We start from the raw sequence: 42,961 nt of genomic DNA, 5'->3' as shown, positions 1-42,961 counted from the left end.
AGCACGAACTGTAGGAATCCGAGGCGCTTGTGCCCTCCGACCCGGGACGTTGCGCCGGACCAGAGAAGGTCCGGGCACCACGGCAGCGCGCGGTTGGAACGGCTCAAGCCAGGGGCAGCAGCACCTCGGTAAGTCGTAAGCTTGAGCCGCTCCGGTTGGCTCGTTCGGTTCTTAGGGCCGGTACCAGCCCTGGTTGGCCGATCCGTCGCAGGGGAATTGAGCAGCCATCGCGCCGTTGGCGGTACTGGCGCCCGAAATGCCGACGCACAAGCCGCCCTTGCGGTTCTTCAGCGCGAAGTGGTCCCCGTCGGAGACGGTCCAGTCCACCGCCCAGTCCTGGTTGAGGTCGCTGGACCCGGCCGCGATGGTGGCCAGTGCACCAGACGACGTGCTGGCACCGTCGATACCGAGGGTTTTGCCGGCGCCGAAGTTCTCGAACGTGTAGTAGCCGTGGAACGATTAGATCTGCCACGTCTGCAGGGTGGTGCCGTCGTTGTAGGGCTCCTAGAGGGCTCGGGCACCGGGAGTGATCCTCTGCTTGACTGCAGGTCCACTAAGGCAAGATGACGAAAATGTCGGCTTGTCCATTGAACTGCTGAGTCGGACGCCGCGTACCAGTCACTGTGGGTGGAACAGTGCGCCTCGCGTTCTGCAAGGGCAACGGGCTGACGACGTGTGGCAAGCGCGCGGCCCAGAGGAAGGATTGAGCGATTTCAGTGGATGCGGTCCGCCCGGTCGGTAGCGCTCTGGACTTAACCTCCCCGGTGGGGCAGGAGGAACGGGCCAGCGCTGCGCGCGTCCGTCGGCAAGTGTTGGGACTGGACGGTTTCCGCGGCCTGGCGGCACTGTATGTCGTCCTGTTCCACTGCTGGCTCTACACGTTCCCGGGCTACCCCAACAGTTCGGCGCCTTGGTGGTTGGACGGGCTGATGTTCGGGCGTCTCGCCGTCGTCTTCTTTCTGGTGCTGTCCGGTTTCTCCTTGGCGATCTCCCCGGCGCGTCATGGTTGGAGGGCGGACGGAGTCGTCCAGTTCCTGCGCCGCCGTGCCTGGCGCATCCTGCCTCCGTACTGGGCGGCGTTGGCCTTTAGCCTGATCATCTCCTGGTTCGTGGTACGGGCCTCGCACTACGGACCGCCTACCGGCGCGACAATTCTGGTGTATGGTCTCGTCGCTCAGGACATGTTCACCGCCCCGACACCGAATGGCGCATTCTGGTCGATCGGAGTGGAGACCGAACTCTATCTCCTCTTTCCACTCCTCCTCTTCATCCGGCGGAAGTTGAGCGCCACGGCCCTGGCCGTGGGTGTGACGCTCCCGGTGATTGCCCTTGGACTGTTGGCGGCCGACGCATCTCCCATGGAGGGTGACAACCTGCTCGCCCCACACCTCGCTCCCGTTTTCGTCGCAGGCGTCATAGGCGCGGGAATTGTCGTCGCGTCAGACAGGGTTCAACACCTGCCATGGGGATGGTTCGCTGTCCTGGCCGGCATGCCTGTCCTGGCTCTCGGTATCGTCCAAGGTTCCGTCTGGACGGTGAACCACTACTTCTGGGTGGATCTCGCCATCGCTCCCGCCATGACAATGCTGCTTGCCGCAGTTTCCACCAGCAGACCCGCGCTTCTCGTAAGGCTCCTAACCTTGCGACCTGTTCGGATTCTTGGTAATTTCTCTTATAGCCTATATTTGATCCACCTTCCGATCGTCTTGGTCGTCATTCGCCGAGTGGCCCCGCATTTCGTGGCGCCTGGGTTGCCCACATTTTGCTTCACGCTCCTCGTGGGTTTGCCGGTTTCGGTGCTCGGGGCATGGCTGTTCTCGCTGTTATTCGAGATGCCATTCAAACGGAACAGATCCTGGAAAAGCCTGATTGAACAGGGGCTTTCTCATAAGACGGCGTCTTGATTGGCGGTAGCTCGTAGTTCCGCGCATCCGGTCGGGTCGATGTTCGCGACCGTTCGGCTACGGACCGAGGTCACCGAAGGGGCCGGCTCCCACGCGACCACCCTGGCGATGGTGTTCAAGCTCGTCGAGTCCGCCCGGGCTCGCCGGCGAGCCGTTTACGCACCTCACCTCGTCGCTCTCGTCCGTGCCGGAGCCCACTTCGAGCGCGGCCACCTCGTCGAGCGCCCCGAGAGCCATGTGGTCTGAACGACCTCGATTCATCCACAGATCTTGACTGTGACTCCCCGCCCGCGTCGCCCTGGGCCGCAGGCCGACGCGTCAGACCGATGAGTTTGCCGGTTGCTTGAAGTCTTCTTCGTGACATGGCCGCCCGTCGGTGGATCAGGAAGCGGCGAGTCCCGGTGTCATGGGGAGAGAGAGGGCGGAATGCGCAATCCGATTCGGCTGTACCTGTCGATGTCGCTCGACGGCTACATCGCCGGGCCGGACGATCGGCCGGGCCAGGAGCTCGGGCGCGACGGCGGGCGGCTTTTCAACTGGCTCGACGACCGGAAGTCCGACGGTCGCAGCGGCCAGGTCTACCGTGAGGCGCTGTCGACCGACGCGGTGATTTCGGGCCGACGGACCTTCGAACTCGCCGGGCGCTGGCAGGGCGACCACCACGACGGCGTGCCGATCTTCGTCCTTACCCACCACGTGGATGACGGGGACGTGCCACCCGGCCACGCACGTTTCGTCACCGGCGTCGAGGAATGCGCCCGTCAGGCTCGCGCCGCCGCCGGGGACCGACCGGTCATGAGCCATGGGGCGGGGGCGGCCCAAGCGTTTCTCCGAGCCGGACAGCTGGACGAGATGGAGATCCACCTGATTCCGGTCCTCCTCGGGGACGGCCGACGGCTGTTCGACCACCTCGGTGGTGATCACATCGAACTCGACCTCGTCCGGCGGCTGGAGGACCGAGACGTCACGCACCTCCGTTACCAGGTGCGCCGACCCGGGGAGGCCGCATGAAAACGCTCTTCGTCTCCTACCGCGTCACCGAGCTGGACCGCTCGCTCGGTTTCTACACCGCCTTGGGCTACGTAGAAGTGGGCAGAATCGAGATCGGCGACGGGAGTCGCCTCGTGATCCTCAAGTTCCCCGGCGAACCGGCGGCCTCGCTCGAACTGGTCCACCGTCCCGCCGACGGACGTGTCGACGTGGGCAGCGGAATCGACCACCTCGCGATCCAGGTGGACACGCTGACTGCCACCCTCAGGACGCTGGCCGAAGCCGGCCTGGAGCCGGAGCGTGTCCAGTGTCCGGGCGGCCCTCACGGCCCGAAGACGTCGTGGCTCACTGACCCGGACGGTTACCGGATCGAGCTGGTGGAGTGGCCGTTCGGACATCCCGACGGCATCACCGCAGCAGACTTCTCCTGAGGTGGCCACGGTGAGCCGGGTAGCGACGCTCCCCTCGGCGCGGCCGTAGCGCAACGCGCAACGTTATCCCCCTCCCATCCACAGGTCTTGTCGGTTGCTCGCCCCGGGGGTGTCAACAGCCATTGAGATGCCCAGGTGGGTGTCCGTTGGGTGTCCAGGCTGGTGGCCAGCAGAAACCCAGGCGTGTGGCCAGTGGTGTTCCTGGAGTGGGTCAGTTCAAGGGGACCACTCCCTTCCCGGCGAGTGCCTCGGCAAGGCTTGACCACGACGACCGTACGCGGGCCCATCACCGACTGGAGATCCGGCGGTGGAAGGCCGCCGCCTTCGCCCACCTCGACCACCCAGATGCCCGCCGGGCACTGCAAGCCGTGCGCTGGAGGAAGGACTTCACGAGCGGCGAGCTCACCATCGAGCGCGTCTACCTGATCACCAGCCTGCCGCCCGGCGCGTCTACCGGCGCCCAGCTCGCCGACTGGATCGGAGGGCACTGGAAGATCGAAAATCTTCTGCACCACGTCCGCCACCGCACGTTCCGCGAAGACGACTCCAAGATCCATGTCGGCCTTCTCCCACACGCCATGGTCGGCCTGCGGAACCTCGCCATCGGCGTCCACCGTCAGGATGGCCACACCAACATCGCCGCCGCGTCACGTCCACCGCCCGCGACTGGTGAAGGTCCCTCGCTCGGCACCACGACAGGTGAGGGGAGGCCTGGCCGTGGCGTGCTGAGGGAGGGCTCCCCTCCGGGGTGGCCGGGGCGGTGTGCTCTTCGCCGTTTCCTTCAGCCCGTGCGCGACGTGTCGTGGTGGGTCTGCGCTTGGCAGAAAGCTTGGCCTGGCCCTCCCCGTGTGAGCGGCCTCGCGTACGGGCCGGCTGCCGCGAGCAGCTTGTTCGTGTGACGGGAGATGGCTTCGGTGGGCGGGATATTTGGTGGGGTGATTCGGCGGCGTGCGGTTTGACCGGGGGGCAGGCGGCGCATCGCCTCGCGCGGCGGCAGCAGGCCGCCGCCCAAGCGATCAAACAGGAGCACACAATTTCACACACGTGACATGTACGAGACATATGCTGCCGCCTGATCGTTTCCCCCGTACCCATGAATATCTGAGAGGACTCGGATGATCAAGGTGGGACTGTTCCGTACCCGAATGGCGGCATTAACCGCCCTGTTCAGCATCCTGATGACCTTGATCTGGGCACTTCCCCAGACCGCCACCGCCACCACCGAGGCAACCGCCGACACCGCCTCGACGGCCTCGACCGTTCCGACGCACCCCCTCTGCGCGAGACCCGACAAACCCAACCAGATGGCCTGCTTCGCGGTCGCCCGCGACGATGTCCGGCAGACCGGCAAAGGCTTCCAACCCCTGCTGGTCCCGGCCGGGTTGGGCCCCGCCGACCTCCAGAGCGCCTACGACCTGCCGTCCGACGTGGCCGGGGCAGGGGTCACGGTGGCCATCGTCGACGCCTACGACAACCCGAACGCCGAGGCGGACCTGGCCGTCTACCGCTCCCAGTTCGGCCTGCCGCCCTGCACCACCGCGGGCGGCTGCTTCCGCAAGACCGATCAGCGCGGCGGCACCGAATACCCACAGCCCGATCAGGGCTGGGCCGGCGAGATAGCCCTCGACCTCGACATGGTCAGCGCCGCCTGCCCGCTCTGTCACATCTTGCTGGTCGAGGCCGACGAGCCGTCCATCGACGGCCTCGGCGAGGCGGAGAACACGGCGGTCGCGCTCGGCGCCGCGTACGTCTCCAACAGCTGGGGCGGGAGCGAGAGCGCGATCGGCGACCTGCCCGGTGACGACTACTACAAGCACCCGGGCGTGGCGATCACCTTCAGCACCGGCGACAACGGCTACGGCACCAGCTACCCGGCCTCGCTGCCGTACGTCACGGCGGTCGGCGGGACCTCGCTGAGCCGGGACAGCGGGACACCCCGGGGCTGGAACGAGTCCGCGTGGACCGGCGCAGGCAGCGGCTGCTCGGCCTACCACCCCAAGCCGTCCTTCCAGACCGACCGGGGCTGCGCCAACCGCGCCGTCGCGGACGTGTCTGCCGTCGCCGACCCGGCAACCGGGGTCAGCGTCTACAACACGTACGAGGACCGCGGTTGGGGCGTCTACGGCGGCACCAGCGCGTCCGCCCCGATCATCGCCGCCACCTACGCGCTCGCCGGGAAGCCGGGCGCGAAGACCTACCCCAACGCCTACCCGTACGCCCACTCCGGCGCCCGCGACGGCGCGCCGAACGGCGCTCTGAACGACGTGACCAGCGGCACCAACGGCACCTGTGCCACCGCCAATCTGTGCACCGCCGGCCCCGGCTGGGACGGCCCCACCGGCCTCGGCACCCCGAACGGCACCGCCGCCTTCACCACCGGCCCGTACGGCAGGTTGACCGGCAAGGTCACCGACCCGTCCGCCGGCGGCCCGGTGGCCGGGGCGCGGATCACGGCCGGCACGAACGCCACGACGACCGGCGCCGACGGCACGTACGACATGACGCTCCCGGCGGGCACGTACGACGTGACAGCCGCCAAGTTCGGCTACGGCAGCACCACGCCGGCCGCCGTCGAGGTCGGCGACGACGCGACCGCGGCCCGGGATTTCACGCTCTCCGCCCAGCCCCTGGTCACCGTCAGCGGGCGGATCCGGGACGGCTCCGGGCACGGCTGGCCGCTCTCCGCGGGCATCCAGGTCACCGACGAGCCGTCCACTCGCACGTACACCGACCCGGCGACCGGCCGCTACACCCTCAAGCTGCCCGCCAACAGCACCTACACCCTGCAGGTCGACCCGGTCTACACCGGTTACCAGGTCACGACGGCCGACCTGACGGTGGGTGCCAAGGCCGGCAGCAAGGACTTCGGCGTCCCGGTCGACGCCGCCGCCTGCGTGGCACCCGGCTACAAGCAGACGTTCAGCGAGGCCACCGAGACCTTCGACGGCACGCAGGCGCCCGCCGGGTGGAGCGTCACCGGCAGCGGCCACACCTGGCGCTTCGACGACCCGGCCGGGCGCGGCAACCTCACCGGCGGGTCGGGCGACTTCGCCATCGCCGACAGCGACTACTCCGGCGACCGGCAGAACACCTCCCTCCTCTCCCCGGTCCTCGACCTGACCGGCTACGACACGCCCGCGGTCCGCTTCAGCACCTTCTACAAGCCGTTCGACGACGACTCCAAGGCCGACGTCGACCTGAGCGTCGACGGCGGTACGACCTGGTCCACGGTCTGGCACCGCGACACCGCCTCCGCGGGCCCCGGGACGCAGAGCATCGCCCTCCCGGACGCGGCGGGGAAGTCCGCTGTCCAGGTGCGGTTCCGCTACAACGGCGACTACGCCTACTACTGGCAGGTCGACGACGTCGCCTTCGGCGGTATGACCTGCAAGCCGGTGCGGGGTGGGCTGCTGTACGGGACGGTGACGGACCGCAACACCGGCCGGCAGCTGAGCGGTGCGACGGTGAGCGGCAAGACCGGCGCCAAGGCGACCACGGAGGGCGACGGTTCGTACGTACGCTTCGCGCCGCGGACGGGCCGTCAGCAGGTCGCGTTCAGCGCCGAGCACTACACCACGGCAACGAAGAAGGTGAACGTCAAGGCCGACCACGCCACCCGCCTCGACGCGGTGCTGCTCGCCGGACAGCTGGCGATCAGCCCGCCGGCGGTCGACAAGACCGTACGCAAGGGGAAAGCCACCACCGCCCAGGTCACCCTGCGCAACACCGGCTCGGCTCCGCTCACCGTCGGCCTCACCGAGCGGTCCGGGGACATCCCGACGGCGACGACGGCCCGCGCGGCAGCTCCGCAGTTCATTCCCGGTGACTTCACCCCCGACCGGCTGACGAAGGCGAAGACGAAGACCACGTCCACGGACGTGACCCCCGCCGCCTCAGCCTGGACCTCCCTGGCCGACTACCCCACCCCCGTCATCGACAACGCCGTCGCCACCGGCCCGGACGGTCGCGTCTACTCGGTCGGCGGCACCGACGGCACCTCCGTCCTGTCCGGCGGCTACGTCTACGACCCCGTCACCGCCGCCTGGACGGCGATCCCCGGCGGCCACCCCACTCCCCGCGAGTCACCCCAGTCCGCCTTCCTGAACGGCAAGTTGTACGTCACCGGCGGCTGGACAGAGGACGGCGGCACCGTGACCACCACCGAGGTCTACGACCCGCAGCACCGCACCTGGTCCACCGCCGCCCCGGTGCCGGCCGGGTACGCGGCAGCGGCTTCCGCCACACTCGACGGCAAGTGGTACCTGGTCGGCGGCTGCGGCCAGGGATACTGCACTGGCGCCACCGCAGTGCAGGTCTACGACCCGGCCACCGACACCTGGGCCGCCACTACCCCCTACCCCGAGGCCATCTCCTGGCTCGGCTGCGGCGCCGTCTCGGGCACCCTGAACTGCGCGGGCGGCACCACCGTGGTGGAGGGCACGCGGCACGGCTACGCCTACGACCCGGCCACCGCCGCCTGGACTCCGATCACCGACCTTCCCATCGACCTGTGGGCCTCGGCCGCCACCACCGCCGACGGCCGCTTCCTCCTCTCCGGCGGGGTCAGCAATCTCCTCGGCGTCGTCACCAGCGCCGGCTACGCCTACGACCCGGCTGCCCGCACCTGGACGGCCCTGCCCGCCGCCTCCACGCCGCTCTACCGGGCCGGTGGCGCGTGCGGGTTCTACCGGGTCGGCGGTGCGCCGAGCGTCTTCGACGCCCGAGCGAATGTCGAGCAGTTGCCGGGCCTCGACAGCTGCGTCCCGGCAGCCGACGTCCGCTGGCTCTCCACTACGTCCACCACCCATACGCTCGCCCCCGGCCAGCGCCTGACCGTCACCGTCCGGCTGGACGCGGGCGCTACGGCGGTGGACGTGGCCGGGACCTACACGGCCGCGCTCGCGGTCAGCACGGACACGCCGTACACGTACCCGGTGGTGCCGGTGCGGATGACCGTGCGCTGACAAACCGTCATCCGACAATCGTCGGGCCGTTCTCCGCCGCCCCCTCGCGCCGCATCAGTCGCGAGGGGGCCTCCTCGTGGTGGGGGCGAGCCCGGCCTGGGAGGCGAGGTGAGCGGCGGTGGGAAAGCCGGTGCCGTCGTCGACGGTGACCCGCAGGACTGTGTCGTGGTCTGCCGCAGCGAACTCGGTGCGGCGCTCCGCAGGCGCGATCGTCTGCGACGGCATTGCGCTGACCGCTCTGGAACGACACGGCGACAGCGTCGCCGTGAAGACTAACCGCGGCGACGCCGTGCGCGCCCGAGCCGTCGTCGTCGGCGGCACTCTGGCGGAGTCGCCCAGCGAGTAGGTGTGTTCTGGGCACAAGTGGAGCTGGCCCTCGAGGCCGAGGCGCCGGTAGACGGACAGCCGGCCGGTGGCGAGGACTCGCCACCGGCCCAAGGTCGTCGCCCTGTCCCGCTCTGCACGTTGCTTGGTCATCGACACCGCGTTCATCTCGGCCATGGCCGTCTGGGACCTGGCCGGCAACCTGCCGCTGTCGCTCAGGGTCCAGCTCACCGACCTGCGCACCGTGCTTGCTGGGGTGGCCATGATCCGGCGTACCGACTGCCTCGGCGCCTGCGAGCGTGCCAACGTCGTCGTCATCCAGCCCTCCGCCCAAGGCCGTCAGGCCGGCGGTCGGCCCGTCTGGCTCGGCCAAGTCAACGACCCCGACGCCGCCACCGACATCACCACCTGGGTGAAGAACCGCGGCCCCGGCCTCGCCGATCCGCCGGGCATCCTCGACCTCTACGCCTTCGTGCTCTCGCGGAGGGTGCGCCACGAACTCGGCGACTGACATGCCTTCAGATGGTCCGTCGCGGAGGACCGTTCCTGGTGACGGGCGCACCGCCGGTCGGCTGACATGCGGCTGGGCGGGCGTGCGGCTTGAATCTTCGGGTTACGGTCGCGGTGTGGAAGGCCGCGGCCTGGTCGCCGCCCTGCTGCGTGCCCTGCCCGAGACTGCCGAGGACACGGGCTGCCAGGTCCTGTGGCTGTACGTGGCCCATGGCAGCGTCGCCCCACACCGGGCAATCACCGGCCTCGGTCGGCCCTGCACTGTCGCTCACGCCGATGCGGAAGCCACTGTCACGAGATCGCGGGTCTTGCGGGCGGGGGCGAGGTGGCGTCGGTGCCAGTCGGCGCCGAGCTCCTGGTAGGAGGCGTCTGGATCGTTGATCAGGTGCCAGGCGATGACGAGTATCGAGCGGGCGACGGCGACCAGGGCTTTGGCGTGTCCGCGGCGTTTGACGATGTGGCGGTAGCGGGCGCCGAGGAAGGTGTCGGTGCGGGCGGCGGCGGTGGCGGCCTCGCCTAGGGCGCCCGGGGAACCCGCGTCGGAGCGGGCCTCCTGGTCTCCGGCCGTCTCCACAAAGGAGCCTCGTCGGCGGCAGGCGAGATCGGCCACCTCGTTCTCGGCTCTCCCCACGCCCTTCCTACCCACCACTTCTCGGCGTTTTCCGGGACAGGTACCGCAACCCCTGCATGCCGTGGCCGTATCCGCAGGCCGGATCGACGGCAGGCGCTGACCAGCGACGACGAGGCCGAGCGGACCCGCCTCGCGGAGCTGCTGCTACGCACCGACGGGGGCGCCGGCTCCATGTACGAGAGCTTCCACGTCGACGACCCCGCGACCTTCACCCGCCCCTGGTTCGGGTGGGGCGACGCCCTCTTCGCCGAGCTGCTCCTCGACCTCACGGGACGCTCGACGGCAGCCCTGGACCCTCGCCCGTCCACCACCGAACCGCCCTCACGGTAAGGGCACTTCCGACCTCCCGGGCCGGCGGTCGCTACGATCTGCGGCGTGTGCGCAAATATTGTGGTCGCCGAAGACGACGCGAAGCAGGCCGAATTGGTGCGCCGCTACCTGGCACACGAGGGTCACGCCGTCACGGTCGTCGAGGACGGCCGGACGGCTCTTGAGACGGTTCGGCACCAGGAACCCGACCTGGTCGTCCTCGACGTGATGATGCCTGGGGCCGACGGTCTCGACGTCGTACGGATCCTGCGCGCCGAACGCCGGGAGGTGCTGGTGCTGATGCTGACGGCCCGCAGCACCGAGGACGATCTGCTGCTCGGCCTCGACCTCGGCGCCGACGACTACATGACCAAGCCGTTCAGTCCGCGTGAACTCACCGCCCGGGTAAGGACGTTGCTTCGCCGCAACCGGCGCGGCCCCGACCCGGCTCCGGCGACCGTACCGGCCCCCGCTCCCGCCTCGGAGCCCGAAGCGGCCCCGGACGACGAGGTGTTGACGGTCGGCGCGCTCAGGGTCGATCCCTCGCGGCACGAGGTGTCGGTCGCCGGGACACCCGTCGAGTGCACGCCCGGTGAGTTCCGGATCCTCGCGGCGATGGCGGCCGAGCCCGGCCGGGTCTTCACCAGGGCACGGCTCCTGGAGGAGCTGCACGGCTTCGACAAGTACATCAGCGGCCGGACCGTCGACGTGCACGTCATGAACCTGCGCAAGAAGATCGAGCGCGCCCCACGACGGCCGGCCCGCCTCATCACCGTCTTCGGCATCGGCTACAAACTCACGGACCCTGCGAAGGACGTGTGCCATGCGTCGTCCTGACAGAGGAGGTACGGCGGGGGCCGCCCGGCTGCCGCTGCGCAAGAGCCTGGCGGGGCGGCTGTTGACCGTGACGGCGCTGGTGGCCTCGTGCTCGGTCGCCGCGACCGCCTGGCTGGCCGTGCAGACGACCTCCGTCGCGATCCGCCAGGAGCAGGGGCAGAACCTCAAGTCCGACGCGAAGATCTACAACACCCTCCTCGGCTACGCGGCCACCCACCCCGACTGGGACGGCGTCGACACCACCGTGCGAGATCTGGCCCAGGAGTCCGGGCGCCGGATCGTGCTCACCACGCCCGGCCGACGCCCGATCGTGGACTCGGCCGACTCGCGCTCAGCGGGCGGCGGTTCGTCCGACGATCTGCTCGCTCAGCAGGCCTCGGCGGTCGTGGATCCACGCTCCGTCGACACCGTACTGGTGCCCGACGCGGCCAGGGCCGGCGCCGACCGCGTCGATCCACGGGCCGTGGGGCCCTTCCGGCTGCCCCCGAAGGAACACGACGCACTGCGGAAGGCCGCCGCTGGGAGGGTGGCGTGCCTCGGCCAGTTGGGTATCGCCGCCGACGTCGTGGAGAGCCCGGGCGGACGGCCCCGCGTCCAGTTCGTGAGCGACGAGACCGAGGGAGGGACCGGCAGCGTCACCGACCGTGACATGGAGGCCAAGTGCTTTGCGTCCTACCCGGTCGGTCCCACCGCGACCGAGCGGAAGGCCCTGAGCGCCCTCAACCAACTGGCTGACGCCTGTCTGAAACGACAGGGTCGCACCGCCGTGAAACTGAACCTGGACCTGTCCTGGGACCGGAGTTACGCATACCGGCGGGACGACGCGGTCTCCGGCGCCGAGGACGGCCTCAGCGATCGGGAGGCGAAGGCCCTGGCCGCCAAGAAGGCGGAGGCCGCCGCGACGGCCGAACGCCAAGCGGCTTCCGGCGGCGCACTCGACGACGCCCCCGCGGAGATCCGCGACAGCGCGTGGGACCGGGCCGTGGCCAACTGTGTCGAAAGCGCCCGCCGGGAACAGCTCACGGGCTATGTCGCCGAGCCCGCGCTCCTGTTCATCGACGGCCCCGGTGCCGCCGGCGTGCCTGGCTTCGACCTCTCCCGCGCCAACACCGCACGCATCGCCGGTGTCACCGCCCTGGTCCTCGCCCTCACCGTCGGCGCCTCGGTGCTCGCCGGAGCCAGGCTCGTACGCCCGTTGCACGCGCTCACCGGCGCCGCCCAGCGCATGCGGGAGGGCCTGGACGCGGCGTCGGTGCCCGTGCCCGTCGTCTCCGACAATGAGATCGGACGGCTGACGGCGGCCTTCAACGACATGGCCGCGCACCGGGCCCGCCTGGAGGAGCAGCGCAAGGTGATGGTCAGCGATGTCGCCCATGAGCTGCGAACGCCGCTGAGCAACATCCGGGGCTGGCTGGAGGCGGCCCACGACGGACTGGCCGTGCCGGACCCCGCGTTCGTCTCCTCGCTCCTGGAGGAGGCGGTGCAGCTCCAGCACCTCATCAACGACCTCCAGGACCTGGGCGCGGCCGACGCGGGCGCCCTGCGGCTGCACCGGAAGCCGGTACGGATCGACGAGCTGCTCGGCCAGGTCGCCGCCGCCCACCAGGGGTTGGCCGAGACGGCGGGCGTCACCCTCACGGTCCTGACACCACCGCCGGGCGCCCCTCACCCACCGCTCCTCGACGCCGACCCCGTACGGCTGCGGCAGACCGTCAGCAACCTGCTCTCCAACGCGGTGCGCCACACCCCGGCCGGCGGCACGGTGACCCTGCGCCGGTACGTCACCGACCCGGGGGACGAGCTCGCCGTGGAGGTGTCCGATACCGGCAGTGGCATTCCGGCGGGCGACCTCCCGTACGTGTTCGACCGTTTCTGGCGGGCGGAGAAGTCCCGCAATCGCAGCACCGGCGGCAGCGGCCTCGGCCTGGCGATCGTCCTCAAGCTCGCCGAGGCCCACGGCGGCACGGTGGACGTGGCGAGCACGGAGGGGGAAGGGGCCACCTTCACCCTGCGGCTGCCGACAGCCGAGTCACGGAAGCCGGAGGGCCCCGGTCGACCCTGATGGGATGACAACAGCGCTCTGACAGTTTCCTCACAAGTGACCGTCAGGGTGAAGCCATGCCCGGAACCTGGTGCGGATCGGCAACCAGGAACGACCAAACCGGGCTGGAACTGGAGCCCTCACATGTCCCGCCGTCTCACCCTGCGCCCGCTGCGTATCGCTGTCCTGACCGGCGTCGCGGCCGGCGCACTGCTCGTCCCCGCCACCGCGGCCTTCGCCACCGGCCCGACTCCGACCCCGAGCGCGACCGCCCCGACCTCGGCCGACAAGGAGGCCCTGGCGAAGAAGAAGGCCGAGGACGCCAGGACGAGCAAGGAGGCCGAGGCCAAGAAGGCCGCCGAAGCTCAGAAGACCGGAGGCAAGGGCTACCCGCGTGGCGGTGTCGCCGCGGGCGAGGCCCCCGCCCAGGACGACAACACCGGCACGCTCATCGGTTCGGCCACCGGCGCGCTGCTGCTCGCGGGCGCCGGCACCTACGTACTGCGCCGCCGCACCACCGCCCGCCGCGAAGGCTGACCCGGCAGCACGACCTCTCGTACGAAACGGTGGCGTCGCCCTTCACCAGGCGGCGCCCCGCGCGTTCCGGCGAACCCTCGCACCCTGTTCTGGAGCCCGAGTTGCCCCCTGCACACCGTCCGGCCCTGTCCCGGGCCCGCCTCGCGACCCTCACCCTGTTGACCCTCGTCACCCTGCTCACCGGCTGTTCGTCCGGCCCCGACCCGACGGTCCGGGTCGCCCCAACCGCCCCCGCCGCCGCGTCGGGCGCTCCGAAGTCCGAGCGGCCTGCGGCCGATGCTCCGGCGGCCCCTGCCGAGGTGGCCGTTCCCTCCGTGGGGATCACCAGTTCGCTGATGGAGTTGGGCCTCAACACGGACCGGACGGTCCAGGTCCCGCCGGCCGAGAAGGGGATGACCGCGGGCTGGTACACGGGCGGTGCGGTGCCCGGTGAGATCGGCGCGGCCGTCATCATCGGCCACAACGACACCCGCTTCGGCAAGGCCGTCTTCCACGACCTGAAGAAGATCAAGGAGGGTGCGGACATCACCGTCACCGACAAGACGGGAAAAGCCCTCCACTTCACCGTCACGGCCACGGAGCGCGTCGCCAAGAACGCCTTTCCGACGGAGAAGGTCTACGGGCCGACCCAGGAACGTGCTCTACGGCTCATCACGTGCGACGGCGACTTCGACGCGCAGGGGCACCCTGTCGACAACCTCATCGTGTACGCGACAGCGAGCTGAGGGCCGTAGGCGTGTCCGTTTCGCCCTGCCGTCACGAGTAACGTCCGCGGCTCGATCGTCAGCGGCCGGTTCCAGGAGCGCGCCGCCGCTTCGCCCGGACCTGGCGAAACATCGAAGCCTTCACCTACCAGTGCGCACTGTCCCGCACCGCGTGCGCCACCTGAACAACATCGCCCATGTCTGGAGGCGCAACCCCGAAGGCCCGCCGCACCGATGACGCCCCTGCCCCTGCCTCTGCCGCCCAGCCAGACCGCGTCACAGAGAAGGCAGGTACGGCGAAAGCCCCCGGCCGCCACGGCGGTCAGGAGCTCTCGCCGTCGCGGTCGGTAGTCGATCTCGACACGAAGCTTCAGCACCAGGCCCACGGCGAAATCGACCTGAGCCATGTCTGTCTGGGTGAGGTGATCGACCCGATCACCCATCGCGAAACTTGTGTCGATCGTGCGGATCTGGACCGCGAGCACCAGGTCTCCCGGCCGCCGATTACCAACCGTGGGCGGAAAACCGCATCCTGAGCACTCGTGGACGTGGGCACGACGACGACCGTCGACCAGCCCTCCGGAACATCGCTGAGAACGATGCCGAGCCGCTTCCCTCTCTGCACGCGAGTTTGTGTCGTCGGAGGTTGATCACGGCAGGTCAGCGACTCAGCGCACCCCCAGCGCGCTGAGTCGCTGACCTGCACTTATGTGCAGTGCCTCGTAAACGTGCAGGTCAGAGCGTTGCGATCGTCTTGCAGGCTGCTCGATTTGTGGGGACGGGGGTCAGGAAGGCTTGACCGCCGAGACTGGGGTGACGGTCACCTTGTTGTCGCACTCGGCCCACACCCCGTCGTTCAGGGCGACCTGGTGCTTCCCGGAGTGCGGCAGCCCGATGACCATCGTCGGATACGCCTTCGGGGTCTTGCCCGACACGCAGTAGCCGTCGCCCTCGCCCTGGACCTGGACGAAGGTCAGCTTCACCCACGCCTTGCCGTGGGGCCGGACCGTCACGGTGGTCGCCCGGCCGGTGGGGGTGACCTTGAGCGGGGTGTTGTGGGTGGGGGAGCCGTTGCCGGCGCCGGCGACCGTCGTCGGGTGGCCCTTCAGGACGCACGTCTTCCGGGAGACGTTGGTGAACTGCACGACCGCCGCCCCGGTCCCGGTCCCGACGGGCCGGTGGACGGCCTGCCAGGCGCTGACCTGGAGGGCGGAGGCAGGGCAGGCGGGCGGCGGGGTGGAGGTGGTGGTGCTCGCTGCCATGGCGGTGCCGGGCAGGATGCCGGTCACCGCCGCCGCGACGGCCGTGACCGCCGTCGTCGCCAGAACCGCCCTGCGAATGCCGTTGCTGTGCCGCATGCTGTCGTCCCCCTGAGTCGTCTCGTCCGCGGGTTTCGGTCGTCGTTGTTGCCCCGCGGTACGCGTGGTCGTGGTTCGTGAGTGCAGACAGGGCGGGAGAGCGGCAGGTTCCGTGCGGCGACTCTTGTGACGGAACGGTGACGACAGGCTGCACCCGTGCAGATGGCCGACAGGGCGGACAGAATGGCTGTGTCACACAACCTGACATGGCGAACTCGGTCAGAGGGTGACTCCCACAGTCACCTGCATAGCCACTGGCAGCGAGCGGTGTCGTGTGTGCGGCAGTGGTGGAGGACGGTCACGTCCTACCTCTCCAGCGTGTCGCCCTGCGGGGTGTCGAGGAGGTCGTCGTCGTAGGAGATACGCAGGTGAAGTTCGAGGGGGTCTCCGGGCAGCCCGCGTGGCTCGATCACGGTGCAGCCTAGGTGTTGTTGTGGTCATGGGCGGAACGTGGTTCCTGGGTAAGGCCGTTGTGGAGAGCGCACTGTCGCGGGGGTGGACAGTTACGACGTTCAACCGCGGCCGGTCGGGTCGCGACATGCCGGGCATTGAGGTCGTGCACGGTGACCGCGGGGTGCGCGAAGACTTGCTGAAATTGGCTCAGCGCGGACCGTGGGATGCCGTGATCGACATGTCCAGTTCGGAACTTTCCCCGCGCGAAGTGGGCTTGGCCACAAGGTCGTTGCAGGACCGCGCCGGACGCTGGGTGCACATCTCCACTGTGTCCGTTTATGAGGGGTGGCCGCACCAGCCGCTGACGGAGAAGTCGCCGCTGCTGGACTGCCCTGCGGATGCCGACGCTTCATTCGGGTACACCGGCGAGGACGGCAGTCCCACGCAGTACGGATTCCCGAAGGCTGGCGGGGAACGTGCCGTCGCGGAGGTTTTCGACGGCTGTGCGGTGTTCCTGCGACCCGGGGTGATCCTGGGCCCCGGTGAGTATGTCGGTCGGCTGCCCTGGTGGCTGGAGCGAGCGAAGCGCGGCGGGCGCATCCTTGCCCCTGCGTCCGCCGAACAGCTTATCCGGCCAGTCGACGTGCGCGATGTCGCCCGGTTCGCTCTTGATCAGGCCGTCAGTTCGAGCAACGGTGGTGATCACATCGGCCCCATCGCCATTGCCGTGCAAGGCCTGACCGGCAACGATTCCGCGGCATGGCGCAGGGCGATGAAGATGCTGACCGACACCGACACCGACACCGACACCGACACCGACACCGACACCGACATCGTCGTCCGAAGCCCCGAAAGCGTGCGGCAGGCCCGGTGGAATGATGACGAGGCCGCCCTTTCGCACGGTCGTCAACGTATCGCCCAGACGGAAGAGCATCGTTCCGTCGAGCATGTAGAAGACCTCGTGCGAGAGCTTGTGGTGGTGCGGTGGTGCTCCGTCGGTGCCGGTCTTGAGGGTGAGACGACTGGCGCTGACCGCATCACCGTCGGCGAGCAGTTCGAACGCGCCGTCCGCGAGGGACGCGCCCGCCGCCGCGCCGGGTTGGACCACCAGCGCTTCGGCCATGGCTTCCATGGTGACTCCTTCGGCCGGGCGAGGCACCTCGCAGTGCGAGACAGGGTCAGCGCCTTGCGTACCCGTCCACGACAACCGCACCGGTGGCAGTACGCCCGTTGGATCCGCGACCAGGGCAACGCTACCTATAGGAAGCGGACATATCGACCTGAATGGCGGAGTGCTCCGCGGCGGGCCTTTCTTTGCCCGGTGAGACTTCCGACCGCTATGTCCCCCCTGTACCGTGCAAGAAGACCAAGGGACCAACCGGAACGAAAGCGGGCAACCGTGGTGGATCCGGAGCATGGACCGGGGCGCGGGGACAAGGTCGGCCTGCTCGGGCGCCAGGTGGAGTGTGCCGTCCTCGACAGGCTCGTCGACGCCGTCCGTACGGGAGAGAGCCGCGCACTCGTGATCCACGGGCCTCCCGGCATCGGCAAGTCCGCGCTGCTGGGACACCTGACGGACTCGCCGGGCGACCTGCGTGTGCTGCGCGCGGTCGGCATCGAATCCGAGATGGAGCTGCCGTTCGCGACACTGCACCAGCTCTGCGTGCCGCTGGTCGACCGCCTGGAGCACCTGCCCGGCCCGCAGCGTGCGGCGCTCGAGACCGTCTTCGGGATACGCGCGGGACCACCGCCCGGCCGCTTCCTGGTGGGCATGGCGGTGCTCAGCCTGCTGTCCGACGCGTCGCAGAAGCGCCCGCTGCTGTGCCTGGTCGACGACGCCCACTGGATGGACCGCGCCTCGGCGCAGGTCCTGGGCTTCGTCGCCCGCCGCCTCCTGGCGGAGTCGATCGCCCTCGTCTTCGGCGCCCGAGAGCGGGCCCCGGATCTGCTCGGACTGCCGGACCTGGAAGTCACCGGACTGCGGGGCGCGGCCGCGCACACCCTGCTCGAATCCGCCACGCACACCCGCCTCGACCACGACATACGCAGCCGGTTCGTGGCGGAGACCCAAGGCAATCCCCTCGCCCTCCTCGAACTGCCCCGCGCCCTGTCCGTGACCCAGCTGGCAGGCGGCTTCGGTCTCCTGAACACCGACGCCGTCCCGGGCCTGATCGAGCAGAGTTTCCTGCGCCGGATCGAGGACCTCCCCGAACAGACCCGGCTGCTCCTGCTGATAGCCGCCGCCGACCCCGTCGGCGATCCCGCCCTGGTGTGGCGGGCCGCCGATCGGCTCGGAGTGGCACCCGAGGAAGCGCTCGCCGACGGCACGGACGGGCTTCTGTCGTTCGACCTCTGCGTGACCTTCCGGCATCCGCTGGTCAGGTCGGCCGTGTACCGGTCGGCCACGGAGAGCGAGCGCCGGTCGGCACACCTGGCGCTGGCGGAGGCGACCGACCCGCGGGCGGACCCGGACCGCCGGGCCTGGCACCTGGCGTCCGGGACGGCCGGCCCGGACGAGTCGGTCGCCGCCGAGCTCGAACGGTCCGCCGGACGGGCACAGGCGCGGGGCGGGCTCGCCGCCGCGGCCGCGTTCCTCCAGCGGTCCGTCGTCCTGACCGTGGATGCCTCACGACGCGCCGAGCGGGCCCTCGCGGCCGCCGACGCCAGCCTCCAGGCCGGCGACCTCGACGCCGCCCGCCGCTTCGTCGACGTGGCCGACCAGAACGCCAGGAGCGATTTCCAGCGCGTGCGGGCGCACCTGGTCCGCAGCCAGATCACCTTCGCCGCCGGCCTCAACCGTGACGCGCCACCGCTGCTGCTCACGGCCGCGCAGCGACTCGAACGGTTCGACGCGAACCTCGCCCGCGAGACCTACCTGCTGGCGTGGGGCACCTCCGCGCTGGTCGCCGCCGACGCCGTCAGCCTCAGGGCGATCTCCCAGGCCATGGGGGAGCTGCCGCGGTCGACGGCGCCGCCCCGTGCCCTCGATCTCGTGACCGAGGGCTACGCGCTGCTGGTCACCGACGGCCGTGCCGCCGCCGTACCCGTCCTGAAGCGCGCGGCCGCCGCGCTCGCGGACCTGCCCGCGCGCGACCTCCTCAAGTGGGGCTGGGTGGCCAACGGCGTCAGCGCGGCCGTCTGGGACGACCGGGCCATGCGCACCATGTACGGCAGGGCCGTCGAGGTGGTGCGCGCCGCGGGCGCCCTCACCGAGCTCCCGTTCTGTCTCGCGTCGCTGGGAATGGCGACCACCTGGACCGGGAACTTCACCGGGGCCGCGGCAATCGTCGACGAGGCGGACATCGTCGCCGCGGCGACCGGCGTTCCCATCGCCCCGCACGTCAAGCTCCGCCTCGGTGCGCTGCGGGGCCGTACCGCCGACGTCGAGCCCCTCATCTCGGCCACGGTCGAGGACGCTGGTGCGAGTGGCCAGCTGATGGGGGTCACCGTGGCCCAGTGGTCGGCCGCCGTGCTCTACAACGGCCTGGCCCGCTACGAGCAGGCGTTGGCGGCCGCGCAGACCAGTGCCCGGATCCCCGAACTGTGGGTCTCGGTGTGGGTCCTGCCCGAGCTCGTGGAGGCGGCGGTCCGGGTCGGCGACGCGGAGGCCGCCGGCGGAGCTCTGGAAGGGCTCACGGACGCGGCGGAACCGTGCGACACCGACTGGGCGCAGGGAATCCTGGCCCGCTGCCGGGCACTGCTGAGTGACGGCGCCTCCGCGGACGGCCTCTACCGCAGGGCGATAGAACGGCTGGCAAGGACGCGCCTGCGCCCCGAGCTCGCCCGGACCCATCTGCTGTACGGCGAGTGGCTGCGCCGTAAGCGCCGACGGGTCGAGGCACGCGAGCATCTGCGGACCGCGTACACGATGTTCGCGGCCATCGGGATGGAGGCGTTCGCCGAACGAGCCCGCCGCGAGCTGCTGGCCAGTGGCGAGTCGATCCGCAAGCACAGGCTGGAGACGTCCTCGGGGGACGAGCTGACGCCGCAGGAGAAGCAGATCGCGCTGCTCGTGCGCGACGGCTTCTCCAACCCGGAGGTGGGCTCCCGGCTGTTCCTCAGCCCGCGGACGGTCGAGTGGCACCTGCGGAAGATCTTCACCAAGCTGTCGATCACCTCCCGCAGACAGCTCCGCGACGCCCTGCCCCGCAGCGCGTCCGAGCCCGCACCGGAGCATGGGTTCAGGCGATGAGCTGCTGGCCGCCGTCGACGTCGTAGGTCGCCCCGGTCAGGGCCGTGTTGGACATCAGGTGCAGGGCCAGTTCGGCCACGTCCGACGGCCCCACGACCCGCCGTATCGGCAGGGTGGCGCGCAGCTGCCGCCGCCGCTCCTCGAGTGCGTCGCCCAGCAGCCGTGCCGACAGCGGGGTGTCGACGAAGCCCGCGGCGATCGCGTTGACCCGGACCGGCGAGATCTCCAGTGCGGCGTTCGCCGTGATGGCCGGGAGCGCGGCGGCCGCGATGGCCGCGACACTCAGCCCCACGCCGGGGCGGCGGGCATGCGTGCCGGTGATGAAGGTGAGCGATCCGCCGGGCGCGACACACGTCGCGCACTCCCGTGCGATGCGCAGCGAACCCAGCAGATGTTCCTCCAACACGCTCCGGACCTGCTCGAAGTCCATCTGGGCGAGCGGCGCGTACGTCGGCCCGCCGCCCGCGACGAGGACGTGGTCGACGGGAGCGGGCAGCTCGCCGAAGAACCGTTCCAGTCCCGGGGCGTCGCTCAGATCGAGGGTGCCGGCGGACGCTCCGAGTTCGTCACGCGCGGCATCGAGACGCTCCCGGTCGCGACCGGTGATGATGATCTTCGCGCCGGCCGCGCGAACCTGGCGTGCCGTTTCCAGGCCGATGCCCGAGCTGCCACCGATGACGACGACCGTGCTTCCCGAGAGATCGTTCACTGGTCCTCCCTTCGCGCCCGCGCGGCGGGCGCGAGCCGGTGGTGTGGGGACACGTCCTCAGGACCAGTCTCGAACGGTTCGGCGGTTCTCGCGCCCGTGGTACTCACTGGCCCGTGGCCGCCCAGGGCGCCCGCCCGGGCCGCTGCCGCGCGTACGGGGCCGTGAGGCCCACCGCCCGGGCCGCCGCACTCGCCTCCGCGCCGCTGCCCCGACGACGGACCAGTGACTTCCACGGGCGCGAGGCGCTCGGCGCGGCGTGAGGGTGGAGGCAGGCCACGCGGGACCTCCCCGCGGCTGCCGAAGGGAGTGGGCATGTCCAATCACTTCAGTGCGGCCTACCTCAAGTTCCCCGGCGACGACGCGCGCCTGGACCTGACCGACCTGTACGTCTTCGCGACGCCCGGCGCCCCGGGGAGGACGACGCTGATCATCGACGTGAACCCCTTCACCACAGGGCTCAGCGCCACTCCGCCCTTCCTGATGAGCCCGGAGTTCCACCCGGACGCGGTGTACCGGATCAACATCGACAGCGACGGGGACAACCAGGCCGACGCCGCCTTCTCCACCGTCTTCACGGACGCGGAGGGCGGCAGGCAGGTGGGCACGGTCTCCTACGCGATAGGCGACGACGCCCGGCGGATGGAGCCGGCAGGAGAGGTGATCGCCTCGGCGGTGCCGGTCGGCTTCGGCGCCGCGGCGCACCCCGTGCAGGCGGGCGAATGCGAACTGTTCATGGGGGTGCGCAGCGATCCCTTCTTCGCCGATGCCGAAGGCGCGCTGCACGGCTTCGACTGGACGGGCGAGGACTCGTTCGCCGGCAAGGACGTGCAGTGCATCGCGCTCCAGGTGCCCGACGACATGCTCGGACCCGACCCGGCGATCTCGGTGTGGGCGACCGTCAGCGTGCGCCACGACGGCACGCTGGTCCAGGTGGACCGCGGCGGGAACCCGACCATCAACCCGTTCATCAATCCCGACTACGCCAAGGACCGGTACAACGCCGGACACCCGGCGGACGACGTCGCGACGTATCTGCAGCCGTGGTCGAGACTCCTCCAGGAGAACGGCTATCCGGCCGCGGAGGCGACTGAGGCGGCCGCCTCAGTCCTGCCGGACGTCCTGCACTACGACCGCGACCGGCCCGTCGCCTACCCCAACGGCCGCAGCCTGACCGACGACGTGTTCAGCGCCCGTATGTCCTTCCTGACCCACGGCGAGGTCACCTCGGACGGGCTGTCGCCGCACGACGACATGCTGACCGAGTTTCCCTACCTCGGACCGCCCCACCGGTGATCAGGACGGAGGCAGCCGATCATGAACATCCCCGGTAAGAAGGTCGCCGTCATCACCGGTGCGTCGCAGGGCATCGGCGCGGGCCTGGTCGCCGCCTACCGCAAGCTCGGTCACCGGGTCGTCGCGACCTCCCGCAACATCTCTCCCTCCGACGACCCGGACGTCCTCACCGTCCGCGGTGACATCGCGGACCCCGCCGCGGCGGAGCACCTCGCCGCCACCGCAATCGAGCGGTTCGGGCGCATCGACACCCTGGTCAACAACGCCGGCCTGTTCATCGGCAGGCCGTTCACGGAGTACTCCCAGGAGGACTACGAGGCGATCGTCGGCGTCAACCTGACCGGCTTCTTCCGGATCACCCAGCTCGCCGTCGAGCAGATGCTCCGCCAAGGCGGCGGACACCTCGTCCAGGTCACCACCAGCCTGGTCGACTACGCCAGTTCCACCGAACCCTCCGTGCTGGCCTCCCTGACCAAGGGCGGCCTGCAGTCCGCCACCAAGTCCCTCGCCATTGAGTACGCGGCGCGCGGCATCCGCAGCAACGCGGTCGCGCTGGGCATCATCAGAACGCCGATGCACCCGGAGGAGGACGAGGAACTCGCGAGGAAGCATCCGCTCGGACGGATGGGCGAGGTGGGGGACGTCGTCGAGGCCGTTCTCTACCTCGACACCGCGTCCTTCGTGACGGGCGTGACACTGCATGTCGACGGAGGCCGGAGCGCCGGTCACTGAGCGGCGGTGGGAGGCCGTACCTCCCAGCAGGGAGACAACAGGTCGTGGCGCGGGTGGCGGTCGGGGACGGAGCATGGCGGGAGTGAGGCGCTGGGCACGTCGGGCCCGCCGACGACCGGTCCGCCCGAACCGCCGGACGGTTCGGGCGCCCGCCTGCACGGTCCGGAGGTACCCGATGAACGGCAACCGTCCTGGGACGAACACGCTGACCGTCACCGTGTTCGTCTTCCCCGGCGTGCGGCTGCTCGATGTGACAGGCCCCGTCGAGGTGTTCGCCTCGGCCAACGAGTTCGGGGGCCGCTACCGCGTGCAGATCGTGTCCGAGGACGGGGCCGACGTGATCACCTCGGCAGGGACCCGCATCAGTGCCGATCGTTCCGTCGACGAGGTCCGTCAACCCTCCGATGTGCTGATGATCCCGGGTGGCCCGGAGTGGGAGACGCTGATCAAGGACGATGCCCTGCTGGATGTCGTCCGTCGGCTGAACAGGACGGCGGGATGCACGGCCTCCGTGTGCTCGGGAGCGTTCCTGCTGGCCGCTGCCGGGCTGCTCGACGGTCGCCGGGCCACGACACACTGGCGCTTCACACGCCAACTGGCCCTGCGTTTCGCGTCCGTGCGGGTCGCGCCGGACGCCATCTTCGTGCGCGACGGCAAGATGATGACGTCGGCTGGCGTGAGCGCCGGGATCGACCTGTCCCTGGCGCTGGTGGAGGAGCACTACGGCGCGGACGTCGCTCGGGCGGTCGCGAAGGACATGGTCGTCTTCATGCAACGACCCGGAGGGCAGTCCCAGTTCAGCGTCCGCTCTCAAGTCCCCTACTCACGACAGGAGTTGCTCCGCCGGATCCTGGACGCGGTGGCCGAGGACCCGGGTGCCGACCACAGCCTGCCGGCGATGGCGCGGCGCGCCGGGGTCAGCGTCCGCCACCTGGCCCGGCTCTTCCAGGAGGAAGCGGGCACGACGCCGGGCAGGTATGTGGAGCAGGTACGGGTGGAGGCCGCCCAGGTGCTGCTGGAGACGGGCGACGACCCCATGGCGGCGGTGGCGCGCCGCACCGGATTCGGCTCACCGGAGTCCCTGCGCCGTGCGTTCGTACGGCACCTGGGTGTCACCCCGGGTGTCTTCCGCTCCCGGTTCCGGACGACCGGCACAGGTCTCAAGGACGCGGAACCGGCGGGGAGTTCGGGGTAGTCCGCCGACGTGGATGCCCGGCCGGTGACCGGCCGGCGTCACGCCTCGCCGACGCCCCTGCCCGGCATCCGCTCCGCAAGTGCGGCTCGCGATTCGGGGGCGGCGAAAGGGTCGGCGAAGTACTGCGTCTCGTGCACCACATGACCGCCGGCGAACTCCATGACGCTGACCGAGACCGTGGGCACCCCGTCGTAGGTGATGACGCATTCGCTCACCCACAGGTCACCGCCGCCGACGACGCGGCGGAGGGCGAAGTGCCGGTCGGCGGCGTGCCCGCCGCGTTGCGCCGAGATCGCGGCGCGTCCCCGGAAACGCTCGCCCGACTGCGGGTAGTCCAGGACCGCGTCCTCGGCGTAGACGGCGTGCTCGGCTTCGATGTCGCCGCGCTCCGAGGCTCGCCAGTGCTCCTCGATCGCGGCCCTGATGCCGCTGTGTGGATCCATCGCGTGGTCCCTTCGGTGAGCGCGCGGGACGGGCCGCTCCTGAACGGGTCCCAAGGCCCTCTCCACGGTATGAGACCGGCGCCGGTCGCGCTCATCGTCGTGAGCCCGCCGCTGTCACTCCACGACATGACCGGCCGGAGGGCGCACATGCTGGGTGGCGTGCCTCAGGGAGCGGCCCGCCACCACCAGCCAGGTGAGTACAAGTGCCGTGTACGGCGCGGCAGTTGTCCAGCCGAGCGACGCGGACCCGATACGGGTGGCGAGTGTGCCGGTGGCCGTCACGCAGGCACCCACCGGGAAGATGAAGGACCACCACGTCGGCGCGAACGGCAGACCGGCGCGGATCGTCCGTACCGTCAGCCCCGTGGCGAGGGCCAGCCAGAGCATGGCGAAGTCCCACACCACGATGCCGCCCAGCAGCGCCAGCACCGCGGTGCCGCGGGCAGCGCACCCGGTGCCACCGAGGCCAGTGCGCCAAGTGCCGTGACCGACTGCCCGAGCGCGCCCAGACCGATCCAGACGGTGGGCACCGTGGTGCCGGTGGGTACGTCGTGGTGCACCAGGCGGCCGTAGATCATGGCCAGGACCAGCAGTGCCGCGATCAGGCCGAGTCCGAGCATCGCGTAGCAGCCCAGCGGGAGGGTGAGCCGCGGCTGCCCGGCCGGCGTGTGCGGGACGAGCAGCGCGCCCGTCGCGGCGGAGACCATCGGCAGCATCACCGGCATCAGCCAGTCGCCGAACGCCGCGTCCGGAGCGAAGCGGTGCCACGTGACCATGAGGTACGGCACCGTACAGGCAGTGACCAGGCCCAGTGCGGACCCGGTCAGCCACAGCACCCAGTCCACGCCCACCGCCACGTCGAGCCCGATCACGTCCTTGCCCAGCAGGAGCGCGCCGGCACCCACCGTGAGCAGCGCCATCGGCGGCGCGCCGAAGAACTGGGCCATCACCGGGTCGGCGGCGTGGGAACGGATCGCCCGCTGCCGGAGGTAGCGCACGGCCAGCACGACCAGCAGGCTCCCGGCGCCCGCCCACACCACCGTGGCCGCCGTTCGCAGGCCGGGAAAGGTGCACGGCAGGGTCGCCGCCGCGTTGGCGATGATGCCCGTGCCCCTCACCGCCGCGAACCAGGGGGGCCGAGGAGCGGGCGTGCCGCCGGGTGAGCGGCGGGAGGTTAGGGACGGGTCGGTAGGGAGAGATCCATGATCCGCACCCTAAGTTCGGGCAGGGGCGGCTCTGTTGATCATGTCCTGATGTGAGGGGCCCCGGCACATACCGAGCGTCGGCGGGCCGCGCGGGCCGGTGAGGACCAGGGTGTCCCACCGGTGCGACCGACCGCCTCCGCGCGGGACCGTGACAAGCACAAGCGGCCTCGCGCGCAGGACGCGGGGCCGGATCCCGGAGGGCAGGAGTGGTCGTGATGGCGAAGGTACTTTTCGTGGTGTCCGGAGCGACGTACTGGGTCCTCAAGGACGGCAGCAGGTACGCGACCGGCTACTGGGCCGAGGAGTTCGCGGCTCCGTACAAGGCGATCACCGAGGCGGGACACGACGTCGTGGTCGCCACCCCGAACGGCGTGACACCGAACGTCGACATGATGAGCCTGCGCCCCTCCATGGCGGGCGGCGAGCAGGGAGCACTCGAACTGGAGCAGATCATCCGCTCCGCCGAGGTGATGCGGCGGCCGCTGCAACTGTCCGACGTCCGGTTGGAGGACTACGACGCGGTGTACCTGCCCGGCGGCCACGGCCCCATGTCGGACCTGTGGCTGGACGCCGACGTGGGCCGGATCCTGACGGCGCAGCTCGCCTCGGGCAAGCCCCTCGCGATCGTCTGCCACGGCCCCGCCTCGATCCTGGCCACCAGGATCCACGGCAAGTCGCCCTTCAACGGCCGCCGGATCACCTGCTTCACCGACGAGGAGGAAGAGGCCGTCGGGCTGGCCTCCAGCGCGCCATGGCTGCTGGAGACGGAGCTCAAGGAGAAGATCGGCGTCGACTTCAGCCGCGGCGAGATCTGGAAGCCGTACATGGTGGAGGACCAGAACCTCATCACCGGGCAGAACCCGGCCTCGGCCGCGGTCCTGGCGGAGCGGCTGCTGGTGCTGCTGAAGTAGCGGCGCGACCAGTGAGAATCCCTGGCGCGAAGCACCGGCCGTGCGGAGGACCCTCGTCATGTCGGCATTTCGTCCCAGTGCGGAGGCGTGAACCATGGACATGAAGCTCGAGGTCGTCGTGGTGCCGGTCACGGACGTCGACCGGGCCAAGGACTTCTACACGGCATTGGGCTGGAGGCTCGACGCCGACGTCGCCACCGACGAGAACTTCCGGGTCGTGCAGATGACCCCGCCGGGCTCGCCGGCCTCGGTCATCTTCGGCACGTCGGTCTCGTCGCAGACACCGGGCTCGGCCCAGGGCCTGCATCTGATCGTCGACGACATCGGCGCCGCCCACGACGAGCTCAAGCGGCGCGGCGCGGACCCCGGCGACGTCTTCCACGACGCCGGAGGCGTCTTCCACCACGCCGGGACCGACGCCCGGGTGCCGGGCCCCGACCCGAGCCGCAGCAGCTACGGCTCGTTCCTGTCGTTCAACGACCCGGACGGCAACGGCTGGGTGCTGCAGGAGATCACCAATAGGCTCCCCGGCCGCCTCGACCCCGCGACGACGGCCTTCGCCTCGGCCTCGGACCTGGCGAGCGCGCTGCGCCGTGCCGCGGCCGCACACGGCGAGCACGAGGCGCGCACCGGCAAGGAGGACCCGGACTGGCCGGACTGGTACGCGCGGTACATGGTGAGCGAGCAAGCCGGCACCGAGCCGCCGACGTGAGCCCCTCGGCCGCCGGAGCGCTGGACGGGGCAGTCGCGCTCGTCACCGGCGCCAGCAGCGGTATCGGTGCCGCGACCGCGCGCCGGCTGGCCGGTGAGGGCGCGGCGGTGGCGCTCGTCGCCCGCCGCCGGGACCGCCTGCGCCGGCTCGCCGAGGACATCACGCGGCGGGACGGCCGGGCCCGGGTGGTGGAGGCCGACATCACCGAGCCCGAGCAGGCCTACCAGGCGGTGCAGGAAACGCGCGAGGAGCTCGGGCGCCTGGACATTCTGGTCAACAACGCCGGGGTCATGCTGCTCGGCACGGCCCTGCACACGACGACCGAGGAGTGGGACCGGATGGTCTCACTGAACGTGTCCGCGCTGCTGCACGTCACGCACGCCGCGGTCCCGCACCTGATCGACGCCGCGGCGACGTCCCCGCGGCAGGTGGCCGACATCGTGAACGTCAGCTCGACGGCCGGACGGGTCGCCCGCCCCTCCAGCAGCGTCTACAACCTGACCAAGTTCGGTCTCAACGGCTTCACCGAGGCGCTGCGCCAGGAGCTCCTCGTCGAGCGCGTCCGTGTCAGCGTGGTCGAGCCCGGCACCGTACAGACGGAGCTGGTGCACCACCTCGGCGACGCCACCCGCACCGCGGCCCTCCAGCAGGTCAGCGGCATCGAGCCGCTGCAGGCCGCGGACATCGCGGACGCGATCGGCTACATCGTCACGCGGGAACGGCGGGTGGCCGTCAACGAGATGCTCGTGCGCGCCGGCGACCAGACGTGGTGACCGGGCAGGGCCGACGCGAGACGGGAGACGACAAACGCAGACGGGAGACGGACGGATGAAGCACGACTACGACGTCATCGTCATCGGCGGCGGCTCACCGGGTGAGCACTGCGCGGGCGCCCTCGCGGACGGCGGACTGCGAGTGGCGCTCGTGGAGCGCGAGTTGGTCGGCGGGGAGTGCTCGTACTTCGCGTGCATCCCGTCCAAGACCCTCCTGCGCCCGGGCGAGGCCGTGCAGGGCGCGCGCGAGGCCGCGGCCACCGCCGAGGTGGACATCGAACAGGCGCTGGCCTGGCGGGACTTCATGGTGTCGGACTACTCCGACGCCGGACAGGAGCGCTGGCTCGCCGCCAACGGCATCGACCTGCTGCGGGGTTCGGGCCGGCTCGTCGGACCGGGTGCGGTGGAGGTGGCCGGTACCCGCTACACGGCTGACCACGTCGTACTGGCCACCGGCGCCTCGCCGATCGTGCCTCCCGTGCCCGGCCTGCGCGAACTAAACGGCCTCTGGACCAACCGCGAGGTGACCGGCATGAAGACGGTCCCGCGGCGGCTGCTCATTCTGGGTTGCGGACCGGTCGGCGTCGAGATGGCACAGGCCGTACGGCGTCTCGGCGGCGAGGTGGTGCTCACCGGCCAGGACCACCACGTACTGCCGCGCGAGCCCGAGCCGCTGGGCCGGGCCCTCGGCGAGGCACTGCGGCGCGACGGCATCGAACTCGTCCTGGGCCGGCGCGCCGTCGCCGCCCGGCAGGACGCGGAGGACTACGTCCTGATCCTCGACGACGGGCCAGAACTGCGCGGCGACAAGCTGCTGGTGGCCACCGGACGCCGCCCACGGACCCACGACCTGGGCCTCGAAACGGTCGGCGTGAACGCCACCGACAGGGGTGTCCCCGTCGACAGTCGGCTGCGCGCCGCCGAACGGCTCTGGATCGTCGGCGACGCGACCGGCCTGTGGATGCTCACCCATGTCGGCAAGTACCAGGGCGAGGTCGTCGCCGACAACATCCTCGGCCATCCCCGCGAAGCCGACTACACGGCCGTGCCGCGCGTGGTCTATACGGACCCGCAGGCGGCGGCCGTAGGCGCGGGTGAGGGGCAGTTCAGCGCCACGGTCCCGATCTCCGAGGTCGCCAAGACGGCCGCCTACACCCGCGCGTACGCCGACGCCGTGGGCTTCCTGACCCTGCTCAGCGACGGCCGGACGGTCACCGGTGCCTACGCGCTGGGTCCGGAGGCGGGGGAGTGGCTGCAGCAGGCGACCCTGGCCGTACGCGCCCAAGTCCCGCTGGACGTACTGCGGGACACCATCCAGCCGTTCCCGACCTTCTCGGAGATCTACGTCGCCGCACTCAACGACCTGCACCACCAGGTGGCACGGAGCCACGCGGCCGAGGGGCGCATCCCCGCATGACGCGCCCGGACCTTCCGTCCGTGCGGATGACCTTGCATCGACGAAGAGATGAAGAAAGGTGGCTCACGCCATGCGTTCCGACATCGTTCCCGGCGGGGTTTTCCCGGACTTCGCCCTGCCCGACCACACCGGCACGGTCCGCACGCTCAGCGAGCTCCAGGGCCGCGACCCGCTGGTCCTCACGCTGGCACGCGGCCACTACTGCCCGAAGGAGCATCAGCAGCACCAGGAGATGGCCGAGGTGCTCCAGCCGAAGACGGCGGTGGCCTATACACAGATGGCGACCATCGCCACCGACGAGCACCACACGCTGCAGGAGTTCCGCCTGTCGGTCGGAGCACAGTGGACGTTCCTGTCCGACCCGGGCCGGATCGTCCAACGGGAGCTGGACATCCAGGAGTACACCGATCCCGAGCACGACCCGATGATCCCGCACACTCTGGTTCTGAAGCCGGGCCTGGTTGTGCACCGCGTCTACAACGGCTACTGGTTCTGGGGTCGTCCCTCGGCCTACGACCTCTGGCACGACCTGCGCGAGGTGACCCGCGATATCCGGCCGGACTGGGACCTCGCCGCCCCCGGCCTGCGCGAGGAGTGGGACTCCGGCGAGCGTTCGTCCTTCCACGGATGGGACCGGCGAGCCGTGGAGGCGCAGACTTGACCGCGCCCACCGCCGTGTCCGAGCGGGTCATGTGTCCGCTCGGACAGGCTGTTCCCGACCGGTTCGGGATCCCAGCTCGCCCGTCGGGCGGGGCCGGACCATGGCAGCCACCATCGCGGCGAACACGACCGCCCAGACCACCGCGGCCACCCAGCCCTCCCAGCGACCCGTGCTCGTCAGCCACGAGGTTCCGGTCGCGCGCCCCAACTCATGTGTGGTGACCGCGTACATACCGATCGGGAAGACGAGGTTCCACCAGCCGAGGTCGTAGCGCAGAGGGATGCGGCGCACGACGTGCCGCCACACGCCCAGGGCCAGCAGGAGCGGGATCAGCCAGCTGGAGAAGGCCCACAGGACGACGGCCACTCCGACGAGTAGCGGACGGGACAGCAGCGTCTCGTCCGGTGGCAGTGCCGTCAGCCGGACGGCGGCGAGCACGGCGATCGCAGCTGCTCCCATGAAGATCCACACCGAGGTCATGAGGCCTTCCGGGTGGATGGGCCGGGCGAGCAGTCTCGTCAGTACGATCGCCGCGGTCAGCAGATACTGGATGAGGCCGATGGCCCAGCACACCACGGCCAGTACGGCCAGGGCGTGGTTCGGGGCGGCCCGGGCCAGCGAGGCCGCCGCGACGGCCACCGACTCCGAACCCACCGCCCACAGGAACCAGGTGCCGTTGGCCTGGTCGGGCGAAGGGTTCCGCTTCAAGGTGGTGATGAGCGCGAGCGGCACCGCGTAGTCCAACACCAGCCATCCCAGGACTCCGAACGCCAGGAACGCCCCGGCCACCGCGGTGTGACCGTCCGGCACCAGACGCGCCGCCAGCACGTTGGCGGAGACGGCGAGGGTGAGCAGCACGAAGGCCCGCGGCCCGAGGAGGGTCGCCACGAAGCGTTGGCGCCGGCGCAGCATCCACCAGCCGTAGGCGGGCACCAGCACCGCGAAGCCCGCGAGAGCCACCCACAGAAGTACGACGGAGGCCGTGCCGGCGCCGTTGACGTAGAGGGCCGTGGAGACGATTCCGGTGCCCATGACGAAGGACAGCGACGCGGCGTTGAGGCGCGTCACCGCGGCGGAGAGGGCCGCGCGGTACCCGGACGGCGGGGGAGCGGGGTCGGCGGGCCCTGACGCGGGAGATGAGGGCTCAGAGCGCTGGGCAGCGTCGTCGCGGCTGGTACCGGCGAGCCAGTCGGCGGGGGCGGCGGCGTGACCGCGGTCGATGGCGTGTCCGTCCGCTTGGCCGTCCAAGGCGGAGGTCTGCTCACTGACCCCGTGGTTCCTGATCTGCTCACTCATGACACGTCCTCCGGCCGCTTGCGCCGTACGAGCAGTTTAGGGCGGCGCGTATGTCACGGCTTCCTGGCGAGTGGCTGTGCGGGCCGGTGCTCACTGGAACGCCGCCGCCACGACAGCCTTCTGTTCCCGGCCGTGCCGGCGGCTGGAGCCGACCGCGGGTGCGGTGGCCTCCGGCCGGCTGACGCAGTCCACGAGGCGTCCCGCCGTGCGGTACAGGCGCGGCGGGAGGAAGGACCACGGTCCCTGGTTCTCCGGTTCCTCCTGCACCCACCGCACGTCCGCCGTGGCCGGGAAGCGGGCGAGTTCCGCCGCGAGCTCCTCCTCGGGGAACGGGTAGAGGCGTTCGAGGCGGACGATCGCCGTGTCGGTCGTGCCGGTCGCGTTCCGGTGGGCGTCGAGGTCGTGGAAGACCTTGCCGCAGCACAGCAGGACGCGTGCGACCCTACCGGGATCCACGGTGTCGTCCGGCAGGACCGGGCGGAAGCCTCCCTCGGTGAAGTCGGTCAGGGCGGAGACGGCCGCATTCGACCGCAGCATCGACTTCGGGGTGAACACCACCAGCGGCCGCTTGCGAGGGGCCAACGCCTGCTGCCTGAGCAGGTGGAAGTAGGTGCCCGGCAGCGACGGCATGGCCACCGTCATGTTGTCCTGCGCGCACAGTTGCAGGAACCGTTCGACGCGCGCCGAGGAGTGGTCCGGTCCCTGGCCTTCCAGGCCGTGGGGCAGCAGGAGCGTCACACCGGATCGCCGGCCCCACTTCTGCTCGGACGACGCGATGTACTCGTCCACGACTGTCTGCGCGCCGTTGACGAAGTCCCCGAACTGGGCTTCCCACAGCACGAGCGCCTCGGGGCGGGCCGCGGCGTAGCCGTACTCGAAGGCCAGGGCGGCCAGTTCGGACAGCATGGAGTCGTACGGCGTGAAGGTCGCCGCCCCCGGACCGAGGGAACGCAGCGGGGTGTGTTCGGCGCCGGTGTGTCGGTCGGTCAGTACGGCGTGGCGCTGGCCGAAGGTGCCGCGCCGCGAGTCCTGTCCGGCCAGGCGCACGGGCACGCCTTGCAGCAGCAGCGAACCGATCGCCAGTGTCTCCGCGGTGGCCCAGTCGACGGTGCCGGAGTCGAGGCTCGCCGCGCGCCGCTTCAGCTGCGGCAGGACGCGCGGGTGCACGGCGAAGCCCTCCGGCAGCTCGCTCTGCGAGGCGATGACCCGCCGGGCGGTCGCTTCGTCGATCGCTGTGACCGGCGGGTGGGCTTCGGACCGGGGGGATTGCTGCACGGCGGCCGCGACATTCTTGGCGAAGGCCGGAGCGGGCAGTGACCGGCTCTCGGTGAAGGCCTGCTCCAGGTGTCCCTGGTAGTCGCGGCGGGCGCCTTCCGCCTGTTGTTCCCCGATGGCCTTCCGGGCCACGAGGGACTCGGCGTACAGGGTCCGCACCGACGGCTTGGCGTCGATGCGGTCGTACATCACCGGCTGGGTGATGGAGGGGTCGTCGACCTCGCTGTGGCCGTGGCGCCGGTAGCAGAGGAGGTCGATGACGACGTCCTTGTGGAAGGTCCGGCGGTAGTCGAAGGCCAGTCGTGCGACGCGGTCGACGGCCTCCGGGTCGTCTCCGTTGACGTGGAGGATCGGGGCCTCGACCATGCGGGCCACGTCGGTGGCGTAGGTGCCCGAACGGCCGCTGCGGGGCAGGGTGGTGAAGCCGACCTGGTTGTTGACGATCACATGCACGGTCCCGCCCGTGCCGTAGCCGGGCAGCTGCGACATGTTCAGGGTCTCGGCGACGACGCCCTGCCCCGCGAACGCGGCGTCGCCGTGCAGGACGACCGGTAGCACGGTCCCGGGCCCATCGTCACCGGCGAGGTCCTGCTTGGCACGCACCACTCCCTGCGCAACCGGCCCCACGATCTCCAGATGCGAGGGGTTCGCCACGACCGAGACGGCGATCGAACCTCCGGGCAGCGCACGGTAGGTGCCCTGAGCGCCGAGGTGGTACTTCACGTCCCCCGAACGGTGCACGGATGCCTTGTCCACGGCGTCCTCGAACTCGCCGAAGATCTGCGCGTACGACTTGCCGACGATGTTGGCCAGGACGTTCAGCCGGCCGCGGTGCGCCATCCCGATGACGGTTTCCGTGAGGCCGGCCTCGATGGCGCGGTGCAACAGGGCGTCGAGCAGCACGATGGCCGACTCGCCGCCTTCCAGCGAATAGCGCTTGTGGCCCACGTACTTGGTCTGCAGGAACGACTCGAAGGCCTCGGCGGCTCCCAACCGGTAGAGGAATTGCAGCTGTTGGGCACGGTCTGGCGGGCGCTGCGGGGCCTCGACGCGCTGCTGGATCCAGCGGCGCTCGCGGAAGTCCTGGAGGTGCATGTACTCGAAGCCGGTGGTGCCGCAGTAGAACTCCCTTACGGCGCCCAGTACTTCGTCGAGCGTCATCGTGGTGCGTCCGGCGAAACCGTCCACGACGACGGTCGCCGACCGATCGGTGTCGAGCAGTCCGAATGCCGCGAGGTCGAGTTCCGGGTGCGGGGCTGCGGGCTGCGGCCCGAGCGGATTCGTGGCGGCCATCAGGTGGCCGCGCACGCGGTACGCGTGGATGAGCGCGGCGATCCGCACGGCCGTGAGGGGTGCCGGGTCGGCGGCGGGCGGTGGCACCACGGCCGCGGGCGAGGTCAGGGAGGCCGAGAAGGTCACTGCGGCCGGGCCGCCGAAGAAGTTCCTCCACGTCTCGTCCACCGAGCCCGGGTCGTGCAGATAGCGCTGCCGCTGTTCGTCCACCACCCATTCGTTGAGTCCGAAGTCCAGGCCGTGAATCACTGTTCGAGCGGTGTCCGATTGCGACGCCATGGCGCGAACGCCTTCTTCCTTGTGCGATGCCTTACGATCCCGGCGCGGTCAGGCAGACCTGCGTGACCACGTCGCGCCGCCGAGGCTAGGACGCACGGAGGGGCGGGGCGGAGGGCCGCTCGTGCCAGATGTGCCTCACATCAGGACATCGGCCGGAAGACGGCCTGCTGATCGAACGGGCCGTCGCCGATCAGGCCCGAGCGGTCGGGGAGCCCGGTGGCGACCCGGAGCTTGGCGAACTCCACGGCGAGCGCCGACGGCGGGTAGTGCGCGTTGAGGCCGCTGGGGTTCGGCAGGACCCACACGTGTGCTCCGCCGATGGTCGCCTCCTGCGCGCCCACGCCCGCGTCGACGGCTCCGAAGGCCGCGCGATACCCGGTGACGCCCAGGAACGCGAGCCATGCGGGACTCAGGGCCTCCATGCGCCGGACGAGGTCCTCACCTCCCCGGAGGTACTCGGCGGGCGTGAGTTCCGCCGCCCGGGCCGTGGGCCTTCGGACGATGCTCGTGATGCCCAGGCCCAGGCCCAGCAGGTCGCGTTCCTGCTCGGGCCGGAACTGGTGCGGTGTGAAACCCGAGCGGTGGAGGGCGGGCCACATCCTGTTGCCCGGCGTCGAGAAGCTGTGGCCCCGACGTGCCGACGCCAGCCCTGGATTGATGCCTACGAAGACGACGTCCAGCTGCTCGCCGACGACGTCGTCCAGCGTCGGGTACGTATCGCTGTTGATGGTTGCTCCACGGGGCGTCGAAACGGTGCGTCGGTCGAAACAGTGCGTCAGGACAGTGAGCCGGGGGAGGAGAGAAGTCGCGCCCGGCAGGCGGCAGTTCAGCGGAAGGCGGCTGCCACCAGGCCCCGCTGCTCCTCGGCGTGCCGGTGGGCGGAGCCCACGGCCGGGGCAGATGCCGCCGGCCGGCTGACGCTCGCGACGGGCCGGCCCGCCAGTCGTTGCAGGTACGGGGCCACGAACAGCCAGGGGCCCTGGTTCTCCGCCTCCTCCTGCACCCACCGCACCTCGGCGTCGGCGGGGAACCTGGCCAGCTCCTTGGCGAGTTCCCGCTCCGGGAACGGGTAGAGGCGCTCCACACGGACGATCGCCGTGCCGGTCGCCTCCTGGGCACGCCGGTACGCGTCGAGGTCGTAGAAGATCTTGCCCGAGCAGACCAGGACGCGCCTGATCCGGCCGGCATCGGCCGTCTCCTGCGGCAGGACCGCCCGGAAGCCCTGCGTGGTGAGGTCCGCTGCCGTGGAGGTGGCCGCCTTCAGGCGCAGCATCGACTTCGGGGTGAAGACGACCAGGGGCCTCCTGCTCTCCCGCGTACCGAGTGCCTGCTGGCGGAGCAGGTGGAAGTAGTTGGCGGGCGTGGACGGCATGGCGACGCTCATGTTCCCCTGCGCGCACAGCTGCAGGAACCGTTCGATCCGGGCCGACGAGTGGTCCGGGCCCTGCCCCTCCAGACCGTGCGGCAGCAGCAGCGTGACCCCGCAGCGCTGACCCCACTTCTGCTCGGACGACGCGATGTACTCGTCGATGACGGTCTGGGCCTCGTCCGCGAAGTCGCCGAACTGGGCCTCCCACAGCACCAGTGCGTCGGGCCGTGCGAGGGAGTAGCCGTACTCGAAGCCGAGGGCCGCCAGTTCGGACAGGGAGGAGTCGTAGGGCGTGAAGTGGGCTTGCGCGCCGAGGGAATTGAGCGGTGTGTGCTCGATGCCGGTGTGCCGGTCGGTGAGTACGGCGTGCCGTTGCCCGAACGCGCCGCGACGGGAGTCCTGCCCCGTCAGCCGGACCGGGACCCCCTCCAGGAGCAGGGAGCCGAAGGCGAGGGTTTCCGCGGCGGCCCAGTCGATGGTTCCGCTGTCGAGTGCCGTGGCGCGCCTGTTGAGCTGCGGCAGCACACGGGGGTGCACGGTGAAGCCGGGTGGCAGCCCGGTCTGGGAGGCCATGACGCGGCGGGCCACTGCCTCCGGGATCGTGGTGGCGACCTCGGAGGTGCCCGCCGCGCCGGTAACGTCGGTGTCCGGTACGGCAGTTGGGTCGGCCTGGGTGTGCGTCTCGGCGAAGGCACGGTCCAGGCGTCCGCGGAAGTCCTGCAGTGCGCCCTCCACTTGGCGTGCGCTCACGTTTCCCCGCAGGAGCAGCGCATCCGCGTACAGCGCGCGCACGGACGGCCGGGCGTCGATGCGGTCGTACATCGCCGGCTGCGTGATGGAGGGGTCGTCGACCTCGCTGTGGCCGTGACGCCGGTAGCAGACGAGGTCGATGACGACGTCCTTGTGGAAAGTGTGGCGATAGTCGAACGCCAGCCGTGCGGCGCGTACCACGGCCTCGGGGTCGTCCCCGTTCACGTGGAAGACCGGCGCCTCGATGCTGCGCGCCACATCAGTGGCGTAGACGCTGGAGCGGCCGTGGGTGGGCGTGGTCGTGAAGCCGAGCTGGTTGTTGATGACGATGTGAACCGTTCCGCCGGTGTGGTAGCCGGGCAGCAACGACATGTTGAGTGTCTCGCCTACCACGCCCTGACCGGCGAAGGCGGCGTCGCCGTGGACCAGGACGGGAAGTACGGCGTCGGTGCCGTCGCCGTCCGCGAGCACGTCCTGCTTGGCGCGGACCACGCCCTGGGCTACCGGCCCGACGACCTCCAGATGGGAGGGGTTCGCGACGACGGAGACGTCGATGGTGCTCCCGTTGAGGGCCCGGTAGGTGCCCTCGGCGCCGAGGTGGTACTTCACGTCGCCGGACCCCTGGACGGACTCGACTTCCGCCGTGTCCTCGAACTCGTGGAAGATCTCGGCGTACGACTTCCCGACGATGTTGGCCAGGACGTTGAGCCGGCCGCGGTGCGCCATGCCGATCACGGCTTCCCGCATCGCGTGGCGGATGCAGCGGTGCAGCAGGACGTCCAGCAGCACGATCGCCGACTCGCCGCCCTCGAGCGAATAGCGCTTCTGGCCCACATACTTGGTGTGCAGGAACCTCTCGAAGGCTTCCGCGGCGCCCAGCCGGTACAGGATCTGCAGCTGTTCGGCGCGGTCCGTCCGCGGGATCGGGCTCTCTATCCGCTCCTGCACCCAGCATCGTTCGTCGGAGCTCTGGATGTGCATGTACTGGACGCCGATGGTCGCGCAGTAGGCCTCTCTCAACGCGCGCAGGACCTCGTCGAGCGTCATGGTGGCCCGCCCGGCGAAGCCGTCGACGACGTAGGTCCGCGGCAGGTCCTCCGCGCCGAGCCTGAACGCGGTGATGTCGAGTTCGGGAGGCGTGGCCTGCTGCCCTGCCGCCAGCGGATCAGTGTCGGCCATCAGGTGTCCGCGCACGCGGTAGGCGTGGATGAGGGCCGCGACGCGGACGGCCTTGACCGCGGCCTGCTCTGCACCGTCGCTTGTGGTGGTCGCGCCGTCACGGGACGCTTCGCCGGTCTCGGGCTCGGAGGAGAAGAGGTTCCGCCATGCCGCGTCGACGGAGTTCGGATCCTCCAGATAGCGCTCGTGCTGCTCGTCCACGACCCATTCGTTGGGGCCGAACGCCAAGTTGTTTATCACCGTTTGTCCGGTGCGGGATCGCGATGCCACTGTGTGGATCGCCTTCTTTCCTCATCGCAGGCCAATGGCCGACGCAGCTGGCCCGCGCGATGGGCGGGGCGAGCGCCGCGTCACTCCATCCACGGTATGCCGGTGTCTTCGATGAGGCAGCGCGCGGATGTGCCAGGACGGCGACACATCCGGACGAGCCGGTTACCGGTATGACGGTCGCGCGCACGGAACGTGCACAACAGCCTGCTGCTTTCTCGTGGCCGTCCTGCGTGTGCCCACCGCCGCGGTCGTCAGGACCGAACGGCCTGGTCGATGAGTCGTTGTAGGCAGAGGCCGCGTGCCGCGTCGAGTTCCGTCGGACGGTTGGTGAGCACGGAGGTGGCGAAGGCCCGGCGCAGGATCGGCTGGTGTCCTGCGCCAGTAGTTGATCGTTAGTAGTTGTGTGACTTCTGCTGCTGGTGCGTCAGTTCCTCGTCGGGGCCCGAAGCTGGAACCGTTGCTGCTGTCTGATGACGAGCGGGCGGTGTTGGAACGGTGGACGCGTCGGCCGTCGTCGGCCCAGGCGCTGGCCCTGCGCGCGGATCGTGCTGGCGTGCGCGGGCCCGGAGATCCCGCCGATCGTCCCGGTCGCCCGCGAGTTGCGGGTGGCCGCCGACACCGTCCGCAAGTGGCGGCGCCGGTTCCTGGCGGAGCGGTTGGACGGCCTGGTCGACGAGCCCCGGCCGGGCCGACCGCCCACGATCGGCGTTGACCAGGTGGAGTCAGTCGTGGTCACGACGCTGGAGAGGATCCCGAAGAACGCCACCCACTGGTCACGCAAGTCGATGGCGGAACACAGCGGGCTGTCGAAGTCCACCGTCGGCCGGATCTGGCGGAAGTTCCAGCTCAAGCCGCATCTGACGGACACCTTCAAGCTGTCGACAGACCCGTTGTTCGTGGAGAAGGTCTACGACGTCGTCGGTTTGTACTTCAACCCGCCCGAGGGTGCGGTGGTTCTCTCGGTGGACGAGAAGTCCCAGATCCAGGCGCTCGACCGGTCCCAGCCGGTGCTGCCGACAATGCCCGGCATGCCCGAGCGGCGCACCCACGACTACGTCCGCAACGGACTGACCACCTTGTTCGCCGCATTCGACGTCGCCACCGGCGAGGCCATCAGTGCCCTGCACCGCCGCCACAGGTCCGCCATCGCCGTTCATGGAGCCTGGCCGCCCACACCCTGACACCCGCCCCTTCCCGGACGTCGCCGACCGCGGGCCGCCAGCACCGCGTGCTCACCATCCTCGCCGCCGAGCCTGGCACGGCCGCGAACTGGCACGCATGCTGGGCATCACCAACCTGAACAGCTTCTGCGTTCGACTGTCCCAATGGTCAAGCGAGGGCATCATCCGCAAGACGGGGCGCGCTCTCTACACCCTCGCAGGCCATGCCTCTATGCCCTTGACCAGCGCGGACACCGCTTAACTACGCGGCATTGCCTGCGGACCACACGGACCCCGGCCCTGTGACGGACTGGCGCCGGGTAGGACCCTGACCCGAACCCCGCCCTCGGAACGCGAGCTCGGCCTGCGCCCTCTTCATGTGCGACCACATACCTTCGACCGGTTGAATCCACAACGGAGGGTTCTTTGATGGACAGTCACATCGTGCAGGTGAAGATCCACCCCGCCATCGGTGTCGCCCGGGTCGGCAACAGCGCAGAGGCACCCTTCATCGGCCCGGAATCACCGGACCAGAAACCAGCGGACGCCGGCTCCTACAAGGACGCTTCCGGGGCGATACGGAGGCAGGCCGCACGATTCCGTGTGTACGGCTACAACGCCGCCGGGGAGGTCGTACGGGAACTGAAGCCGGGCAGCGAGGGTGTCACCGAGATCCAGTGGACGGTGCATCTGGCCAACAAGAAGGCCGCCTGGTATCAGTTCCATCTGGCGCTGGACATCCCCGAGGGCAAGACGCTCACGGCAGAGCAATACGGCCGACGCAACGCCGACGTCGTGGGCGCCGACAGGAAGAAGCTGGTCAACGATCCCGGCAGCCGCACCGTTCGCGGCTCGAAGACCGAGACGCAGAAGTTCGACACCGGCAAGGTCATGGACAAGGCGGTGTACCTCGGCGAGATCTCCACCCGTTCCGACGGCCGCCTGGTGGTGCTCGGCGGCCGGGGAAACTCCGCCTCCTGCAAGAACAAGCCGATCACCGGGGTCACCAACAACGACACCTGGTACGACGACGTGTCCGACGGCCCGGTGACAGCGAAGGTCACAATCGACGGCCAGGATCTGACCGCCGTCCCGGCCTGGGTCGTGGTGGGACCTCCGCACTACGCCCCCGGCGTGAAGTCCGTCCGTACCGTCTACGACCTGCTCTTCGACGTATTCGTCCAGGCCGGTTCGCTGACCCGCCCGCAGCAGATCTCGTTCGCCGACCACATCGAGCCGATATTCCGCAGGTTCTGCGATCTGCAGTGGGTCAACCACGGTTTCGCGACCCAGTTCGGCTGGAACGGCCCCAACTTCTTCCTCTCCCCGACGATGCGCAAGAGGCTCGCCGATCCGTCCAACCGAACCCGGGAACTGCGCCGCCAGGTGTATGCCTCCTTGCGTGACTACGACCGTGACGGAAAGTCCCCGCTGCCGTGGCCGTGGCTCTACGGCGACGCCATGGCCAGCAAGCCCAAGTCCGTGCTTCAGCACCTGGCGCTGTCGCCGACCCAGGACTGGATGCTGCAGCGTTGGGCGGACGGGGCGTTCGTGGCCGGACCCTTGCAGCAGCCGCGCCCCACGGTCGACGACGCCCCGGCCGCCGAGCAGCCGGGGCTGCTGGACCGGGCGGCCCTGGAGGGCTGCGCCGCCGACGCGTTCCACCCGGGGATCGAGGTCACCTGGCCGATCAGGCACGCGAGCATGTTCAGCGCCCCCTTCCGCATCCGGCACCGCGCCCCCGCCACCGCGGAACCCGACTACGGGCCCACCCTGCTTCCGGACGAGGCGGTCTCCGCCACTGGCCCCCTCCAGGCACAGGGCCCCGGAGACCTCACCCGCTGGATGGCCGCCCCCTGGCAGGCGGACACCGCGAGCTGCCGCTCCGGCTACGAGGTGCTGGCCAACCTGGGGCCCCGGTACAGCCCGTACCTGCCGACCTTCTGGCCTGCCCAGGTACCCAACCATGTGCTCAAGCTGGAGGACTTCGAGAAGGTCAACACGCCGTCGGCCGGGAGCGACGACAGCGCCCGGGAGGAGGCGTTCGAGCGGCGGGCGACCTGGCTGCGCGGACTCACCGGCACCATGAACGAGCAGCGCACCCAGATGATCAAGGACTGGTTCAAACTCGGCGTCGTCGAGGTGCGCGACTACACCGTGGGCGACGGGAAGTTCCCCGAACGGATCCTGGTGGAGTCGCGCCCGGCACAACCACTCGCTCAGGCACCGGACAGGGCGAACCTCGTCAACGTGCAGGTGCCCGAGGTGGGTCCGCACGTGTTGGCCGCGGCGGCAGGCCGCTCGCCCGAGGGAATGCTCGCCCCCGAAGCCGTCGAGGCCGAGTCGGCGGCACGGGCGGTCGGCGAAGCGGCCAGGGCGACCGGCTACCGCGAGGAGGAGATCACCGCCGGATACCTCGAGAAACTCGACCCCTTCCGCGACGCGCGGTGAGCGCCGCCCTCGCTCTCGGCGCGGACACCTACGACGTCGTGGTGGCGGGCGGCGGCCCGGCCGGCTGCGCCGCCGCGCTCATGCTTGCCCGGGCGGGCCGTACGGTCCTGCTGGCGGACGCCGGCACCGGGCCGCCCAAGGTCGGCGAGACGCTCGTACCCGCCGGGCGGGTCCTGCTCGGCGACCTCGGCATAGCCGACCGCGTTCTCGACTCCGGACACCTGCCCTGCTACGGCAGTCTTTCGGCGTGGGGTTCGGCCGACCTGCACACCGTCGACTTCATCAACGACCCGCACGGCCATGGCTGGCACCTCGACCGACGGCTGTTCGACCAGCGACTGCGCGACGCCTCCCGCGCGGCGGGGGCGGAGGTCGCCGAGGGCACGGCCGTACGCGAAACGCTGCGGACGCCGGACAGCGGCTGGACCTTGGTCCTGCGCGGCGGCACGGGCCCTGCCGGTAGCGGGTCGGGGGGCGGGGGCAGGTCCGATACCGGGCCGGGGTCCGGGACCGAGGCCGGTTCCGGGGGCGGGTCCGCAGGCGGAGGCGGGTCCGCGTCCGGTGGCGAGCGTACGGTGCGCTGCCGCTGGGTGATCGACGCCACCGGCCGCGCCGCCGCGATAGCGGTCCGGTGCGGGGCCCGGCGGAGGGTCCGGGACCGGCTCACAGCCCTGTACGTGCCCCTGGAAGCGGACCCGCTGGACACCGACCGCCGCTCCCTCGTCGAGTCCGACGAGGACGGCTGGTGGTACACCGCCCCGCAGCCCTCCGGCGGGCGCCTGGTCGCCTACTTCACCGACACCGACCTGCCGGCCGCGACCCACGCCGCACGCCACTTCCACCGACGGATGTCGGCTACCCGCCACGTGTCCCGATGGGTCCACCGGGACGGACCCCCGCCCACGTCACAGTCCGCGCCCCGCCGGGCCGCCGCGCACACGGCGCACCTGGACCGGGTGTACGGAGACGGCTGGACCGCCGCCGGTGACGCGGCGGTCGCCTTCGACCCGCTCTCCTCCCAGGGCGTGCTGACCGCCCTCTACACCGGGCTGAGCGCGGGCCTGGCCGTCGACGCCCGCCTGAGTGGCGTTCCTGACGGCGCGGACTCGTCCCTCGGCGCCTACGCGGACCAGGTCGCGGCCGCACGGAGCGCATATCTGCGCGGCCACCGTGTCATCCACGCCCAAGAGGCCCGCTGGACCGACCGCTCCTTCTGGGCGCGGCGCCTGGCCGACGTGCCCTGACAGCCTCGGCCGGTGCGACCTGGACTGCTCAGGCGCACCGGCCTGATCTTGACTCTGTCGGGTTGTGTCCTGAACACGAAGAGGAGCTTTATGTAGGAGAGCTTCGCGATGTGATGCTGTGCGGAAGATGAAGGTGTTTGGCCCTTCGGATTCGCCCTGCGGGGGGAGGCTTCAAACCGCGTGTGTCACGAACGCAGAGGGGAGTTCAGGTAGGAGGAG

The 42,961-nt window shown here is 70.3% G+C and carries 33 protein-coding genes and 6 pseudogenes; 27 read left to right on the top strand and 12 right to left on the bottom strand.

What is annotated here, in order from left to right:
• Positions 1 to 171: 171 nt before the first annotated feature.
• Positions 172 to 441, bottom strand: a pseudogene (locus tag ACWDEW_RS46065) (RICIN domain-containing protein); the annotation flags it as partial.
• Between the two features lie 323 nt (positions 442 to 764).
• Here ACWDEW_RS46065 and ACWDEW_RS46060 point away from each other — a divergent pair.
• The 6 genes and pseudogenes from ACWDEW_RS46060 to ACWDEW_RS46035 all read left to right on the top strand — a co-directional run bounded on the left by ACWDEW_RS46060 (position 765) and on the right by ACWDEW_RS46035 (position 8,289).
• Positions 765 to 1,904 (top strand): acyltransferase family protein, encoded by a 1,140-nt coding sequence (locus ACWDEW_RS46060; protein ID WP_450521914.1) that lies wholly within the window; start codon positions 765 to 767, stop codon positions 1,902 to 1,904.
• A gap of 33 nt (positions 1,905 to 1,937) precedes the next feature.
• Positions 1,938 to 2,150: pseudogene (locus ACWDEW_RS46055) on the top strand (IS256 family transposase); the annotation flags it as partial.
• 180 nt (positions 2,151 to 2,330) lie between these two features.
• Entirely contained in the window at positions 2,331 to 2,915 is a 585-nt protein-coding gene (locus ACWDEW_RS46050; RefSeq protein WP_450521924.1) for a dihydrofolate reductase family protein, read from the top strand.
• Entirely contained in the window at positions 2,912 to 3,325 is a 414-nt protein-coding gene (locus tag ACWDEW_RS46045) for a VOC family protein (protein WP_450521912.1), read from the top strand. Before ACWDEW_RS46050 ends, ACWDEW_RS46045 begins: the two co-directional genes overlap by 4 nt.
• A 206-nt stretch (positions 3,326 to 3,531) precedes the next feature.
• Positions 3,532 to 4,224: a transposase gene (locus ACWDEW_RS46040; RefSeq protein ID WP_450521909.1), complete on the top strand. Its 693-nt coding sequence runs from the start codon at positions 3,532 to 3,534 to the stop codon at positions 4,222 to 4,224.
• Positions 4,225 to 4,470: 246 nt separating this feature from the next.
• On the top strand, positions 4,471 to 8,289 hold the full coding sequence (locus ACWDEW_RS46035) for a carboxypeptidase regulatory-like domain-containing protein (RefSeq protein WP_450521907.1): 3,819 nt from the start codon (positions 4,471 to 4,473) through the stop codon (positions 8,287 to 8,289).
• A 54-nt stretch (positions 8,290 to 8,343) separates the two neighbouring features.
• Here ACWDEW_RS46035 and ACWDEW_RS46030 read toward each other — a convergent pair whose 3' ends face one another.
• Complete coding sequence (locus ACWDEW_RS46030; RefSeq protein WP_450521926.1) at positions 8,344 to 8,514, bottom strand: hypothetical protein; 171 nt, start codon at positions 8,512 to 8,514, stop codon at positions 8,344 to 8,346.
• 274 nt (positions 8,515 to 8,788) lie between these two features.
• Here ACWDEW_RS46030 and ACWDEW_RS46025 point away from each other — a divergent pair, with 274 nt between their 5' ends.
• Positions 8,789 to 9,124, top strand: a complete 336-nt coding sequence (locus tag ACWDEW_RS46025) for a (2Fe-2S) ferredoxin domain-containing protein (RefSeq protein WP_450521922.1) — start codon at positions 8,789 to 8,791, stop codon at positions 9,122 to 9,124.
• Between the two features lie 267 nt (positions 9,125 to 9,391).
• Here ACWDEW_RS46025 and ACWDEW_RS46020 read toward each other — a convergent pair whose 3' ends face one another.
• A complete protein-coding gene (locus ACWDEW_RS46020) occupies positions 9,392 to 9,754 on the bottom strand; it encodes a hypothetical protein (RefSeq protein ID WP_450521905.1) in 363 nt (120 codons plus the stop codon).
• Here ACWDEW_RS46020 and ACWDEW_RS46015 point away from each other — a divergent pair.
• The 6 genes from ACWDEW_RS46015 to ACWDEW_RS45990 all read left to right on the top strand — a co-directional run bounded on the left by ACWDEW_RS46015 (position 9,677) and on the right by ACWDEW_RS45990 (position 14,718).
• A complete protein-coding gene (locus tag ACWDEW_RS46015; protein ID WP_450521920.1) occupies positions 9,677 to 10,084 on the top strand; it encodes a glycoside hydrolase family 125 protein in 408 nt (135 codons plus the stop codon). The genes ACWDEW_RS46020 and ACWDEW_RS46015 overlap by 78 nt on opposite strands.
• Before the next feature lie 45 nt (positions 10,085 to 10,129).
• Positions 10,130 to 10,900 (top strand): response regulator transcription factor, encoded by a 771-nt coding sequence (locus ACWDEW_RS46010; RefSeq protein WP_450521903.1) that lies wholly within the window; start codon positions 10,130 to 10,132, stop codon positions 10,898 to 10,900.
• Positions 10,887 to 12,962 carry a sensor histidine kinase gene (locus ACWDEW_RS46005; RefSeq protein WP_450521901.1) on the top strand — a complete coding sequence of 692 codons (2,076 nt, stop codon included), beginning with the start codon at positions 10,887 to 10,889 and terminating at the stop codon, positions 12,960 to 12,962. The genes ACWDEW_RS46010 and ACWDEW_RS46005 overlap by 14 nt, the downstream gene beginning before the upstream one ends.
• Positions 12,963 to 13,085: 123 nt before the next feature.
• The gene (locus ACWDEW_RS46000) at positions 13,086 to 13,478 is read left to right on the top strand and encodes a sortase-dependent protein (protein WP_450521900.1); all 393 of its coding nucleotides are present in this window, start codon (positions 13,086 to 13,088) and stop codon (positions 13,476 to 13,478) included.
• A gap of 101 nt (positions 13,479 to 13,579) precedes the next feature.
• Positions 13,580 to 14,203: a class F sortase gene (locus tag ACWDEW_RS45995; protein ID WP_450521898.1), complete on the top strand. Its 624-nt coding sequence runs from the start codon at positions 13,580 to 13,582 to the stop codon at positions 14,201 to 14,203.
• Between the two features lie 176 nt (positions 14,204 to 14,379).
• Entirely contained in the window at positions 14,380 to 14,718 is a 339-nt protein-coding gene (locus tag ACWDEW_RS45990; RefSeq protein ID WP_450521896.1) for a hypothetical protein, read from the top strand.
• A 249-nt stretch (positions 14,719 to 14,967) separates the two neighbouring features.
• Here ACWDEW_RS45990 and ACWDEW_RS45985 read toward each other — a convergent pair whose 3' ends face one another.
• A complete protein-coding gene (locus ACWDEW_RS45985; RefSeq protein ID WP_450521895.1) occupies positions 14,968 to 15,540 on the bottom strand; it encodes a DUF4232 domain-containing protein in 573 nt (190 codons plus the stop codon).
• A gap of 439 nt (positions 15,541 to 15,979) precedes the next feature.
• Between ACWDEW_RS45985 and ACWDEW_RS45980 the strand changes: the two are divergent.
• Positions 15,980 to 16,543 (top strand): annotated as a pseudogene (locus tag ACWDEW_RS45980) (NAD-dependent epimerase/dehydratase family protein); the annotation flags it as partial.
• Between the two features lie 234 nt (positions 16,544 to 16,777).
• Here the strand turns inward: ACWDEW_RS45980 and ACWDEW_RS45975 are convergent.
• A pseudogene (locus tag ACWDEW_RS45975) lies at positions 16,778 to 17,056 on the bottom strand (cupin domain-containing protein); the annotation flags it as partial.
• Positions 17,057 to 17,332: 276 nt separating this feature from the next.
• Here ACWDEW_RS45975 and ACWDEW_RS45970 point away from each other — a divergent pair.
• Positions 17,333 to 20,125, top strand: a complete 2,793-nt coding sequence (locus ACWDEW_RS45970) for an ATP-binding protein (RefSeq protein ID WP_450521918.1) — start codon at positions 17,333 to 17,335, stop codon at positions 20,123 to 20,125.
• On the opposite strand, the gene ACWDEW_RS45965 is transcribed toward ACWDEW_RS45970, so the two are convergent.
• A complete protein-coding gene (locus ACWDEW_RS45965) occupies positions 20,115 to 20,834 on the bottom strand; it encodes an SDR family oxidoreductase (RefSeq protein ID WP_450521893.1) in 720 nt (239 codons plus the stop codon). The genes ACWDEW_RS45970 and ACWDEW_RS45965 overlap by 11 nt on opposite strands.
• A 113-nt stretch (positions 20,835 to 20,947) precedes the next feature.
• On the opposite strand from ACWDEW_RS45965, the gene ACWDEW_RS45960 reads away from it, so the two are divergent.
• From ACWDEW_RS45960 to ACWDEW_RS45945, 4 genes are all read left to right on the top strand, one after another.
• A complete protein-coding gene (locus ACWDEW_RS45960; RefSeq protein WP_450521892.1) occupies positions 20,948 to 21,094 on the top strand; it encodes a hypothetical protein in 147 nt (48 codons plus the stop codon).
• 52 nt (positions 21,095 to 21,146) lie between these two features.
• Positions 21,147 to 22,127, top strand: coding sequence for a DUF4331 family protein (locus ACWDEW_RS45955; protein ID WP_450521891.1), 981 nt, complete (start codon positions 21,147 to 21,149; stop codon positions 22,125 to 22,127).
• Between the two features lie 21 nt (positions 22,128 to 22,148).
• Complete coding sequence (locus ACWDEW_RS45950) at positions 22,149 to 22,859, top strand: SDR family NAD(P)-dependent oxidoreductase (RefSeq protein WP_450521889.1); 711 nt, start codon at positions 22,149 to 22,151, stop codon at positions 22,857 to 22,859.
• A gap of 175 nt (positions 22,860 to 23,034) precedes the next feature.
• Positions 23,035 to 24,054 carry a GlxA family transcriptional regulator gene (locus ACWDEW_RS45945; RefSeq protein ID WP_450521888.1) on the top strand — a complete coding sequence of 340 codons (1,020 nt, stop codon included), beginning with the start codon at positions 23,035 to 23,037 and terminating at the stop codon, positions 24,052 to 24,054.
• 38 nt (positions 24,055 to 24,092) lie between these two features.
• Here the strand turns inward: ACWDEW_RS45945 and ACWDEW_RS45940 are convergent, their stop codons facing one another.
• Together ACWDEW_RS45940 and ACWDEW_RS45935 are read right to left on the bottom strand one after the other, a co-directional pair.
• Positions 24,093 to 24,497, bottom strand: coding sequence for a nuclear transport factor 2 family protein (locus ACWDEW_RS45940; protein WP_450521886.1), 405 nt, complete (start codon positions 24,495 to 24,497; stop codon positions 24,093 to 24,095).
• A 114-nt stretch (positions 24,498 to 24,611) separates the two neighbouring features.
• Positions 24,612 to 25,615, bottom strand: a pseudogene (locus ACWDEW_RS45935) (TDT family transporter).
• Between the two features lie 302 nt (positions 25,616 to 25,917).
• Here ACWDEW_RS45935 and ACWDEW_RS45930 point away from each other — a divergent pair.
• The 5 genes from ACWDEW_RS45930 (at position 25,918) to ACWDEW_RS45910 (ending at position 30,176) form a co-directional block, all read left to right on the top strand.
• On the top strand, positions 25,918 to 26,613 hold the full coding sequence (locus ACWDEW_RS45930; protein WP_450521884.1) for a type 1 glutamine amidotransferase domain-containing protein: 696 nt from the start codon (positions 25,918 to 25,920) through the stop codon (positions 26,611 to 26,613).
• Positions 26,614 to 26,707: 94 nt separating this feature from the next.
• Positions 26,708 to 27,325, top strand: a complete 618-nt coding sequence (locus tag ACWDEW_RS45925) for a VOC family protein (RefSeq protein WP_450521883.1) — start codon at positions 26,708 to 26,710, stop codon at positions 27,323 to 27,325.
• The gene (locus ACWDEW_RS45920; RefSeq protein WP_450521881.1) at positions 27,322 to 28,098 is read left to right on the top strand and encodes an SDR family NAD(P)-dependent oxidoreductase; all 777 of its coding nucleotides are present in this window, start codon (positions 27,322 to 27,324) and stop codon (positions 28,096 to 28,098) included. Before ACWDEW_RS45925 ends, ACWDEW_RS45920 begins: the two co-directional genes overlap by 4 nt.
• A 55-nt stretch (positions 28,099 to 28,153) precedes the next feature.
• Positions 28,154 to 29,515 (top strand): dihydrolipoyl dehydrogenase family protein, encoded by a 1,362-nt coding sequence (locus ACWDEW_RS45915; RefSeq protein WP_450521879.1) that lies wholly within the window; start codon positions 28,154 to 28,156, stop codon positions 29,513 to 29,515.
• A 70-nt stretch (positions 29,516 to 29,585) separates the two neighbouring features.
• On the top strand, positions 29,586 to 30,176 hold the full coding sequence (locus ACWDEW_RS45910; RefSeq protein ID WP_384259560.1) for a peroxiredoxin family protein: 591 nt from the start codon (positions 29,586 to 29,588) through the stop codon (positions 30,174 to 30,176).
• Positions 30,177 to 30,203: 27 nt separating this feature from the next.
• Here ACWDEW_RS45910 and ACWDEW_RS45905 read toward each other — a convergent pair whose 3' ends face one another.
• The 4 genes from ACWDEW_RS45905 to ACWDEW_RS45890 form a co-directional block, all read right to left on the bottom strand.
• Positions 30,204 to 31,472: a tellurite resistance/C4-dicarboxylate transporter family protein gene (locus ACWDEW_RS45905; protein ID WP_450521877.1), complete on the bottom strand. Its 1,269-nt coding sequence runs from the start codon at positions 31,470 to 31,472 to the stop codon at positions 30,204 to 30,206.
• A gap of 90 nt (positions 31,473 to 31,562) precedes the next feature.
• A complete protein-coding gene (locus ACWDEW_RS45900) occupies positions 31,563 to 34,319 on the bottom strand; it encodes a multifunctional oxoglutarate decarboxylase/oxoglutarate dehydrogenase thiamine pyrophosphate-binding subunit/dihydrolipoyllysine-residue succinyltransferase subunit (protein ID WP_450521875.1) in 2,757 nt (918 codons plus the stop codon).
• Between the two features lie 140 nt (positions 34,320 to 34,459).
• Complete coding sequence (gene mug, locus ACWDEW_RS45895; protein WP_450521916.1) at positions 34,460 to 35,023, bottom strand: G/U mismatch-specific DNA glycosylase; 564 nt, start codon at positions 35,021 to 35,023, stop codon at positions 34,460 to 34,462.
• 122 nt (positions 35,024 to 35,145) lie between these two features.
• Entirely contained in the window at positions 35,146 to 37,857 is a 2,712-nt protein-coding gene (locus ACWDEW_RS45890; protein WP_450521873.1) for a multifunctional oxoglutarate decarboxylase/oxoglutarate dehydrogenase thiamine pyrophosphate-binding subunit/dihydrolipoyllysine-residue succinyltransferase subunit, read from the bottom strand.
• Positions 37,858 to 38,335: 478 nt separating this feature from the next.
• On the opposite strand from ACWDEW_RS45890, the pseudogene ACWDEW_RS45885 reads away from it, so the two are divergent.
• From ACWDEW_RS45885 to ACWDEW_RS45875, 3 genes and pseudogenes are all read left to right on the top strand, one after another.
• Positions 38,336 to 39,029, top strand: a pseudogene (locus tag ACWDEW_RS45885) (IS630 family transposase); the annotation flags it as partial.
• 447 nt (positions 39,030 to 39,476) lie between these two features.
• Positions 39,477 to 41,498, top strand: coding sequence for a LodA/GoxA family CTQ-dependent oxidase (locus ACWDEW_RS45880; RefSeq protein WP_450521871.1), 2,022 nt, complete (start codon positions 39,477 to 39,479; stop codon positions 41,496 to 41,498).
• Positions 41,495 to 42,742 carry an NAD(P)/FAD-dependent oxidoreductase gene (locus tag ACWDEW_RS45875; protein WP_450521869.1) on the top strand — a complete coding sequence of 416 codons (1,248 nt, stop codon included), beginning with the start codon at positions 41,495 to 41,497 and terminating at the stop codon, positions 42,740 to 42,742. The genes ACWDEW_RS45880 and ACWDEW_RS45875 overlap by 4 nt, the downstream gene beginning before the upstream one ends.
• Positions 42,743 to 42,961 lie beyond the last annotated feature (219 nt).

The organism is Streptomyces sp. NPDC001100 (assembly GCF_053598575.1).
This window is presented reverse-complemented; position numbering and strand designations above follow the sequence as displayed.

Excerpts from the sequence above, each read along its gene's own strand:
- ACWDEW_RS46050 (WP_450521924.1), top strand. The coding sequence starts at position 2,331 with ATGCGCAATCCGATTCGGCTGTACCTGTCGATGTCGCTCGACGGCTAC.
- ACWDEW_RS46025 (WP_450521922.1), top strand. The coding sequence starts at position 8,789 with ATGGCCGTCTGGGACCTGGCCGGCAACCTGCCGCTGTCGCTCAGGGTC.
- ACWDEW_RS45905 (WP_450521877.1), bottom strand. The coding sequence starts at position 31,472 with ATGAGTGAGCAGATCAGGAACCACGGGGTCAGTGAGCAGACCTCCGCC.
- ACWDEW_RS45985 (WP_450521895.1), bottom strand. The coding sequence starts at position 15,540 with ATGCGGCACAGCAACGGCATTCGCAGGGCGGTTCTGGCGACGACGGCG.
- ACWDEW_RS45900 (WP_450521875.1), bottom strand. The coding sequence starts at position 34,319 with ATGGCGTCGCAATCGGACACCGCTCGAACAGTGATTCACGGCCTGGAC.
- ACWDEW_RS46035 (WP_450521907.1), top strand. The coding sequence starts at position 4,471 with ATGGCGGCATTAACCGCCCTGTTCAGCATCCTGATGACCTTGATCTGG.
- ACWDEW_RS45990 (WP_450521896.1), top strand. The coding sequence starts at position 14,380 with ATGTCTGGAGGCGCAACCCCGAAGGCCCGCCGCACCGATGACGCCCCT.
- ACWDEW_RS45915 (WP_450521879.1), top strand. The coding sequence starts at position 28,154 with ATGAAGCACGACTACGACGTCATCGTCATCGGCGGCGGCTCACCGGGT.
- ACWDEW_RS45910 (WP_384259560.1), top strand. The coding sequence starts at position 29,586 with ATGCGTTCCGACATCGTTCCCGGCGGGGTTTTCCCGGACTTCGCCCTG.
- ACWDEW_RS45945 (WP_450521888.1), top strand. The coding sequence starts at position 23,035 with ATGAACGGCAACCGTCCTGGGACGAACACGCTGACCGTCACCGTGTTC.
- ACWDEW_RS45930 (WP_450521884.1), top strand. The coding sequence starts at position 25,918 with ATGGCGAAGGTACTTTTCGTGGTGTCCGGAGCGACGTACTGGGTCCTC.
- ACWDEW_RS45880 (WP_450521871.1), top strand. The coding sequence starts at position 39,477 with ATGGACAGTCACATCGTGCAGGTGAAGATCCACCCCGCCATCGGTGTC.
- ACWDEW_RS46030 (WP_450521926.1), bottom strand. The coding sequence starts at position 8,514 with ATGCCGTCGCAGACGATCGCGCCTGCGGAGCGCCGCACCGAGTTCGCT.
- ACWDEW_RS45940 (WP_450521886.1), bottom strand. The coding sequence starts at position 24,497 with ATGGATCCACACAGCGGCATCAGGGCCGCGATCGAGGAGCACTGGCGA.
- ACWDEW_RS45955 (WP_450521891.1), top strand. The coding sequence starts at position 21,147 with ATGTCCAATCACTTCAGTGCGGCCTACCTCAAGTTCCCCGGCGACGAC.
- ACWDEW_RS46000 (WP_450521900.1), top strand. The coding sequence starts at position 13,086 with ATGTCCCGCCGTCTCACCCTGCGCCCGCTGCGTATCGCTGTCCTGACC.
- ACWDEW_RS45950 (WP_450521889.1), top strand. The coding sequence starts at position 22,149 with ATGAACATCCCCGGTAAGAAGGTCGCCGTCATCACCGGTGCGTCGCAG.
- ACWDEW_RS46005 (WP_450521901.1), top strand. The coding sequence starts at position 10,887 with ATGCGTCGTCCTGACAGAGGAGGTACGGCGGGGGCCGCCCGGCTGCCG.
- ACWDEW_RS46045 (WP_450521912.1), top strand. The coding sequence starts at position 2,912 with ATGAAAACGCTCTTCGTCTCCTACCGCGTCACCGAGCTGGACCGCTCG.
- ACWDEW_RS45925 (WP_450521883.1), top strand. The coding sequence starts at position 26,708 with ATGGACATGAAGCTCGAGGTCGTCGTGGTGCCGGTCACGGACGTCGAC.